A 55,791-nucleotide genomic window follows, 5' to 3' on the forward strand; every position below is an offset into this window, starting at 1 on the left:
GCCCGCAACGTCAACGTGGACGTGCGGTATGTCTTGTGGATGTTGGACCAGGTGGAGAACGCGGACACGCTCTTGAGGGAGCTGGGCGTGCGCAAGGGCCCGCCGGTGGCGGGGGAGACGCGCTGATGACAGACCCGGCGGACGCTGCTCCGCCCCTGCCCACCTTCCGGCCGGAAGAGCAGGTGTGCGGCAATTGCAAGCTGTGGAGCCCTCACTCGGTGGAAGAGCGCCGGGGCTGGGTGGGGCCGTGTCGGCTCCAGTCCTCGCGGGGCATGTTCCCGCCGTCCGCCCCCATCTGTGACAAGTACGCGCCCCGAGGCACGGCCGTGGCCCCGGCGGCGCACTCTCCCTCGCGAGAGCGCACCGCGCGCAGCGTGGCCCCGGTGGTGATTCGCCGCCGGGTGGACCCCAACGAAGTCGTGGACCTGGAAGGGCTGAGCATGACGCGTGAAGAGCTGATGGACATCTTCCGGGAGGCGTCTGGCCTGATGGACGCGCCCCCGCTCGCGGGCAAGTGGGAGGGCGGCACGGTGCGCCTGGTTCCGGCCAACCCGGAGCTGCAGGCCAAGGACCTGCCCATCGACAGCCTGTTCCACAAGGTCGTCATGGTGCGCGACAGGCTCCGGGTGCTCGAGCAGAAGCTCAACGCGCACCCGAAGCTGTCCGACGCGGAGAAGGTGGAGATGCAGAGCTACATCACCCGCGTGTACGGCTCGCTCACCAACTTCAACGTCCTCTTCAAGGACAAGGGTGACCAGTTCGTCGGCGCGAAGGGTGACGAGTAGTTGATAGTGTCCATTTGACACGAAGATGGCGCCGGGTGTTGACTGGCGCCATGTCCTCGACTGGAAGACCGGCGGACCACGCGGAGCGGATGTCGCGAGCCCTGTTGTCGTTGGAGGGGCTCTCCGTGGGGGATGGCTTTGGGGAGCGGTTCTTCGCGGCCCGGAGCCTGGTGGCGGAGTGGGTGGAGGCTCGCAGGCCTCCTTCCGCGCCGTGGCCGTACACGGACGACACGGAGATGGCGCTCTCCGTCGTCCAGGTGCTCGACGAGCACGGGCAGGTGGAGCAGGAGCGGCTCGCGCGGCTCTTCGGCACGCGCTACCGCGCCAATCGCTACCGGGGCTATGGCGGCACGGCGCTGGATATCCTGGAGCGCATCCACCTGGGGATGCACTGGCTGCCCGCGTCGTCCCAGGTGTTCGACGGCACGGGGTCCAAGGGCAACGGCGCGGCGATGCGCGTGGCGCCGCTGGGTGCGTACTTCGCGGGAGACCTGCGGCGCGCGGCGGATGAGGCGCGGCTGTCCGCGGAGGTGACGCATTACCATCCAGATGGGCAGGCGGGTGCCATGGCCGTCGCGGTGGCGGCGGCGTGGGCCTGTCAGGACGCGGCGACGCGTGGGCCCGCGCGGAACCTCTTCGACGTGGTGCTGGAGTACACGCCGAACGGGGCCACCCGGCGCGGGCTGGAGAAGGCTCGGGGCTGGTCGTTGGAGACGACACCGACGGCGGCGGCGAAGGAGCTGGGCAGTGGCTTCCGGGTGTTGTCGGAGGACACGGTGCCCTTCGTGGTGTGGTGTGCGGTGCGGCACCTGGAGCACTACGAGGACGCGCTGTGGTCCACGGTGTCCGGGCGGGGTGACATGGACACGACGTGCGCCATGGTGGGCGGCATCGTCGTGCTCGTCACGGGCAGGGCGGCGATTCCCGCGTCGTGGCTGGAGGCTCGCGAGAAGCTCCAACTGCGAGCGCTGGAGTAGCGCCGTGTGCCTCAGGGGTGTTGGCCGCGCTCTTCCATGAGGCCGAAGGTGCGTTGCCGGGCGCGGTGCAGGGTGCTCTTCACGGTGCCTTCGGGGATTCGCAGCAGGCGGGCGATTTCGGGGTAGCTCAGCCCACGCACTTCGCGCAGGTGGAGGACCTGTCGCTGCTGCTCGTTGATCTCCTGCATGGCGTCGGTGAAGTGGCGTTGCAGCTCCGCGCCCGCTGCCTGGACTTCGGGCGTGAGGGGCTCGGAAGGCTCCAGGCTCAAGCGCTCGCGGCGCTTGCGTGCGCGCAGCCAGTTGATGCTGCTGTTGACCATGACGCGGTGGAGCCACGTGGTCCAGGCAGCGCGTCCGCCGTAGCCTGGAGACTTCCAGGCGAGCCGGGCGAAGACGTCCTGCACCACGTCCTCCGCATCGTCCGCGTCGCCGACGATGCGGCGGGCGATGGCGAGAGCGCGGGCACGGTGCTCGTTGTAGAGCTGAGTGAGAGGCGGGAGGTCGATGGCGGCGGCGTGCATCACGGGTGGGCTCCTGAACACCCCAGCGGGGACCTCCTCTGGAACGAACCGGCCGCGAAAAGGGTCTATCCGCCCGCGACGGTGGGATTTTTTCACCGCGTGTCTTGAGGGTACGGACACCGGCCCGGAGCTGGGTTTCCGCTCGTACTTCAGGGCATGAAGGTGGGTAGGCTCACGGTGTCCCGTTGCGCGCTTTGGAACGGCCGCGGTGACGCCGCCTGACTCCGAGGAGGCCGACATGGCGTACTTCGATGACTTGGCGCCGTGTTCATATTTTCCAGCAGGGCAGGACGTCCTGCTGGCGGTGGGGTGGCTCGAGCAGGGGCACTTATTCACGCAGGGCCTGGTCAATGAGGACGTCTTCGAAGCGCTCGTCCGGCTGTGCGTGAATCCATGGCAGCCCGTGGCGTTCGCGGGTCGACACGCGTGCGCGCTGTGCCGGTTCTCGGGCGGACCGGGGGCGTTGGTGTACCGCGACATGACGGTGTCATTCGGGGGCGCGAACGTCTTCATCCCCGGAACAGAGCGCGTCTTCGTCGCACCGACGTTGGTCGTGCACTACATCGACGCGCACGGGTACGCACCGCCACGCGAGTTCCAGGATGCGGTGATGGGCTGTCCGGAGATGCGCTCCCTGGCGTACCTCAAGGCACTGAAGGCGCGAGGGTTCACCGCCCTCAGGTGATGTGCCCGTGCTTCCGCGATCCATCAGCTCCCTGTGCGACTCGCCGCTCTCCTCCCGGACCACAAGGCTCTGTCTACGGAAATCCTCGGAAAGTGGTCGGGTCCTCCCCTGAGCAGCTCATGATTGGTGGGTCGCCTCTGCCGAGCCCCGCTCTGAGCCCCGGCCCTTCAATCCCTTGCGTGCTTGAGGCGCCAGACGCAAAGTTGACTATCCCCTTCGTTGTCGTTGTTGTTTGCTTGACGTTGGTTTGGGCTACCAATGGTCATTGCATGGGGGTGTGATGAAGTCTTCCATCCTACTCGTTGCTGTTGCGGCCACAGGCCTCGCTGGTGGACTTCTGATTCCCCAGAAGGCCGAAGCCATTTGCTGCAATTACCAATGCCTTTGCTGGAGGACCGCCGAAGAGATGTATGTCGAATGTTGGACCGACTTACAGGGGTGCTGTCATACTTTTGGCCTGTGCTTCTCTGGTAACTGCGCGAAGTGCGTGTTTTCCGTTGAGTGATTAGGCGTCGAGCGGTCCTGTCAGTGCTGTCTGTTGCTGCGATTGCCAATGCAGTCGCGGGTTGATGAGCGCCGACAGGGTTGTCGAGTGTTGGACCGGCTGTCAGGGGGGCTGGCCTTCTTGGCTTCATCGGAAATAGGAGGAGACCTCGTGCATTCCTGGGGAAGGTACCTGCAGGTGGTGGGAGTCTTTCTCGTTTCCATCGCGGCTGGCGTGCTTCTGACTCGGCCGGGCGCGCCGGTCTCGACCGCTCACGAAGACGCTCGCCGTGGGACTCAGCGCTCCGAAGCGGTTGCCACGAGGGCCGTGGTGGCTTCCAGGCCCGCTGCGGAAGCGTCCACTGGGAGTCGACCAGAAGGGAACTGCGTCTCCGAACCTCCGGAGACGCCGGTGCGTGCAGGAGTCGTGGCCACTACGGCCTGGGACGAGGTCCCTCTCATTTCCGACCCTCGCGAGCTGGGCTCCTGGGCAATGCGCCGCCTCCAGGAAGGCATTGACGGTCAGGTGCGTGAGCGGGTGCGTGCATGCCTGGCGGGTATGCTCGAGGCGGGCATCCACCACTCCACGGAGCGTACCGTCCTGGTTCTTCACATGGAGTCAGAGGAAAACCTGCTCGTCGTCAGGGAGGCAAAGGTCCAGCGCCACGGTGCCGCAGACGAGGAGACAGCTCGGTGCGTGGCAGAAGCCTTCGAATCGCAGGAGTTCGAGGCGAGAGGCGCTGTGACTCCGGGGCAGCGCTTCCGCCTAGAGTACCCCATCACCTTCTGACCCAGCCCTCGACCATGCGACACCGTTGGTGGTTGCTGTACAGCCTCATCGTCGGGCTCAGCGTGGGGGTCTTGATTGGGAACCGGCTCTCGTCCGAGCCAGAGCCGCCGCCCGCTACTCGCGAGGAAGAGTCATCCCTGGTGGAGATTCCTCCGCCACGAGCTCTGCCCCCAGCGAGGCCTTCTCCTTCCTTGCGTCTCCATGTCCTCGGTCCCACTGGCTCTTGCGAGGTGAGCCTCTATTGCCGGCGTGGCCCGGCCTCTTCCTGGGGCTTGGTCGCGAGGCGGACCACCCTCTCCGACGGTCGCCTCGACATGCCCGAAGCGACCGGTCACTGCCTCGTATTCGTCACAGCAGCCGGCTTCGCTCCGGGCCACCTCGAATTCACCCGCCCGGCCACGGAAGTACTGGCCCTGTCACTTCCGTTGAGGCCCGCGCGGGTCATGAGAGGACGCGCGGTCCGTAAGGGTACGCAGGAGCCCGTCCCCATGGCCTCACTGGAACTGCGGCGGGTGCTCTCGGCCTTTCCGCGCGAGCTTGAGCGAGACCTCCGCCAAGCCGGCTCCAGCGATGCGCTGGGACGCTTCGAGTTTCGCGACCTCGCTGAGGGCAACTACGAACTCGTCGCGCAGGCCCCCTCTTTCCAGCCGGAGACTCGCGTGGTCCTGCTGTCGGGGGATCCACACCCGGAACTCGAGCTCGAGCTCGCTCCGCACGGGTTCCTCGAGGGGAGTGTTGTCGACGCGAAGGGCGTTCGTGTCGCGGGCGCGACGGTCCGGGTCTCAGAGGGGGCCGGGGGGGATGTTACTGACGCCAACGGGGCCTTCTCCCTGGAACTCCCAGCCGGGGCCTACCGGCTGACTGCGGCCCTGGGAAGCCAGATGGGCGTCGCCGATGAGCCGCAAGTCGTGGAGGTGGGGGCGACCACGCGTTGCCCTATCATCCAGCTTGGCCGGCCAGGGCGGATGGAGGCGCGGGTCGTGGAGGCTGAGAGCTGGACTCCCTTGGAAGGAGTGCGTGTCCGAATCCAGCCGGCGGCCAGCCTGTCCGTGACAGACGCGGAGGGCCGCTTCTCGGTCGAGGACCTGCTTCCCGGCGAGTACCGCCTCTCCGCCGCGGCGGATGGGCTCACGGACGAGGCCATTCGGGTTGCCGTCAACGCCGGTCAGACGGCGCGCCCCGTGTTGGCTCTGCGCCGGATGGGGGCGCTGGAGGGCCGGTTGCTCACCGGCGGAGGTGTTGGCGCCACGGGAGTCAGCATCGAGGTGGGATGGCATGGTGCCGATGAGCCAATCGTCATCCAGCCAGACTCTGCCGGGAGATTCTCCACCGGGAGCATTCCGGCAGGGACCATCAAGGTGTCCACCCGCTCAGCCACGGGTGTCATCCGCTCCAGCGACGTGTTCTCCATCGAGCCAGGCAAGGTGACACGTCGGGATATCTTCTTGCGCTCCACGGGAAGAATCTCCGGAACCGTCAAGGGGGCGGATGGAGCGTGGCCAGGGAGTGCCATGGTGGGACTTACGTCCTCTCACGGTGGAAATGGCGTGCTGGCTCAGGTTCCAGTGGATGACCAGGGCGCCTTCTCGCTGGAGGTGACAGAGGGTGCCTACCTCCTCCGCGCATACCCCTCTGGCCAGTACGGCGCGTTCGGCCCCTCCGTCGAGGCCGCAGTGCGGGCCGGGAGTGAGTCCACGGTGGCGCTCATACTCCCTCACCAGGTGAGGGCCCTCGCTGGCGTCGTGGTAGGGCCAGGGGGCGCTCCCGTCGCCGGTGCCGCCATCCTGGTTCGTGGAAGCGCCTTCGAGGCCCGAAGGGTCGCGGACCCGTTTGGCCGGTTCTCCCTTCATGTCCCGGGGGATGGCGAGTTCGAAGTGAGGGCGCTTCGTGGAGGGCGGAGTGCCGTGATTCTGAGCCGGCCCGACACCGGGCTGACTCTTCGTCTCACGGAAGGGGCGAGAGTGAGGGGGACGGTCAGGGGCGACTGGAGGACCGATGAGCCGCTCCAGGTCACCATCAGGTCCGAGCTCTTCGAGGAACTTCTCTCCGAAGGCATGGACGGGATGCAATTCAGGGGAGACCAATTCGACTTGGTCGATGTCCCCGCAGGGCGACTGCGGATTGTCGTGACTACGAGGAGCGGCGCTCAGGGGACGGCGAATGTCGTCGTGGCCCCTGGGCAGACCGCCTTCATCTCCATTGAACTGGCCCGACTCACGGGGCGCGATCCCTGACGCCGCTCCATCTGGAGCGGATCCGCCAACGATTCACCCCGGAACGACCCCGAAGCCGGGGCAGCTCGCCACTACTCCTGCTCGTCCTGCTTCGTCAGGCCCCAATCCTTCAGGCGCTTGAACAGGGTGGACCGGGCCACGCCCAGCTCGCGAGCCACGCGCTCGCGGTTGTTGTTGAACCGACGCAGCGCGGCCTCGACGATCTGCCGCTCCAGCTTCTCCAGCATCTGCTCCAGCGTCATCCCAGGCGGCAGCTCCGGCACCGCGATGCCGGTCTCCTTGTTCATCTCCTGGTCGAACGTCAGGTCCGCCGCGTCGATGACCGGTCCCTTGCGGAACAGCAGCGCGCGGTGCACCACGTTGCGCAGCTCGCGGATGTTGCCCGGCCACGTGTGTCCTCGCAGGCGCTCCACCGCCGCCATCGAGAAGCTCACCGTCTGCCCTCGCGGCGCGTACACCTTCACGAAGTGCTCGGCCAGCGCGGGCAAATCACTCTTGCGGCTGCGCAAGGGCGGCAGGTGCAACGGAATCACGCAGAGGCGGTAGTACAAATCCTCGCGGAACTTACCCTCGCGAGCCGCCGCCAGCAGGTCCAGGTTCGTCGCCGCCACCACCCGCACGTCCACGTGCATGGGCCGGCTCGCCCCCACGCGCTTGATTTCTCCACTCTCCAGCGCGCGCAGCAGCTTCGCCTGCAAATCCAGCGGCAGCTCGCCAATCTCGTCCAGGAAGAGGGTACCGCCGTCCGCCTCCTCGAAGGCGCCCTTGCGCGCGTTCGCCGCGCCCGTGAAGGAGCCCTTCTCATGGCCGAACAGCTCGCTCTCGATGAGCTCCTTCGAGATGGCCGCGCAGTTGACGGGGACCAGCGGCTTGTTCGCGCGCTGCGAGCACTGGTGGATGGCCTTCGCCACCAGCTCCTTGCCCGTGCCGGACTCGCCCAGAATCGTCACGGCCGCCGTGGAAGGCGCCACGCGCTCGATGAGGTCCGCCAGCCCCTTCACTGCCGCGTCGTTGCCGATGATGCCGTGGAACGAGGCCACCTCCTTCTTGGACCCCGTCGCCGCCACCTCCAGCACCAGCTCCGTCTCACCGACCCGCAGCGTGGTGGGCAGCGTGACTTCCGCCTCGAACAACCGCACCGGCCCCAGCCACGTGCCGTTGGTGGAGCGCAGGTCCACGACGTGGAACGTGCCCTCCCGCCGCGTCACCTTCAGGTGCTTGCTGGAGGCGAACCGGTCCTGGAGGACCAAGTCACAGCCCGCGTCCTTGCCCGCCGTGAAGCTGTCTCCGGTGAGCCGGTGCACCGACTCGTTCAGGCCCTGCTTCACGCGCACCTGCGCGGGCTGCCAGCGCGGCGCCTGCGCGTCCTTCTGAATCGAGGTGGTGTGGCCCACCTCGGTGGCGACATCCGCGCCTTCACCGCCGCCGCTCAACCGGAACACCGCGCGCCACTGGCCGAGCACCAGGTCCGCGCCGTCGGGCAGCTCCGCCTCGGTGACGGACGTGCCGCCCACCACGGTGCCCTTGCCGGAGAGGTCCTGCACCCGGCACCGCGTCCCGTCCCACAGCAGGGCCACCTGCTGGCGGCTCACCTCCGGGTCCGGAATGGCGACGTCACACTGCTCGCCGCGCCCGAGCACCAACCGTGCCCGGTCCACGCCCACCCTCAACACCTCCTCGCCACGACGGAAAAACACCAGCTCCGGCATCCCGCGACCCTCCTGTGCGCCCGCGCTTTACACGTCCCGACGCACTGACATCAACCCCACGCGTCGGGTCGGGCGCTTCACCGGGGCGGCAGCCTACCGACGGGGCAGGAAGGTGGGCCGGTTGAGGAAGCCGCCGAGCCTGGCCGCCCGGAAGCTCGGGTCCTTCTTGTCCGGGGGGAAGATGGTGATGCCCGCCGCCAGCAGGCCCAGCCGCTTCTGCGCCTCCGGGTCCAACCGGAGATTCACGTCCATGGCGGGCTCGCTGTACTCCAGCCGCTTGCCCAGCTTCAGCGTGCCGGTGGCCAGCGCCTCCACGTCCTCGCCCTTCAGCCGCAGCTCCTGCACCGTGCCCAGGCCCTTCTCGAAGTTGATGCGGCCCACCAGCGCGCCGAGCGCCACCTGCGGCAGGTCCATGGGCATCGAGTTGCCCCCGCCCATGGGAATGGACGCCTTGCCACCCTTGATGATGAGCCCCTGCGAGTCGAGCGTCAGCTCGCCGTTCGCCTGGGACAGGTCCGGCTCCGGGCTCTTGCCCTTGGGCAGCGTCAGCGACAGCACGCCGTTCAGCTCACCGTCCAGGTCCATCCCGAGGAAGGCGGGCAGGTTGCCACCGCTGGCCTTGAGCCCGTCCATCTCCGCGCGGACCTTCATGTCACCCAGCCAGCCCATGGAGCCCACCACCGTGCCACCCAGCGCGTTGGCTCGAATGGCCAGGCCCGGCGGGAAGAGGGTGGGGCGCACCGCCACGCTGTCGATGAGCACCGCCTCGCCCAGCTCTGCGGCGCCCGGCAGCGTGCCCTCGCCGCTCACGAGCATCGCCAGCGTCTCCGCGCTCAGCGGCTGGGGCGGCTTGCTCACCTGCACCTTGGTGGCAGTGACACCCGACAGCCCCGGCCGCAGCGAGCCGATGCGCACCGCGAGCCCCGCCTGCGCCGCTTCGGAGACGAGGCGCGTGCGCACCGTGTCGTACGGGAAGGTGAGGAGCAGGCAGAGGATGAAGGCCAGGAGCGCGAACGCGCCGTAGCCCAGGATGACCTTCCAGCGAGCGAGCTTGGTGTCAGAGGACATGGGTTATTGCTTCATCCGGTAGGTGGCCACGGTGGTCCACGCCGTCAGCGTGTCGTTCGGCCTCGGTTCGATGCGCAGGTACTTCACCTTCACCACGCCAGGCCCGCTCTCCACCGTGCGCATGAAGTCCGTCAGCTTGCGCAGGTCCACGTCGGAGAACGTCAGCTCCACCGAGCTCTCCATGATCTTCCCGTCGCCCACGCCCACGTCGCCCTTGGGCGTCATGTTGGGCACCTGGAGCCCGGCCGCCGTGGCCTTGTCCTCGATGTACGAGATGAGCTGCACGTTGCTGGACGTCAGCTGCGTCTCCACCGCCTGCCGCGACGCCTGCGCCTCGCGATAGCTGGCCGCCAGCGCCTGCACCTCCTGCAGCTTCGTCAGCTTGTCCTGCGTGCGCTTGCGATAACCGGACGCGCTGTTGGCGAACGTCATCAGCACCGCGAACACGAGGAACACCGCCACCGCCGCGCCGGCGATGGACACCATCCGCCGCTCACGGTCACTCAGCCGCTCGAACCACGTCTGCACCGGCGCGAGCGCTTCCTGAAGCTTGTTGGCCATGACTAGCTCTCCCCGCCTTCCACACCCGGGCACTGCACCTGGACGTCCAGGCGGAACGTCACCTTCTGTCCGTCGCGGGTGCGCTCCACCTTGCCCTGCTTCACTTCCTTGAAGCACGCGTGGTTCTTGAGCGCGTTGGACAGCGTGTCCACCTGCTTGGAGGAGTCCGTCTCCCCCTGGAGGATGACGCGGTCCGTGTCTATCTGGATGCGGTCGAACTTCACCGGCAGGTCCGCGGGCACCTTCTGCGTCACCTCCGCCAGCAGGTTCACCGCGGACATCCGGGGCAGCGCCGCCGCCGGGCTCTCCACGCCCTTGAGCAGGTTCAGCGCGCGGTTGTAATCCTTCTCGCACTTGCCGAGGATGCGCTGGGTCGTCTCGCACAGCGCCGCGTCCACCTGCGCCTCGCGCCGCGACAGCACCGAGTTGCGCACCACGCCGAAGGCGATGAGCAGCAGGAGCAGCGTGGCCGCGAAGGACGCCAGCAGGCCCAGCTTGTCCTTCACGTAGTCGAAGTCACCCTTGAAGGCGAGCTCGCCCCGTCGGTAGTTGAAGCGCGGCGCGCGAGCACCGGAGGCGTTGCCACGCAGTGCCAGCGCGTAGGCCTGAGCGGCGGACGGCTGCTCCGCGGGAGTGATGGCCTCCGACGTGTCGGCGGGAAGCGCGAGCACGCGCACCGGCAGGTTCAAGTCCCGGGAGAGCTGCTCCGCAAGGCCCGGCATCCGCGCCGAGCCGCCGCACAGCACGATGGCGCCCACCTGCTGACGGCTGCGCGCCGTGTATGACTTCAAGGTGGGGCGCAGCTCGCGCAGCACCGGCTGGAGCCCGCGCACGAAGGCCGCCGCCGCGCGCTCCGCGTCCGGACCCTGCGCCGCGCTGGCCATGGCGCCGTGCTGCTCCTTCCAGTGATGCGCCTCGGCGAGCGACGTCTGGAACTCCGTCGCCAGCGCCTTGCTCAAGTCCTTGCCGCCGCCCGCGAAGGTGCGCGCGAACTGCACGCCCGTGCCCGGCCGGCCGATGGCCACCGAGGTGCGCTCGTGGCCCAGGTCCACCACCGCCACCACGCCGCCCTCGCCGGTGCCCTCGAAGAGGCCGGCGGCCTGCTGGAGCATGTTCTGGTAGGCCAGCGCGGGGTGCGTGACGATGCGCGGGTCCACCTTCAGCTCGCCCAAGAGCTCCAGCAGGCTCTTCAACTCCTGCTGTCGCACCACGCCGACGATGAGGTCGCTGGCCTTCTCCTTCCCCTCCGTCTCCTTCTGTCCGACGATCTGGTAGTCGTAGACGACGTCGGAGATGTCGAACGGGAGCAGGCTGCCAATCTCGAAGGGGAGCGTCGCTTCAATGCGCTTCCCGTCGGAGAACGGCAGGCCCAGCGTGTGGGTGATGAGCGCGGGGCCGGGCAGGGCGACCACGACCTGGTCGGGGTGACCGGGTGGCAGCTTGCCAATCAGCTCCTGCACCGCGGCGCGCAGCGTGTCGGCGCGCTCGCCCTCCTGGGCGCGGCGCACCTCCACGTAGCTGCGGGTGGCGTGTCCTTTCGTCCGCGCCTCCAGCACCACGGCCTTCACGGAGTGGCTGCCCAGGTCGAGGCCAAGAATGCGGGCCATGCTATTCCTCTCTCCAATACAGGAGCCTGCCCAGCGTGTCGTCCAGCCGGACCACGGCGGTCAGCGTCTTCTGCACGCTGCCCGCCTCTCCCACGGATTTGATGGTGAACGTCTGACTCTTGTCGCCGATGAGGCGATTGCCCGCCACGTTGGACTTCACGGCGGGATTGACGACGATGCCCGCGCTCTCCACCACGGCGACGAAGTCCTGCACGCCCATGCCGAAGAAGCTGAACATGCGCGCGCTGCGGATGCGGGTGATGAGCTCGTTGAGGAACACCGGGTCCTTCAATCGCGGGTCCGGCCTCGCCGGGTCCGCCACGGACATGATGGCCAGCCCCATCATCACCGGGTCATCCGTGTTGATGTTGGGCCGGGAGTTGATGTCCGGGTACACCGTGAGCCTGTCACGGAAGGCCGACATGAACTGGTCATTCACTCCGTGCACCCGGTACAGCTCGTCGATGCTGTCGAAGCGAGCGTTCTTCGGCTCGTAGTTCGGCTCGTAGCGGCTGTAGGGCGAGCCCTCGTCGGAGAAGCCGGAGGGCATGGGGTTGACGGGGTCCGTCGGGTTGATGGCGGAGCCCGTCTCGTCGTCATCCGCCCAGTCCTTGATGGCCAGCATCACGTCCTGCGGATTGCTGCGCACCTTGTTCGCGTCGTCGCGCTCCCACAGGAACTCGAAGCGCTTGTCGCCGAGCATGTCCATCATCCGCAGCGCAGTGGGGAGCGCGTCACCCGCGCCCGCGACCAGCCGGTGCACGTTGAGCTTCTCCTCCTCGTCGGAGATGGTGGACAGGAAGCAGCCCTCGAAGCCACCGAACGAGCGGCGCGTCATCTGCTGTGACATCTCCCGCGACGCCGGGTCCTCGCCGTCCTTCATGTCGAAGTTCGGGTCGTCCTCGTCCACCGCCTCCATGGGCGGGGCGTCGTTCTCGGGCTCCAGGCCCTCGCTCTTCACCATGCCCTTGAGCATGTGGCAGTCCACGCGCGCCATCCTCCAGAGCTGGAGGTTGAGCGACGCCGGCTGCGGGGTGTTGCCTTGAGCGCCCTGGTTGCCCAGGAGGTTGCCCAGGAGGGCCGCGGGGTTGGGGATGGGCGTCTGGTCGACCTGCTTCTGGAAGCGGAGCAGGAGCCGCGACAGCGCCACACCCGAGCGCGCCATGTAGTACGCGCGCACCTCGTCCCGCTGGTTGGCCGCGAGCTGGAGGTCGACCCGGCTGTTGTAGGCGAACTCGGTGGCGATGACCGTCAGGAGCGCGATGGACACCACCGCGATGATGAGCGCCACGCCGCGCGAGCGAGGCCCCCCACCGGAGGCCTTGGAACCGGGACGGCGCCGACGGGGCGCCTGCTGGAAGAAGGGCAGGGGCATCAGTACCTCGGCAGCTCGGTGTTCAACATGATGCGCGTCTGGGTGGAGTAGCGCGCTTCCTTGCCTGTCTCGTCCACGGCGGTGATCGTCATCCGCACGCGCGTGGGCAGGATGGCCTTCTGCTCCGTGCGCCGGGTGTCCCACTCGTCATCCCACTCTTTCTTCTCGGAGTTCCAGTACTCGAACTCCAGCTTCTTGGCGCCCTCGAACAGCACGTCCGTCGTGCCGCCCCGGTCCATGCGGTCATCCACGTTGGGATTCGAGCGGCGCTTGATGTCCATGCGGCCCTTGGCGGCCCGGTCGTCGGAGGGCTCCATGAAGTACTCCACCACCGCCTGGTCGGACTCCTTCACGTCCGTGTACAGCCGCTGATGGGCGAACGTGGTGAACAGGAGCCGGTCGCTCTCGCCCACGAAGTTGGTGGGGCGGTCCTGCTGGTCCCGGAAGCGCTTCAGGTCGAACCTGTCGCTCACGTACGCGGAGCCGATCTCCCGCGCCATCCGGTTCATGGACACCCGGACCTGCCGGTAGCGGTCCGCGTCCGTCTCCACCGACTCCTTCGCCGTCAGGCCCGTCTGGAAGGCCATGGCCACCACCGTGCCCATCAGGGCGGTGATGGCCACCGCCACCATGACCTCCATCAGCGTGAAGCCGCGCGCGCGCCGGGCCGTCATCGGTTGTTCCTCATGCCGGGGAAGTTCGGCATCGACGGGGGCTTGCCTCCGAAAATCCCGCCGCCCTGGCCACCGCCCGGAACGATGCCGCCATTGCCGCCGCGCTGCTGCCCGCCACCGTTGAGGCGCTGCAGGACCTCCGAGCGGCGCTGCAGCGGCACGCGCGTCTCCGGGTGCAGCATGGTGCCGTTGGGGCCGGGGATGGGGTTCTGGACAATCATGCCCGGGTTGTTGGGGTCCACCCACTGGTTGTCGGCACCTTGAGTCTGTCCCTGGGTGGCCATGAAGCCGCCGTTGCGGTCCGAGCCCGGCCCGAGCGACACCACGTGCGTCACCAGGTCGATGTTCTCCAACTGGGTGCCCTCCTGCCAGTACACGGTGAGGTGCACCTCGCGCACCGTCTGGGTGAGCTGCTGCACCATCTGCGTGAACATGGGCTGCGCCATGCCCATGGCCGCGCCGCCCAGGCCACCGCCCGCGGGCTGCGGTCCACTGGAGGCGCCGTCCTTGCCGCCTCCGGCCCCGCCGCCACCGAACAGGCTGGCGATGCCGCTCATCGGGTCGTCCGAGTCCCCGCCACCGATGGGCAGGTTGAAGAGCGCGCCGATGAGCTGGTCCGGCGACACGCCGTCCAGCTTCGGAGCGATGATGCGCGCCTTCCACTTGAACTGGGACCAGCCCTCGTCGGAGAAGTCGCCGGACTCCTCGTCGTCGTCGGGCGAGAAGCCGTCGTCGTAGAGCTTCTGCTCCACGTCCGTCATCTTCGCGCGCGCCAGGAGCGAGGCCACCGTGAGGCGCTTGGTGTAGACGTGGTTGGACACCGCGCCCGCGTTCAAATCGAAGATGGCCATCAGCGCGAGCCCGAGGATGGCGAGCGCGACGACGACCTCCAGCAGCGTGAAGCCTTGAGCGCGTTTCATCGCGGCACCTCCAGGATATCGTTCGCGATGTTCACCTTCCCGGTGAGCGGGGACACGTCCAGCGTCCAGGCGTTGTCGCCCTGGCTCACGTAGACGTACGCCTTCTCCGTGTAGCCCTGCGGGAAGAAGTAGAGATATGCCACGCCGTTGTCGACCGCCTCCTTCTGCTGGCGCGTCCACACGGACACGCGCACGTCCGCCGGCAAATCACGGGCCGGCACTTCCTCGGAGGTGAAGGACGAGAACTTCGCCGCGTTCTGCACGCGCTCCTTCTCTCCGTCCATCAGCTCCTGCGCGCTGAGCGTCTCTCCACCCGAGGCCAGGTAGCTGCGGCGCTCCTCGTTGCCCTGACTGCCGCCACGGTTGGAGCGCCTGGCCTGCTCGCGCTCGCGGTTCTCGTCGCGCAGGGCGGTGTCGCGGTCTCTCGCCGTCGTCACCGCGCTCTCCGCGCACTCGGCATGGTAGCGCGTGGCCTTCTCCTCCTTGGGGTCCGGAATCTCGAACACCAGCCGGCACGTCTTGCCGCGCAGCGCCGCCGAGTCGTAGAGCGAGCGGATGGTGCCCGCCAGCTCCCCCGCCGCGCCCTTGGCCTTGGCGCCCGTGAGCGAGCCGATGCCCATCACCGCCGCGGAGAACAACATCGCGACGATGATGATGGCGATGGAGATCTCGATGAGCGTCAGGCCGCGCTGGGCTCGGTGGAACGCGCGCTGCCCTGCCACCGTCTTCACCTGCGTCATGGCTGCCCCCAGTCCGCCAGCACGCCCCCGCTGCTCAGGTCCGCGTCCGTCCCTTCGCCGCCCTTCTTGCCGTCCGCCCCGTAGGACAGGACAGCGCCGCTCTTGCCGTCCATCCAGTAGACGTACGGGTGACCCCAGGGGTCCAACGGCACGGCGTCGATGAGCTTCGCCTCGATGAGCGGCGTGAAGCCCTCTTCCTTGGACGGGAAGTAGCCCATCAGCCGGTGGTGCGCCTTGAACAGGCCCTCCAGCTTGCGAATCTCTCCGCGCGCCCTGCGCTGCTCCGGCACGAGCGAGCGGTCGTCCGTCACGTACACGAGGACGAACGCCAGCAGGGTGGCCACGACGAAGATGGCCGCCAGCAGCAGCCGCCCCTTCGTCTGGGAGCGCAGGGCCCCCGCGGGCGAGGGCATCTGGGATGGAAGTGAGGTTTGCACGTTCATGCCCGAAGCCCCTTTCAACACGCGGGGTGCGCTAATTCTTCACTTGTTGTTGGCGGTGGCGCCGTCCGCGGAGGAGATGTCCGCGTCGTTGCCCTCTCCGCCGGCGGTGCCGTCCGCGCCGTAGGAGATGATGACGGGCTTGCCGCCCTCGTTCAGGTACACGTAGTCGTTGTTCCACGGGTCCTTGGGCATCTGCTCCAGCGACTGGGTCTCCACCAGCGCGTTGAGGCCCGAGGACGTGTCCGGGTACTTGCCCTTCTTCGTGTAGTAGAGCTTCAGCGCGCCCTGGATGCTCTTGATGTCCAGCGAGGCCCTGTCCCTGCGGGCCGCCTCGAGCTGCGGAATCACCGCCACGCCGACGGCGGCGGCGATGAGGCCGAGGATGGTGATGACCACCATGATTTCGATGAGGGTCATGCCGCGGCGGTTGCGGTTGCGGCGGCGCTGCTGCGAGTGGGTGTTCTGGCTCATGTCTGCTCTCACCTCGGGGTGACTTTCTGGCAAGCCACCGCATCGTGTTCAGGACTTCCTGTCAGGGTGCCCGGGGGCCGTCCACCACCCCTGCGGGCGGCACGGAGGCCCGGGGCCCGTACAGTCGGGCCCCCACCGTCACCAGCGCCGCCGCGAGGGCAATCATCGCCGCGAGCGTCGCGCGCTGTATCCAACGGTCGAGCGTGTCATTCGTCATGGCCCTGGCACCTCACCGGATGGCCGAGTTCACCTGGAGAATCGGCAACAGGATGGACAGGGCTACGAATGCAATCACCGCGCCCATCACCACGATGAGCAGCGGCTCGAGGAGCGAGGTGAGCGCGCCGATGCGCACATTCACCTGCGTCTCGTAGTTGTCCGCGACGTTGGTGAGCATGTCCTCCAACTGCCCGGAGCGCTCTCCAATCGCGACCATGTGGTACACGAGCGGTGGAAACTCACCCGAGCGCTTGAGCGGGGTGGCGATGCTCTCGCCCTCGCGGATGGAGTCGCGGGCCTTCTCCACGACCTCGGCCAGCACGGTGTTCGTCATGATGGCCTTGACGATGTCCATGGCCGCCAGCAGCGGGACGCCGCTCTTGAGCAGCGTGGACAGCGTGCGGGCGAAGCGGGAGATGGACAACAGGCGCACCAGGCTGCCGACGATGGGCGCCTTCAGCACGAAGCGATCCCACTTCGGCTTGCCCTTGGGGCTCTTCGTCCAGCGCATGAAGAGCCACACGCCCAGCGCCATCATCGGCACGGCGACGAACCACCAGTTCTGGAAGAAGTTGCTCGTGGCGATGAGGATGCGCGTGCTCAGGGGCAGCGTGGCCTTCATCGTCTCGAAGATCTTGGTGACCTTCGGCACGACGAAGACCATCAGCGCCACGAGGATGCCGCCGCCCACCACCATCATGATGGCGGGGTAGAGCATGGTGCTGAGGATCTTCTGCTGCAGCCGGGCCTGGTTCTCCGTGAAGTCGGCCAGGCGCGTGAGCACCGCGTCCAGCGCGCCGGACGCCTCTCCCGCGCGCACCATGTTCACGTAGATGTTGGGAAAGATTTTCGGGTGCTGACCCAGCGCGTCCGCGAGCGTCGAACCCTCGTTGACGCGCTGTTTGATGTCGGAGAGGGCGCGCTTGAAGCGCTCCTTCTCCACCTGGTCGACCAGGGCGGTGAGCGACTCCACCAGCGTGACGCCGGCGCCCAGCAGCGTGGAGAGCTGCCGGGTGAAGATGGCGACGTCGTCGGTGTTGACGCGGCCCCGACCCAGCTTGCGCAGGTCGATGTCGCGCGCCACCTGCGACGCGTTGGCGCCCTTGGACACCGCGCCCCGGCTTCCTTCCGCCTGGGCCAGCACGTCCGTGAGGAACACGCCGTCCGCGCGCAGCTTGGAGCGCAGCGTCTTGGGCGAGTCGGCTTCCAGCAGACCCTTGATCTGCTTGCCCGCGGAGTTGAGACCTCTGTACTCGAAGACCGGCATGGCTCGATGACCCCGGCTCCCCCCAGGGAGGAGCTGTCGGTTACATGTCCTCCTGGGTGATGCTCAGCACTTCGGCGATGGTCGTCTCGCCCAGGGCAATCTTCCTCGCACCGTCCTCCAGCAGGGTGATCATCCCCTTGCTGGTGGCGGACTTCTTGATGGTGGAGGCGTCCACGTTCTTCAGCACCAGCTGGCGCACGTCGTCGTCCACGGGCAGGAACTCGTAGATGCCCGTGCGGCCTCGGTAGCCGTTGCGATTGCACGTGGGGCAACCCACCGCCTTGTAGATGCGGTCCGTCCCGTAGCGCGCCTTGAACGAAGCCAGCGAGTGCCCCAGCTCCTTCAGCTCCACGTCCGTGGGCGTGTAGGCCACGCGGCAGTCGGGGCACACCCGGCGCACCAGTCGCTGGGCGAGGATGCCGGTGAGCGACGAGGCCACCAGGAAGGGCTCCACGCCCATGTCCACCAGACGGGTGACGGCGCCCGCCGCGTCGTTGGTGTGGACCGTGGAGAGCACCAGGTGGCCCGTGAGGGACGCCTGGATGGCGATCTCCGCCGTGTCCTTGTCCCGAATCTCGCCGACCATGATGACGTCCGGGTCCTGGCGGAGGAACGAGCGCAGGCCCTGGGAGAAGGTGAGGCCGATCTTCGGGTTGATGGCCATCTGGCCAATACCCTTGAGCTGGTACTCGACCGGGTCCTCGACGGTGAGGATGTTCAGGTCGGAGGTATTGATCTTCGACAGGGCGCCGTAGAGCGTCGTCGTCTTGCCGGAGCCCGTGGGGCCGGTGACGAGGACGATGCCGTGCGAGCGCTTGATGACCGCCTCCATCGCGTGGAGCGTCACCTGGCTCATGCCAATCTCGGCCAGGTCCAGCAGCGTCGCCGTCTTGTCCAACAGACGCATGACGATGCGCTCCCCGTTGGTGGTGGGGATGGTGGACAGGCGGATGTCGATGTCGCGGCCGGCCAGCTTGATGCGGATGCGGCCGTCCTGCGGCAGGCGCTTCTCCGCGATGTTGAGCTGCCCCATCACCTTCACGCGGCTGACGATGGCGTTCTGGTAGCGCTTGGGCGGCTTGATGACTTCCTGGAGCACACCATCCACGCGGAAGCGCACCAGCAGCTCGCGCTCCATGGGCTCGATGTGGATATCGCTCGCGCGCTCCTTGGCGGCGCGGAAGAGCACGGAGTTCACCAGCCGGATGACCGGCGCCTCGTCGTCCGTGTCCAACAGGTCCTGCGGCTCGTCCAGCTCGTGCGCGAGCGCGTCCAGGTCCTGCGTCTCCATCTCGTCGACCAGCTGCTCGGCCTCGTTGATGGAGCGGTCATAGACGCTGTTGATGGCGTCGGTGATGGTGGAGGCCAGCGCGAGCCGGGGGCTGATGCTCTGCCCCAACAGCAGCCGCGCGTGGTCCATGGTGGACGTGTCCAGCGGGTCCGCCACCGCCAGCACCACCGTGTCACCCTCCACGGACAGCGGGAGGATGTGCGACTGCTTGGCGAAGTTGATGGGGATGCGCTTGACGAGCTCCGCGTCCACCTCCTCCGTGAAGATGCGCGCCAGGTAGGGCAGGTCCAACTGGTGCCCCAGGGCCTTGACGACATCCTCCTCGGAGACCGCCTTGAGGCCCACCAGCACCTCACCGATGCGCCCGCCCTTCTCCTCCTGGGTGGCGAGCGCCTCGCGGAGCTTCTCCTCGGTGAGCGAGGGGACGAGCGCGCGGAGGATCTCCCCCAGGGGCCTTCCACAGAGGAAGGCCTGCCCGTGGGAGACGACCTGGGTGGAGTCGTTCCGAGCGGCGGTCGCGCCAGATGCGATGGTGGCGAGAGTGGGGTCGGCGGTCACGTTCATGGGCTCTTAGTTCCCCGATTCAGGCTGGATGCGCAGACGCTCTGGCGACGCGTCTCCGGAGGACTCCGGAGCCGGCGCTTCGGGCGTCGGGGCCGCGGGGGGTGACTCTTCGGAACCCCTGGGGGGCGGTGCTGCTTCCCGCACCTCGGGTTCACGCGACTGGGTAGGCGTGGGCCGCGCGGGCTGCGTGGTGTTCTGGCGAGCAGGCGCCGGATTCTGGCCCGCGCCGGGCCCGATGATGCGCTCCCCATTCAGGCCGGGGCCGCCGTTCTCCGCGCGGTTGCGCTCCCGGATGACGGCCTGGTTCATGCGCGACAGCGGACCGGGCTTGCGGCTGAAGTCCACCGCCACGTCGTAGCCCGGCACCTGGCCGTAGAACTGCTCCACGAACTGCTGACGCTCCTTCATCTTGCGCTCGAAGATGATGCGGAAGTCCTCCGGGCCCCGGATGATGTAGGGCGTCAGGAACAGGAGCAGGTTCGTCTTCGTCTTCTTGCGCGAAGTCTCGCGGAAGAAGTTGCCGATGATGGGGATGTCTCCCAGCACCGGGACCTTGGTGACGGACTCAATCGTGCGGTCCTGCATGATGCCGCCCAGCACCACCGTCTCCTGGTCCTTGGCGATGACCGTCGTCTTCGCGCTGCGCTTGCTCGTCGTCGGACCGAGCACCGGGTCATTGGAGGCGATCTCCTCCGTCTGCTCGGTGATGACCATGCGGATGTAGTCGCTGTCGTTGATCTGCGGCTTGACGGTCAGCTTCAGCTCGACGTTCTGGCGCTGGATGGGCGCGTAGAGCGAGCCCAGTCCGCCCAGGCCGGCGAGCAGCGACGGGTTGAGGCCACCCGCCGCACCGCCAGCGGCCCCGCCCACCTGGGAGCCCAGCGAGGAGGGCGAGAAGCCGGACTGGAAGGGCACGTTCTGGCCCACCGTGATTTCCGCCTCCTCGTTGTCGCTGGTGAGGATGTGCGGGGTGGAGAGCACGTTGACGTCGGAGCTCTGCTGCATCGCGTGCAGCACCACGCCGAAGGCGGGGATGTCCAGGCCGAGCTTCTCCAGCGCCGGAATCACCGGGCCCTGCAGACCCGCGAGGAAGCCGCCGAAGGACGCCAGGTTCGCCAGGCTCAGCGAGGGCGGAAGTCCCTGGCCGCCGTTGTTGGTGCCAATCAGGCCGGGCGCCGCGCCCCTGTCGGTCTGGAGCGCGAAGCCGCTGTGCAGGTTGACGCCGAACTCGGCGTTGCGGTCCAGGTTCACCTCCATGATGACGGCCTCGACGAACACCTGGCGGCGCGGCGTGTCGAGCTGCTGGATGACCTGGACGATGTTCTTGTAGTCCGTCTGGCTGGCGACGATGACCAGCGAGTTGGTGCCCTTGTCCGCCGAAATCTTCACCTCGCCGCTGAACAGCTCCGCCGCCTGGGTGGTGCCGGTGGGACGGGGGACGCCCTGGGGCATGTTCGGCATCGGCGAGCGCGGCCGGTTCGCGGTGCCCTGGGCCAGCGACTGGAGCGTGCTGGCCAGCTCCTCCGCGTTGGCGTTCTCCAGGTAGTAGACGTTGATGCGGCCGCCCGTGCCGGAGGGGATGTCGATCTGCGTGACGATGTCCTGGATGCGCTCGAACGCGGCGGGGCTGGCCACGATGATGAGCTTGTTGGTGCGCTCGTCCGGGATGATCTGCGACAGCGTCACCGGGCCCGCGGAGGCCTCCTGGCCGCCCGAGGCGGGCTGCGCGATGACCTCACCGCCCGGCTGGCCCGGCGTGCTGCCCGGGGTGAACGTCCCGGGGCGCTGGCCGGGGCGGGCGCCCTTGGCCTCGAAGAGGCGCTGCACCGTGGTGGCCACGTCCTGCGCGGACGCGTACTGCACCTGGATGACCCGCAGCTCGTCGCTGGCCGCGCGCGTGTCCAACTGGTTGATGAGGCGCTCCAGTCGGTGGATGTTGGAGCCCACGTCGTTGACGATGATGGTGTCCGGCGGATACGGGATGGTGTCGCCGTCCTTGGACACCAGTTGCTGCAGCACCCCGCGCAGCGGCTCCACCTCCACGTTGCGGATGCGGAACAGCTTGGTGATCATCTGCTCGTTGGTGGTGTACGGCTGCTCGTCGTCGACGATGGTGGGGATGGGGTTCTGCTTCGCCGAGCGCTTGTCGACGATCTTCATGAAGCGGCCGTACTGGTACGCGGCGAGCCCGTTGGCGTCGAGCGATGCCAGGAAGGCGGAGTAGAACGCGTCCGCGTCCACTTCGACGCGGCCGTTCTCCGGGCCGATGATGGAGATCTTTCCGCGCACGTTCTCCGGAAGGATGAAGGTGCGGCAGGTGGCGTCGGCGACCGTCTGGACGAGCTTTTCGATCTCCACCTTGTCGAAGTAGATGCCGTAGCGCGCGTTGCGCCGGGCCTCCTCGCACGTGGGCGTGCGCCGTGAACCCGGGTTGGACTCGTCGGCGCCCGTGGGCGACGACTGGGGAGTGATGGTCCGCTCACCCGGCGCCGCGGGTGCGGCGGGCGCGGAGGAGCCGGGCGGGGGGGGGCGGCGCTGGGCCTGCGCGGGGACGGCGAGCGCGAGGCAAAGGCAGAGCATCCAGGACGGGAGCGTCTTCATGGAGGAGCGGGCGCGGCGTGGGGTTTAACGGACGTTGTAGGACTTGCGGATCGGCGCGCCGTTGCGCTCGATCTCGATTTCGATGCGGGATGAGTCCTTCATCTTCGAATAGACCTCGAGCGCCTTCTCGGGGCTGTTGAGGTCGAATCCGTTGATGCGGCGGATGACGTCGCCGTTCTGGACTCCAATCTTGGAGTAGATGGAGTCCGGGCGGATGGAGAAGAGCTTGAACCCCACGGCCTGCCCGTCCTTGAAGGCGGGAACGATGCGCGCCTGCATGGCGACGTCGTTGAGGTTGTTGAGCGTCTTGTCGATTTCCGCGCGCGGCACTTCGTACTCGTTGTCGCTGACCGCGCGGATGCCACTGGTGGACGCGGTGTTCGCCTGCGCCACCGGAGGCGTGGGCGGCGTGAAGGCCTGAGCGCCGTCGCCCGGGTTGCCGTCGATGAACTCCTTGCGGCCCCCGTTGACGATGATGACGCGCTCACGCTCGATTTCGAGCACGGTGGCGCCCTGCAGGGCATTGCCCACCATGTACGTCTGCGAGCGCTGGGTGACCATGTCCTGGATGGAAGCGAAGGACCAGTCAGGGTTGCCGGCGACGAGCGTGCCGAGCAGCTTCACGCGAAGGCCACTCTTCACCGGGGCCGCGTTGGGGTCGACCTGAGGAGCGGTGGGTTCAGCCACCGCGACCTCCGGCTCCGGAATCTTGATGCCAGTCACCCGGGACAGCTGCTCCATGTCCGGCAGCGCCAGTGCGGACTGGGCTGGCCGGGCGTTGGCGGGCGCGCGCGAGGCGGCCCCCGACGTGGGCACCGGGGAGATGGCGGACTCGACGAACAGGTTCACCGTCTTCGCCGCCAACAGCGCGACGAGGAGGACGAACAGCAGGTTCACCGTCCAAAAGTATTTTCGAAAGAAGAGTTCCATCACGCTTCCGAGAGAAAGCCGAACTGGTGGAGAGCAAGCCAGGTGCCACCGCGGGCCAGTGGGGCCAATCAACGGGGACGGCCAAGCGCTCGAAATTATTCCGGAATGAAGGGCCGCTCCGGGCGACTGAGCGAGCTGCCCCGAGCCTTGGGACAAATTGTCAAAGCCAGGTGGGGGCCTCTGTGACGGCCTGTCAGTCCTCGCTTCCGCCGGTGGAGGGCTCGCCGCCGTTGGACTGCTCGCGCTCCAGCTTGCGGTAGATGGTGCGGGCCGCGATGCCCAGCAGCCGGGCGGCCAGCGTCTTGTCGCCCTTGGTGTGGCGCAGCGTTTCGTGGATCACCCGCCGCTCCACCTCTTCCATGGGTGTCCCAATGGGAATCACCAGCTGGGAGGCGGCGCCGAGCGGGCCCTTGCGCACCGATTCGGGCAGGTCGCTGACCTCCAGCACCTCGCCCCGCGCCAGCACCACCGCGCGCTCGACGGCGTGCTCCAGCTCCCGCACGTTGCCGGGCCAGGCGTAGTTCTCCAGCGTCTGGAGCGCCTCCGGGGAGAAGCCGCGCAGCACCTTGCCGTTCTTCGCGGCGAAGCGGCGCAGGAACGCGTCCGCCAGCAGGGGGATGTCCTCCCGGCGCGAGGCCAGCGCGGGGACGCGGATCTCCACCACGTTGAGGCGGTAGTAGAGGTCCTCGCGGAAGCGGCCATCCGCCACCTCCTTCTGGAGGTCCTTGTTGGTGGCGGCCACCAGGCGCACGTCCACCTTCACGATTTGCGTGCCGCCCAGCCGCTCGATTTCGCCCTCGGCCAGCGCGCGCAGGAGCTTCACCTGGGCGGGCAGCGGCATCTCTCCGATTTCATCCAGGAAGAGGGTGCCGCCGTGGGCGCGCTCGAAGCGGCCCTCGCGACGGGCCACCGCGCCGGTGAAGGCGCCGCGCTCCACGCCGAACAGCTCCGCCTCCAGGATGTTCTCCGGCAGCGCGCCGCAGTTGACGGCGACGAAGGCGCCCTTGGCCCGGCTGGAGAACTCGTGCACCGAGCGCGCGGCCAGCTCCTTGCCGGTGCCGGACTCGCCCAGGAGCAGCACCGTGGCGGTGGAGGGCGCCGCCTGGCGGATGGTGTCCAGCATGGCGCGGAAGGCGGGGGACTGGCCCACCATGGTGCGCCCGCCCGCGGCGCTCATCTCCGCCAGCTTCGCCTTGAGCGTCTGGTTCTCCGAGACGAGGGCCCGCTTCTCCAGCGCCTTCTGCACCGCCTTCACCAGCGAGTGGCGCTTGAGGGGCTTGGTGATGAAGTCGTAGGCGCCGTCCTTCATCGCCGCCACGGCCGTCTCCACCGTGCCGTAGGCCGTCATCAGCACCACCTCCACGTCGGGGCGGATGGTGCGCGCCGCGCGGAGCAGCTCCTGCCCGTCCATGCCGGGCATCATCAAGTCGGTCACCATCACCGTGACTTCGGGCCGGCGCAGGAGCTCCAGCGCCTCCGTCCCGTTGGCGGCCGACAGCGTGGCCATGTTCTCCCGCTGGAAGATGCGCGTCACGGAGTCAAGGTTGGCGCGGTCGTCGTCGACGACAAGAACGGTGGAGGTGGTCATGTCGGGCGCCGCTTCTTGCAATCCCCGTTCCCTAGCCGTGGTCCTCGTCCGACTCAACAGGGCCACCGCCCATCCGGCCGATGTCCTCGCGTTTGACGGACTCCAGGTTGAACTTGAGCGCGCTGGCCAGCATCCGGTCCAGCGTCTCGTCGAAGTCGGGCTTGCCGCCATTCTTGCGGAAGCGCAGGAAGTTGATGCGGGCGACGACGAAGTTCTTCAGGTAGGGGCTCTGCATGCCCCGCTCCTTGAGGCCGTTGACGACGGCCACCACTGCGTCGTCCAGCTCCAGGAGCCGGTCCGCCCGGGCCTCGCGAAGGGCGAGCGCGTCGACGAGCGGCTTGTCGAGGAAGTCCTCCACCACCTTGACGAAGGGGTGGTAGGCGCCCGCGGAGAAGCGGGGGCGCTTCTCGTACGCGGCGCCCAGCGTGACGAAGGCGGGCTCCTCGAACAGGTGCGCGAAGGCGGTCTCCTTGCCCGCGCGGCCCGCGCCGACGAGGCCCCGGTACATGCGGACCACCTCCAGCGAGCGCTCCTTGAGGTTGTGGGCCTTCTCCGTGTTGAGGGCGAGGATTTGATAGGCCACGTCCTCGTCGGGGAGCAGCAGCGCGATGATGGACTTGGCGCCCAACAACTTGCTCGCGTGCAGGCGGTGGTTGCCGTTGGGCGTCCAGTACTTGCCGTCCTTGCGCACGGCGATGACGGGGTCCAGGAACCGGTCCAATCGCTCCATGGCGCTGGCGAGCCGCTTCACGTGGGGCTCGGACAAGTCCCGCTGATACGGCGTGGGCTCCACCAGGTCGATGGGCAGCACCGCGAGCACCACCGGGTGGCCTCCCAACGGCTCGCGGTAGACGCCGAGCACCTCGCCGCCATCGGTGCGCACGGCCTCGAGGATTTCGATGGGGTACTCCACCGAGTCGCTGGCCACGTCCGCGGGCGTCAGGCCCCGGGACCTGGGGTCCGCCTTCTTGCGGCGGGGCTTGCGAGGGGTGCTGCTCTTTGCCGGCTTCGCCTTCGGGGCGGCGGCCGTCTTTTTCCGTGCGGACTTCGCTGCCATGGGTGCGCCCTCCTGCGCTGCGGACGAAAGGTGTAGCCGGAGGCCCTGACATGCGCCTCCCCCAACGAGTGGGGGAGGGTGGCCTCTCGCGTCGCCCACGCTAAAGGGACGCGGGAGGTAGGGCTACTCTCCCGAGAGGGTGAGCTGCCGGAAGCGGACAGTGGGCGCGCCCACCGTGCCACCCCGGAACTGCAGGTCGTTTCCGATGCCGTCCATGTCCTGGAGCATCTTCAAGACGTTGCCGGCCACCGTGACTTCCTGCACCGCGTGCGTCAGCTCGCCGTTCTCGATCCACAGGCCGTTGGCGCCCGCGGACAGCTCTCCCGTGACGGGGTTGGCCCCGTGGCCGAGCAGCGACGTGACGTAGAAGCCCCGGTCCACCTCGCGGATGAGCTGCTCGGGCGGAGTGGTGCCCGCTTCCAGATACAGGTTGCTGGTGCCGATGGAGGGCTGCGCGTTGTAGCCGCGCTTGGCGTTGCCCGTGGGTCGCGCCTTCGCCTTGCGCGCGGTGAAGGCGTCGTAGAGGAAGTTCGACATCACGCCCCGGTCGATGATGGGGGTGCGCCGGGTGGGCACTCCCTCTCCGTCGAAGGGCGCCGTGGAGAGGCCCCGGGGCAGCAGGCCGTTGTCCACCAGCGTGACGTGCTCGCTCGCGAGCCGCTTGCCCTGGAGCGAGGCCAACATGCTGGCCTGCTGGTGCACGGCGTTGCCGCTGGCAGCCCTGGCCACGCCCGACACGAAGGACGCGGTGACGAGCGGGTCGAAGAGCACCGGCACCTGCTGCGTCTTCACGCGCTTCGCGCCCAGCATCCGCACCGCGCGCCGAGTCGCCTCGCGGCCGATGGACTCCGGCGGCTCCAGGTCCGCGAGGAAGCGCTTGTAGTCCAGCCAGTAGCCCTTCTGGAGCTGGCCGTCCGCTGCGGCCACCGGCATCGCGAACAGGTACACGTACGTGCCCGAGTAGCCCCCGGCCATGCCCTCCGACGACGCGACGTACACCTCGGACACGAAGTCCCCGGCGCCCACCGCGTTGAATGTCGTCACGCGCGAGTCCTCCGCGCGCCCCGCCTTCTCCATCTCCAGCGCGGCCTTCACCTTCCAGTCGCCGGGCAGGTTGGCCACGGCCGCGTCGTACAGCTCGCCCGTGTCGCCGAAGCGGCCCAGCTCCTTCACGCCGGGCAAGCCGTTGAGCTTGTTGGGCGCGGCGGCCTGGGCCAGCTTCAGCGCCTGGTCCACGAGGAGGTCCAGGCCCGAGGGCTCGAAGTCCGACGTGAAGGCGAAGCCGAGCCGGCCCTTCACCACGACGCGCAAGCCCACGCCCTTGGACGTGGACTGGGTGAGGTCTTCAATCTGTCCCTCGCGCACGCGCACGCTGCTCTGGCGGCCCACCTCCAGGAACGCCTCCGCCTGGCTGGCGCCCTTCTTCGTGGCGCGCTGGACAATCTTCTTCGCGAGCTTCTGGTAGTCCATGGTGTCTGGCGCTCTCTCTCAACCGACCTGGGTTCCGCCGACGGTGACGTTGTCGATGCGCACCGTGGGCAGTCCCACGCCCACCGGTATCGACTGCCCGTTCTTCCCGCACACGCCCATGCCCGGGTCTGGCTGCGGGTCATTCCCCACGCGGGACACGTTCTTCAGCGCCTCCGGCCCCACGCCGATGAGGATGGCGTTCTTCACCGGACGGCCCAGCTTGCCGTCTTCAATCTGGTACGCCTCGCTCACCTCGAAGACGAAGTTGCCGTTGCTGATGTCCACCTGTCCTCCGCCGAAGGTCGCGCAGTACAGCCCGCGCTTCACCTCCTTGAGGATGTCGCCGGGGTGGTGGTTGCCCGGCGCGAGGAACGTGTTCGTCATGCGCGGAATGGGCAGGTGCCGGAAGGACTCGCGCCGCCCGCTGCCCGTGGAGCGCTGCCCCATCAGCTTCGCGTTGAGGGTGTCGTAGAGGTAGCCCTTGAGCACCCCGTTCTCGATGAGGACCTTGCGCTCGCCCGGAGTGCCCTCATCGTCGATGTTGATGGAGCCGCGCCCGCTGGACACCGTGCCGTCGTCGATGACGGTGACGAGCTCGGAGGCGACCTTCTCTCCCAGTTTGCCGGCGAACAGCGACGTGCCCTTGCGGATGAAGTCCGCCTCCAGGCCGTGGCCCACCGCCTCGTGCAGGAGGATGCCGCTCCAGCCGGGCGCCAGCACCACCGTCTGCGGGCCCGCCGCGCAGTCCACCGCGCCGATGGTCGCCACCGCCTGCCGCGCCGCCTCACGCCCCACGTCCTCCGGCGGGAAGGTGGCCCAGTGGGTGAACGGCACCCGGCCGCCGCCGCCGTACGAGCCCGTGCTCCGCTCGTTCTTCTTGCCCTGCGCCACCACCTGGATGGACATGCGGCACAGGTCCTGGGTGTCCTCGGAGTAGCGGCCCTCCGTGTTGGCCACCGCGATTCGCCGCGTCTGGTCCACGTAGACGCCGTTGACCTGCGTCACCCGCGAGTCGAAGGCCCGCGCCGCCTGGTCCGCGCGCGTCAGCAGGGACGCCTTGAGTGACACCTCCACATCCGACAGCGGGGTGGGAACGCGGTAGTGGCTGGGCACCGCGACGCGGGAGACCGGGAAGGACCGCTCCGAGCCCTGGCCCTGGGCAATCATCGCCGCCGTGGAGGCGGCCCGCAGCAGCGCCGGCTCGTCCCAGTCGTCGGAGAAGGCGTAGCCCACCTTGCCGCCGGAGATGACCCGCACGCCCACGCCCTGGACCAGGCCCGTCTGCGCGCTTTTGATTCGCGACTCCTCCAGCGCCACGCTGGTGCTGTGGGTGCGCTCCACGTAGACCTCCGCGAAGTCACCCCCGCGCTCCATGGCCACCGCCAGCAGGCGCTCGAGCAGCGCCTGGGGCAGCAGGGGGGCGGGCGAGGGCTGCCGGACCGCCGGGGGGGCGAGCTGGGAAGAAGGGGCGCGTCGGGTCGGCGCGGACGCTCGGGGCATTCGGAAACTCCCTCGGTGAAGCGTTGGGGGTGTGGAAACCTACATAGGAGGGGAAATCTCCCGGAGCAACGGACAATGGCCCCCGTTCTTTCCCCAGAGGCGGGCCTGTCGCATTCCCACCGTGGGTGCGCCGCTTTAAGATGCCGAGCGTTTCGAACCTGGACCCCACCCCATGCCTGCTCGTCCTCCATCCACTCCTCGCGCTGGCGCCGGCCGTTCCGGCGGTGACGCGGGGGCGGACTCTCCATCGGCGAAGCCGTCAGCCCGGGCTCGCCCTCCGCGCGAGGCGTCGCCCGCCGACGAGGATTTCGCCGCACCTCCCTCCGGGGATGATGGCCCCGATGGCCCCGATGGCCCCGCGAACCCGGAGCTGTACGGTGACGCGCAGCCTCCGCGCTCCCGCACGGACGAGACGCGCGTGGGCGCCGTACCCGAGTCGCGCGAGGAAGAGGCGCGCCGCGACGACGATGACGACAACTCCGAGTCCACGCGCGCGGGCCCGCCGGTGCAGATGCTGGTGCTGGCGGGGCCGGACCGGGGGCGCAAGAAGCGCTTCCAGGGCGTGCGGATGGTGGTGGGGCGCGGCAAGGACTGCGACTTCGTGCTCGACGACCAGTCGGTGTCGCGTCGGCACCTGGAGCTCGTCTACGGCCAGGCCGGCGTGGCGATGCGGGATCTGGGCAGCATCTCCGGCACCCAGGTGAATGATCAGCGCGTGGACGAGTGCCTCCTCAAGCACGGCGACGAAATCGCCATGGGGAAGACGCGCCTGCGCTTCGTGGACGAGGCGGAGCAGATCAAGGAGATGCGCGCCCAGGCGGAGGCGCGAGAGGCGGAGGAGAAGCGCGAGCGCGAGGAGGCCGCCAAGGAGAAGGATGAAGCCCGGAAGGCGGCGGGCGCGGCGCGGGGTACAGACGTGGATCCGAATGATCCCCGGCTGAACGAGATGACCAACGCCAACTACCGCGTGCCGGAGTCCCTCCAGGACAAGGGGACGAACAACAAGGGCAAGGGCGCCATCGCCATCCCCCGTCCCCGGCCGCCTCCCAGGAGCGCCGTCACGGGCGGTGGGGCGAACTCGAAGACGAAGCTGCTCATCGGCGTGGGCGGCGGCGTGGTGGTGTTGCTGATGATGGGCCTCTTGTTCAGCCCCTCGGCGCCTCCGCCGCCTCCTCCGGTGGACCCGAACATCGATCGCGCGAAGCTCCTGATGCAGAAGGCGCGCGAGGCGGTGCGGGCGGATGACTACGCCAACGCGGTGCGGCTCGTCGAAGAGGCGGAGAAGCTGCGGCCGGGCGCGGACGAGGAAGGCCTGGGCCGGGCGGCGAGCAAGCAACTGGAGGTCATCCAGGCCTTCGACAACGTGCGCGCGCTGATGACGGCCAATCAGTTCGACGAGGCTCGCGCGAAGCTGGAGGCCGCGCCGCAGGGCACGGCCAAGATGGACGACATCCGCCGCAAGCTGGAGACGGAGCTGGAGGAGAAGGACGCCGCGTATCGCATCCAGCAGATGGAGGAGGCGCTCGCGGCTCGGGACCCGGAGGCGGCCCGGCCGCTGCTGCCGCGGGTGCCGGACCTGAACCGGCCGGCCTACTCGCAGAAGCTCCTGGACCTGGAGGCGGAGCTGGCGAAGGAGTCCGCGGACGGCGCGCGCAGGGACCGGGCCAACCGCGAGCGCGCCGCGATGAACGCCAAGGAGCAGCGCAAGCTCTTCCTCGAGGAGGCCTTCACCGACGTGGAGCGCCGCTTCAATGGCGGGGACTACACGCGCGCGGTGCTCGAGTGCGACCGTGTCACGGAGAAGTACAAGACGGAGAAGGACGTGAAGGATAGGGCGCGCCAGTTGAAGACGCTCATCCCCCAGTTCCAGCGCTCGCTGGACGACGCGCAGAAGAAGCTGGCGTCCAACGCGCTGGAGTCCGCGTCCAAGCCCCTGCGTCGGGCGGCGGAGCTGTACCGTCAGATTGGCTTCCAGGGCTCGCTGGGCAACACGCTGGATGAACAGCTCGCGTCGGCGGCGCTGGCGGCGGGACAGGCCGCGCTGAAGAAGGGCGACCTGGCGGGCGCGGGGATGAACTTCCGCGAGGCCCTGCGGCTCAACCCCGGGGACCGGCGGGCCCGCGACGGCCTGGACGAGCTGCAGAAGAAGGTGGAGGAGCTCTACATGCGCGCATATATCGAGCGCGACAGGGACCCCGCGTCCGCGGCGGTGAAGTTCAAGATTGTCATCGAGACAGCGCCCGACGGCTCGGATACGAAGCGCAAGGCCGAGATGTACTTGAGCGAGATGCAGCCGTGAGCGGCCCTGCCTCAACAACGAAGGTTCGTGGAGGGATGGGATGAGCGAGTCGTCGCTGCGTGAACTCGGAATGGACCTCATCGAGGAGCGCCAGTTCGAGCGCGCCCTCGCCGTGTTCGCGGAGGCCGTACGTCGCGTCCCCGCGGACCACCGCTCGCGGATGATGGCGGCCCGGTGTCTGGCGGAGCTGGGCGAGCGTGAGCGCGCCGTCACGTCGTACCACGCGTGCGCGGAGGGCCTGTTGCGCCGCGACTACCTGCTGTCCGCCATGGCCGCGTGCAAGCAGGCCCTGGACCTGGCGCCCAACGAGCGGCGCCTGAAGGACACGTTGATTCGCGTCCACTCGCGCGCGGTGCGCAGCGCCCCGGGTCGCGCCGCCGTGCCCCCGCCGCTGCCGCCGGAGACGCTGTACGACGGCAAGGTGGAGACGGACCTGATGGGCCTCGTCGGCGAGGAGCTGTCCAACCGCGCCATCGAGGTGCTGGCCGCGCCGGACCCGGGCGGCTCGGCGGACCCCAACAGCCGGCCCCCGCTGCCGTTGTTCGCCGACCTGGACCGCGAGGCCTTCATCGACCTGGTGGTCCTCATGGCCTGGCGCCGGGTGCGGCCCGAGGAGGTGGTGAGCCGCGAGGGCGAGCCGACCGACCACCTCTACGTGCTCGTCGCGGGCAAGGCCGAGGTGACGCGGCAGATGGACGGCGAGGCGAGGACGCTGGGCTTCCTCGGCGGCGGCTCCATCTTCGGCGAGATTGCCCTGCTGACGGGCGCGACTCCCACCGCGACGGTGTCCGCCGTGTCCGACACGGAGGTCTTCGAGATTCGCCGTGAGCACCTCAACGCGGTGGCCAAGAGTCACCCGGCCGTCCCGCAGATTCTCGCGGACTTCGCGCAGCAGCGCATGGCGCGAAACCTCATGGCGACCTCGCCCATGTTCCAGACGCTGCCGGAGTCCGAGCGCGGGGCGATGCTCCAGCGCTTCTCCTTCCGCGCGCTCCAGGCGAACGAGAAGGTGCTGGTGGAGGGCGAGCACTCGCCGGGCCTGTTCCTCGTCCTGGCCGGAGAGCTGGTGGTGCAGAAGGAGGACCCGGCGGGCGGCACGGTGACGCTGGGCGTGCTGCGCGAGGGCGACGTGGCAGGGGAAATCTCCCTGCTGTCGGGCCTGCGCGCGTCCGCCACCGTGGCGGCCACGCGCAAGACGGCGGCGGCCTACCTGGAGCGCAACGCGTTCCACGAGCTGGTCCGGACCTTCCCTCACATCCGCACGTACCTGGAGCAGCTTTCGGAACGCCGCCTGAAGCAGATTGGCGAGGCGCTCCGGCCGCTGGAGATCATCGACGCGGACGAGCTGGTGCTCGAGACCGAGGCGGCGTGAGGAGCTCATCGTGATGTTGTCGCGTTCGAAGGTGGCGGGGGTGGCGCTGGCGCTCGTCACGGCCGGTGCGGTGCTCTTCTTCTGGCCGCGCCGGGAGCCGGGCGTCCCGGAGGCCATCACCCGGCAGGTCATCACCATGACGCGCGCCGCGGAGCAGAAGGATATCTCCGGGGTCATGGAGGGCGTGTCCGAGCGCTTCAAGACGGACGGCGGCTGGGACAACCGGCAGGTCCGGGGCGTGCTCACGGGCCAGGTGCTGCGCGGCCAGTGGGTCCGCATCTTCACGACGAACCTGGAGGTGCACGAAGTCTCGCCCTCGCAGGGCGACTTCCAGGCCCGCTTCATCTTCGGGCGCTCCCAGGCGGACAACCTGAAGGACCTGGCGGCGGACAGCGTGCTCAACGCGTACCTCATCGAAGGCACGTTCGAGAAGGAGACCGACGGTGAGTGGCGCATGGTCCGCGCCAAGTATCGTCCGCTGGAGGCGTCGGAGTTGCTCTAGTCGAGAGCGGCGCTACTGGAGCAGGACGCCCGTCTCGTTCATCCACGCCTTGGCCATGGCGCCCTGGCCCGAGGACTCCAGGCCCTTCTTCACGGTGTCGATGCGCGTGGCCAGCTCCTCGCGCGTCGCGCCTTGTGAGCGGGCGCGCACGAGGCCGAAGTAGTAGTGCTGGCAGCCCGCCGCGTACGCGTTCTGCGCGAAGAGCAGGTCGCCCATGGCGGTGTACGCCTCCGGCAGCGTGCCCGCGCCCGTGTCCGGCGCCACCGTGGCCAGCAGCGCCTTCGCACCCTCGTAGTCCTTGCGCTGCACCAGCAGCGCGCCCTTGGCGTACTGCGCTCGCGCCAGGCCCACGCCCTTCGCGGCGATGGCCTTGTCATAGGCGCCGAGCGCGTCGTCCTGCCGACCCGCGGCCTCGAGCAGCCCGCCCCGCGCCAGCCAGTAGCGGCCGTCCTGCTCCAAGAGGCCCACCTTCTTGCCGTCCGCGGAGGCCACCTGGATGGCGCCGAACGTGCTCTCGTACGCGTCGAGCAGGGCCAGCGCGCCGGTGGCATCTCCGGAAGCCTGGAGGCTGCGCGCGCCATCCAGGTAGAGCAGGGGCGCGGTGCGCCGCTTCGCCACCGCGGCCTCGAAGGCGGCTCTCGCCTCGGGGACCTTCCGAGCCGACAGGGCCCGCGCCCGCGCGAAGAGGGCGTAGACGTCATCCGGCACCGCCTTCAGCGCGGTGTCCGCCTCCTGGAGCGCCTCGTCCGCCGCGCCTCGAGTCAACGCCAGCTCCGCCTTCAGCGCGCCCAGTCGCGAGCGCAGCGAGGGCGTCAGCTCGGCTTCCTTCTCCGACGCGGCGGTGAGCGCGCGCTGCGCCTCCTCCAGCTTCTTGCCCTGGTACACGTACGCGAGGCCGGTGCCGAGCCGCGCCATCAGGTGGTCCGGGTTGACGCTGGTGGTCTTCTCGAACACCTCCACCGCCTGGGCGTGCTGGCCCTCGGCGAGCAGGGCCTCCGCGTACGCGGTGGTGAAGCGCGTGTCCCGGTAGGCGCCCTCCGCGGCGCGAGCGAAGGCCTGCCGCGCGCCGGGCAGGTCGCCCTTCGCCTGGAGCGTGAGGGCCAGGGCCAGCGTCAGCCGGGGGCTGTTGGCTCCCTGCGTTTGAAGGTCCGCGAGGTACTTCTCCGCCTCGGCCGTCTTTCCCTCCGCGAGCAGGTGGAGGGCGCGCGCGCTGTAGCGTTCGCCGGAGCGGGAGTCGAGCTCCTCCGCGCGGGCGAGGTACTCACGCGCCTTGGCGTCGGCGCCGGGCTGGTGGTGCTCCAGCCACAGCACCGTCTGGATGTCGGCGGCCAGGGCCTGCCCGTCGCGGGCCTGGGCGTCCACCTGGAAGAGCGTCTCCAGCTCCGCCATGGCGCGAGCGAGGTCGGCGGGGTTGCCTCGGAGGGCGGCGGAGCGGGCCGCGCGCATGCGCTCCTCCGTCTCCTTTCGGACGGCGCCCCGGTGGACGAAGTAGGTGACGGCGCCCGCGAGCACCAGGGCCACCACGGCCACCTGCGTCAGCGCGCTCTTCCAGCTCTCGCGCCGCTTCCAGTCGCCCTGAACGTCGGTGCCCATGGACCCATCTCCCCGCGCTGGAGTTGGATGCTATTAGGTACGCCCCTCCCAGGTGTCAATGGAGCGGGCCCCGAGCATGGGAGGAGTGAGCAATGGCGGTCCACACGGTGCTGTCCCCCGACGTCTTCACGCGTGTCGCCGACACCTTCGGGCTGGGGAGTGTGCGGAGCGTGACGCCCATCCCCCAGGGCTCCATCAACACCAACCACCGGTTGGAGACGGACTCCGGCCGCTACTTCGTTCGCCACACGACGGTGCGCTCCCCGGACGACCTGCGCTTCGAGTCCGCGCTGCTCGCCCACCTGGCCGCGCACCACTTCCCCTCGCCCGTGCAGCTCACCACCCGCGATGGTGAAACTTTCGTCGAGATGGAGGGCGGGCGGGTCAGCGTCTTCCGCTGGCTGGCAGGTGAGGAGCTGCGCCACCCGGGCCTCACCGCCGAGCACCTGGAGCGGCTGGGCACGGAGCTGGGCAAGCTGCACCGTGACACGCAGTCCTTTGGCGGCTCGCGCGCCAACCCGTACTCACCGGACGTGGTGCGCGGGTGGCTGGTGGAGCTGTCGCGCAACCCGGACGCGACGCTCGTCGCGATTGCAGGGGAGCTGGAGCACCTGCTCGCCACCGCCGAGTCCCAGCGCCAGGGCCTGGAGCCGCTCGGCGTCATCCACGCGGACCTCTTCACCGACAACGTGAAGTGGCTGGGCGGCAGCGTGGGCGCCTTCTTCGACTTCGAGATGGCCTGTCGCGAGGCCTACGGGTTGGACCTGGTCATCACCCTGAACGCGTGGTGCTTCGACGGCGGCGCGTACCTTGCCGACCTGTGCCAGGCGCTGGTGCGCGGCTACCAGGACATCCGGCCGCTGGCGCCCGTGGAGCGGGCCAACCTCTTCGGCCACGCGCTCTTCGGGGCGGTGCGCTTCACGGCCAGCCGCATCCGCGACTACCACCTGTCCCCGCTGCCGGCGGACAAGCTGGTGCGCAAGGACTACCGGACCTACCTGGCGCGAGCGCGCGCGCTGTCGACGATGGGGCCTTCGGGCTACGCGAAGCTGCTGGGGCTGTGAGCCCTCGGGGCGCAAGGCGCGCGCCCCGAAGCGCCCGGACGACTCAGATGCCGGAGAGGATCCGCCAGTGGCCCTCTTCCAGCCGGAACACCATCTGCTCCAGCTCCGCCTCCTTCTGGGGGCGGGGGGTGAGGCTGGGCATGCGCCAGCTCACCTTCCAGTAGTAGATGGCGGTGGCCACTTCCTTGCCCACCTGCACGCGGCGCACATCAATCTCCACCTTGGGCGACTGGAGCTGCGGGAAGAGCGCCTCCAGGTAGGGCACGAGGTTGGTCGCGTTCAGGTCATCCTCGGGGTCGCCGGGCGTGCCGCCGTCCTCGCGGAAGTCCTTGGACACCAGGGCCTGGATGGCGTTCGCGTCGCGTGCCTCGATGGCAGACCGGTACTGCTCCATCACTGACAAAATGGCCCGCGTGTCGGAGGTGTCGTCGATTTCAGTGCCGGGGATGCGCTTCGGAGCGCAGGCGGCCAGGAGGGACAGGGCGCAGACAGCGAGGAAGCGGATGAGCATGGCGGGGCCTTACGAAGACAATGGATGAGAAGTCAACCCATTCCCCGGGCCCCACCTGCACTCCGCGTGCCTCAGCCCTTTCGGATGACTTCGGAGATGAACCGGTTGAGCACCGGAATCTCGTTGTCGAGAATCTTGAGGCCCTCGCCCTGGATGATCTTCTCGCCGATGAGCGCCAGCGGCTTCATCAGGAAGGGCAGCTTGAGGGAGATTTCGCCGTCCATCGACCGCTCGGTCTGCCCGGCGCCCAAGTCACGGAAGCGCATGGTGCCGGTGTTCACCAGCATCTTGGAGATGGTGCCCGACGTGGGCGTGTTGGTGAACGTGAGCTCCTTGCGGCGCTTGTCGTAGGTGGACGTCTCGATGAAGGCGAACCACTCGGGAGGCACGCGCTTGGGGCCGATGCTCTCGATGACCGGCTTGGGGCGGTAGCGCACCTTGCGCTTCACCAGGTCGCCCTCCGTCTTCACCTCAATCGGCGCCAGCTCCAACAACACGCCGTGGTACTTGAGGAGGAACTCGAAGTACCGCTCGTCGAGGAGCGCGCGCTCCACCTCGTCCACCGTCCCCTGGATTCGCTGCCTCGTCTCGAACCGCATCGCTTCCCTCCTGATGGCCTGGCTCGTCGCCCTTGTGTGGGCTGCCTGCCTAGCGGAAAGCGCGGCTAGCGGAAAGCCTGTCGTGGCACCAGCGGCCCCCGGAAGGTCTTCTCCTCGAAATCACACCGCTCCTGCCACTCCTGGGCGGTGGCCTTGAAGGCGGTGCCGAAGTCCGGAAGGACACCGACCTCGTGGCGCACCGCGCCGCAGTCTCCGGCGAGGTAGGAGGCCTCCACTTTCACGCGCAGGGCCTCCCGACGGAGGGCCTCTGGCAGCGAATCGTCCGCCAGCGCACGTTGCAGATACTCGCCGGCGAGCACGGGCGAGCCCACCTGCTGGAGCCGGCGGCCCAGAAGGTAGTTGAGGTACGCGTCATGGGGCACGGCCTGGAGTGCGCGCGTCAGCATCAGCAGGCGCAGCTCCTCGCGCGTCGACTGGAAGTACGCGTCGATGGCCTCGCGTCGCGCGGTGGAGTCCAGCGCGGCGAGCTTCACCTGGGCGGTGCGCGTCAGCTCGGGCGTGGCGTCCAGGGAGAGGACCTCGTCCAGGTACTTGCGCGCCTGCTCGGGCTGCTGGCGTCGGGTCTCCACGTCCGCGCGGGCCATGGCGACCTCGGCCGCCGTGACGGACTGGGCCTTCACCTGGCTCGCGAGCGTGGAGAGCACGTCGGTGGCCTCGTCGTAGCGCTCCAGGGAGGAGAGCGCGGCGGCTTCGCCCAGGCGGAAGGAAGGCTCCTCGGGTTGGAGCGCGGCGGCGCGGTTGTAGCGCTCCAGCGCGTCCTCGGGGTCACCCACGAGGGAAGCGCGCGCGGACTCGGTGAGGCGGGCGACTTCGCGGGCGCAGGCGCGGCTGAAGAGGCTGCCGGCGCGGAAGCGCGCGAAGGCCCGGGCGATGGCCGTGTCGTCGAGGGGCAGGGCGTCCACGTAGCGCTCCCACTCCGAGACGAGCTCGTCGAGCGGGCGTCCATAGGCGTCCTCGAAGTCCGCGTGGGCGTAGAGCGCGCGCAGCTTGTCCGCGCCGTACGTGTCCGCGAGGTACAGCAGGAAGGAGCCGGCCACGGTGTACGCGCGCGCGGGGGCGGACTGGTAGAAGCCGCGTGGTCCCATCAGCGTGCGCATGTCCGGGGCGAGCTTCTGGCGGCGCATGCCAGAGGCCCACTGGTGCAGCGTGAGGTCCCCCTGGGCGGGGCCGTCCGCGGCCACGGCGAAACCCTCGATGACGCCCATCAGGGGCCAGAGTCCCAGGCGCGTCGTGACGCGGAACGGGCCGCTGCCGGCGGGGGCGGCCATGACGTGCGCCAGCTCGTGGTGCAGGGTGGAGTGCGGGAAGGGCTTGTCCTGGATGTGCAGCTCGTACCGCCAGGGCTTGGCGTACTGGGTGCGGCCGGCGCCCACGAGGCGCTGCTTCTCCTCCTCGTTGCGGTAGAGCCACACGCGGATGCGCTCGGTGGGGGCCACTCCGAGGAAGCGGTGGACCTGCATCCAGCGGAACTCCATGTCGCGGGCCAGCCGGTCCACGTCCTCGCGCGCCTTGCCCCGGGGGTAGTGGAGGCGGAAGTGCTCCGTGTCGCGCACGCCGCCCAGGGTCTCCGCCAGGTAGGCGTCCGTCATGCGCGTGCGCAGTTGGGGGCCCTTCACCTCCAGGAAGAGGATGGCGGCCAGGGGGAGCACGAGCGGCACCAGCGCCCAGGGACGCAGGCCGGCGCGACGCAGGGTGCCGGTTCCGAGGTCCAGCAGCGCGGCGGCGAGCCCCACCAGCACCCACGCCCACAGGAGCGTCTCCAGGCGGAACCAGCCCAGCGCGGGCGTCATCACCAGGGCCTCGTCATAGAGGGGGCCGGGCAGGTGTCCCAGGAAGTGGTTGAAGGCGAAGACCTGGGGGCCCGCGATGATGGGCCACACGGTGGGGATGAGCGACAGCAGGACGAGGAGCACGTGCAGGCCCACCCCTCGGGAGGGCCGCCGGGCCTTGAAGCCGCAGAGGACTCCCGACGCCGAGGCCAGCACGGCCGAGGGGAGGGTGAGCATGGGATAGAAACCCACCAGCTCGAAGGGGTCGCACGAGGTGCGCAGCCAGGCGAAGACGGTGGAGGCGAGGAAGGGGGGGACGAGCGCGCCGATATTGAGGAGGACAGCGGTGCCCAGGGCGCGGCCCACGGCGGCGCCTTGGCTCTGGGGGATGGCCGCGGTGGGGGGCCGGGGCTCCTGGCCGAGAATGATGCGGCGTTCCTGGAATGCGGCGGCGACGCCTGGGCCCCCGCCGAGCAGGCCCACGGCGATGGCCAGGGCGAGGCTCAACTCGAAGCCTGGCACTCCGAAGAGGGGGAGGAGGATGAGGGCCGAGCCGCCGCCCGCCAGCAGGAGCAGGGGGGCCAGGACGGCCGGGCGGCGCAACAGAGCGCGGGCACGGGTGAGGACTTGCTCCATGGCCTCCCCTATACTCCCCAGCCGCATGTCCGAACAGAAGACAGGTCCCGAGCACCGCCAGCACGGGCGCGCGCCCATCGAGCTGAAGGTCGACTACAAGAAGCTCAACTCGTTCTTCGCGGACTACACGAAGAACATCAGCAAGGGTGGCACGTTCATCAAGACGAAGAAGCCGCTGCCCATCGGCACGCGGTTTCTCTTCAAGCTGACGGTGCCGCACCGGGAGGCGCCCTTCGAGCTGTTGGGCGAGGTGGTGTGGTCCAAGGCGGACGGCGACGAGCCGGGTATGGGCATCCGCTTCATCTACAGCAGTGATTCGCAGCGGGTGGAGTTCGAGACGGTGGTGGAGCGGCTCATGTCCGACAGCCTGGGGCCCGAGCTGACCGAGAAGCTGCTCAACAAGCCGCTGCATCCCCAGCATTCATGAAGACGACGCGTCGGCTCACGGTCCTGCTGCTCGCGTTGCTGCTGGGTGCCTGCCAGCAGGAAGCGCAGGGCCGACAGCCTTCCACGCCTCCGGCCCCCGTGCGACCGCCCGTCACCGACGTCACCTCGAAGGACTATGTGAGCCCGACGTTGCCGCGTGCGCACGTGCGGCTCAAGGATGCCTTCGGTGGGGTGCATCGGGTGGAGGTGGAGGTGGCGGCCACGCCGGACTCGCGTCAGCGCGGGTTGATGTGGCGCACGGAGCTGGCGGAGGGGAAGGGCATGTTGTTCCTCTTCCCGACGCAGGAGATGCAGGGCTTCTGGATGCGCAACACGCTCATCTCGCTGGACATCATCTTCATCACCTCGGACCTGCACATCGCGGGAGTGGTGTCGCGCGCGGTGCCGAAGACGCTGGATTCGCGCTCGGTGGGCGCGCCCAGTCAGTACGTGCTGGAGGTGCCAGCGGGCTGGGCGGAGAAGATGGGCGTACGCAAGGGCGCGCAGGTGGAGTTCGAGGGCGTGTCGAACATCAGCATCGTGCCCTGAGCGCCACGTCCGTTGCTCGCGCGTGACGTTGCGCGCGCGTGACGTGATGAAGAAGTGACGCACTGAACAAGCTGCCGCCACACTGGCTCCTCAGGATGCGCTCGCGCCCGCGCCCACACGTGGCGGACGCGAAACCCCTGGAGGTAGTGCTTCATGTCTTCTCGACTGCTGCGGCTCGCGACCGGCGCGATGCTTCTCGGTAGCACCTTGGCCATCACCGCCTGCGAGGGCGACACCGGTCCCGCGGGCCCCGCCGGCTCCAATGGACAGGATGGCTCGGACGGTCAGCCCGGCACCCCTGGTAATGATGGTACCCCCGGCGAGGAAGGTGAACCCGGCCCCGCGGGCCCCGGTACCCAAGGACAGCCCGGCCCCGGCGCCGTGACGCGCGCGCCCGGCGTCGAGGCCGGCACGCCGCTGTCCTCCGTCATCGCGCTCACCTTCCGTGGAGACCTGGGCACCGGCGCCACGAACCTCGCGGAGTACGTGAAGGTTCGCGTGAATCAGGTGGTCGCCGGCTCACTGCCGACGCCGATGGTCTTCCCCCTGTCTCCGGCCTCCACCGACTCCATTCGCACGGTGCCCGGCCTGTTCTCCTCCACGGTCATCAAGTGGATGGACCCCATCACCTTCAGCAAGACGGGCGCGCGCTTCGGCGCCAACGTGGACTACATCGCGTTCTTCGGTGACGGCTGGTCCGCCCAGGACAACGCGCCCCAGTTCCAGGGGAGCAGCGCCGCCGGCTGGATGTGGATCAACCACGAGTACATCTCCGGCACCAAGCCCCGCGTTGGCACCGCGCCCATCGGCCAGCACCTGGACTTCGCGCGCTTCCTGCGCAACAGCGGCGCCCTGTCCAACACCGTCACGGATGGCACCTCGTGGCAGGACGACGCCATCACCACCTACAACAAGGAATGGAAGAAGCAGGTCGGCGGCACCTGGATGCGCGTGGTGCAGGACCCCGCCACCGGCGAGTGGGCCGTGGACCGCACCGCGAGCAACCTGCGCTACGACGCCTCCAGCGCGACGCTCGCGAAGGTGGTCGGCGTGACGCTGTCCGGCGTGGACCGCGATGACTCCGGCGCCGACCTGCCCGCGGGCGTCGTCGCCGGCACCCACTCCAACTGCTCCGGCGGACAGACGCCGTGGGGCACCATCTTCACCGGTGAGGAGAACGTGCAGGGCGTCTACGGCGACCCGGAAGGCAGCCTGTGGACCGGGAAGAACGACTGGATTCCCAACGCGCCCGGCATGGCCGCCGGTGCTCCCCTCGCGCCGGACCTCACGGCTCCCGCGTCGGGCGACATGGTCAGCTCCGACGCGCGCTCGTCGCACCGGAAGGACGGCTACGGCTTCCTCACCGAAATCGACCCGGGCCAGCCGGCCGACCTCTGGTACGGCAAGGACGCGTCCAAGCCCGGCGCGGGCCACCGAAAGCTGGGCATCATGGGCCGCGCCCACTGGGAGAACGCGGCCTTCGTCGTCGACGCGAACTGGAAGCTGCTCGCGGGCCAGCCCATCGTCATCTACGGCGGCGATGACCGTCGCGGCGGTCGCATCTTCAAGTTCGTCTCCAGCCGTCCGTACACCGCGGGCATGACGAAGGCGGAGACTCGCGCGCTGCTGGACCAGGGCACGCTCTACGCCGCGCACTTCGCGGGCCTGGACAACAGCACCGGCGACACCCTGGTGGGCGGAGCGATTCCCACCGAGCAGGCGCCCGGACAGGGCCGCTGGGTGGCGCTGAGCCTGGACAGCGCGGACCTCGCGCCGAACGGCGAGGCCTTCGGACAGCCGACGATGACGGTGGGCACCGCGCTGCGCGATGCCAGCTACAACGCCATCGGCGGCTTCACCGACGACGACCAGATGCGCAAGCTGCTGTTCACCGCGGCGAACAAGGTCGGCGTCATGGAGCTCAACCGCCCCGAGGACCTCGAGTGGAACCCGAAGGACCCCAGCGGCACGCCGCTCCTGTACGTGGCCTTCACCGAGCACGGTGACCCCACGTCGCTGGACCAGCAGGGCCGCGTCGCCACCGCCACGCGGAACTCGGAGGGCATCTGGGTGACGAAGGCTCGCGCCGCCACCGACAACCGCGCGACGGACCGCGTCGGCTCCATCTTCGGCATTCGCGAGGCCAACACGGCGGCACCGGGCACCTCGCGCACGTTCACCTTCTTCCGCGTGTGGAAGGGCGAGACGGCGGCGACGAGCGTCACGCCCGAGTTCTCCGCGGCCAAGCCGGACAACATCGCCATCGACCGTGACGGCGGCGTCTGGTTCGGCACCGACGGCAACTTCAGCGTCAACAAGGTGGCCGACGGCATCTACTACCTGAACCAGAACCCGGCGCATCGGGAGAGCGCGTACTTCCGCAAGGCCTTCCGCGTGTTGTCCATGCCGAGCGACGCGGAGGCCACCGGCCCCGCGTTCAGCCCGGACATGAAGACCCTGTTCGTCAGCGTCCAGCACCCGGGCGAGGACAGCTACAGCGTCTGGCCGTAGTCGCGCGCCCCTCCAGGAGAACGCCACCTCATGTCCATCATGTCGAAGGGAGGCGCCAGGGCCGTCCTCGCCCTGTGCCTCGCGCTGGGAAGTCTCTTTGCCTCCGCGGGAGTCGTGTGGCGACAGCGCGCCGCGCCGCGCGTCCCCGAGTCTCCCTTCGACCCGCTCGCGCAAGCCCTGGCGAGCGGGAGCACCGTGGCCAACCGCGAGGCTCCCATTCCGTCCATGTGCTACACGAAGACGGAGGGCATCTCGAACCCCTGCTGGACGTGCCACACCGGCGGCGTCGGCTTCAACGTCATGGACGACGAGTCGCTGCAGGCCGACTACGCCTTCAGCGACGTGGGTCTGCTGAACCAGTGGAGCAACCTCTTCGCGGACCGCACCGCCGCGCTGGCGGACATCTCCGATGACGAGGTGCTCGAGTACATCCGCGAGGACAACTACGCCCCCCTGCGCGAGTCGTTGCTCCAGCGTCCCGGAGGTTTCAAGGGATGGGTGCCGGACCTGGACCTCGCGCGAGGCTTCGACGCGGAGGGCTTCGCGCTCGACGGAAGCGGCTGGCGCGCGGTCCGCTACAAGCCGTTCCTCGGCACCTTCTGGCCGACGAATGGAAACACGGACGACATCTTCATCCGGCTCCCCGAGGCGTTCCGACGCGACGCCGACGGAAGGCTCTCGCGGGATGTGTATCGGCTCAACCTCGCCATCCTCGAGGCGGCGATGACGGTGGACCCCGCGCTGCTGGAGGTGACGGGAGCGCGGCGACGGGTGGAGCCGGTGGACGAGCGCTCGGGCGGCGTGGACGTGAACGAGGACGGCGTGCTCACGGCGGGAGTCGAGGAGGTGCGCGGCCTGCCGAAGACGTACGCGGGAGGCGCCGCGAAGGTCGCCGTGCGCAGGGACTTCTACCCGCGCGGCGTCGAGTTCCTCCACACCGTGAGGTACGTGGACCCGGACGCGCCCACGTTGTTGTCGGCGCGCATGAAGGAGGTCCGCTACTCGCGCAAGGACGAGGAGTACACGGGCGAACAGGTGATGGCCTTCTACGCGGCGGAGCAGGAGAAGAAGATGCGCAACCGGCTGCCCGCGTTTCCGGGCACGCCCGAGCTGGGGCTCATCAACGAGTTCGGCTGGCGCCTCCAGGGCTTCATCGAGGACGGGAAGGGCCGCCTGCGCGTGCAGACGCTGGAGGAACACGCGTTCTGCATGGGCTGTCACACCAACCTGGGCGTGACGGTGGACCAGACCTTCGGCTTCCCGCGCAAGGTGCCGGGCGGGGAAGGGTGGCGCCATCAAGACCTGCGCGGCATCCGCGATGTGCCGCAGGCGGGCCACGCGAAGCCGGAGGTGCTGACGTATTTCGAGCGAGTGAAGGGGGGCGACGAGTTCCGCGCGAACGAGGAGCTGCTCACGCGCTTCTTCCCGAGCGGCACGGTGGATGAGAAGTCCGTGCGTCGTGCCGCGATTGGAGGCGACAAGGACCTCGCGTGGCTGTTGACGCCGTCGCGTGAGCGCGCCGTGGCGCTGGGCCGCGCGTACATGGTGCTGGTCCGCGAGCAGGGGTTCACGAAGGGCCGCGACACGCTGCTCGCGCCTCCGAGGAACGTGCTGCCGCGGGTGGAGAATGGCTCCACGGGACTGGAGGACGCGGGCCTCATCTTCGAGGACGGTCGACTCCACCTCGCGTGGGAATGAGGCGGGCCTACTTCGCCGAGTGGCGCTCCACGAACTCGCTGGCGCGCAGCATCAACTGCTTCATCGTCACGGTGCCCAGGAATTCGCCCTGGGCGTCCGTCACCACCACCGGGTCGTAGACGGCCTCCGGCGTACGCGCCATCGCCAGCCCGACGAGCGCCGTCACCGCCATCTGGTCCTCGACCACCAGCGGGACCTCCCGCGTCCCTGCCCCCGACGCGAGGCTTCGGCGCGTCACCAGCGCCTTGGGCCGCGAACCGTCCAGCACCACCACGTGGTCCACCTGTGGCGCATCGCGGAAGAGGGTGTTCACCACCTCGGACGGCGCCGCCGCATCCACCGTGGCGCGGCGAATCACCAGTCCGCCCACCGTGCTGTCATCCGCGCGCTCACTCAAGAGCAGCGCACGCATCGCCTCGCGACGTCGCGTCTCGAACGCCTCCGTGGGACGGCCGGGCACCGGCGCGGGACGGGCCAGCAGATAGCCCTGCGCGTGACGGATGCCCAGCCGCAGCAGCACCGTCATCTCCTCCCACGTCTCCACGCCCTCGGCGATGAGGATGGCATCCACGCTGGAGGAGAACGCCACCAACGACTTCACCAGGTGCTGCCGGTAGTCGTGCAGGTGGATGTCCCGCACCAACGCCTGGTCCAACTTGATGAAGCGCGGCACGCAGTGCACCAACGTCACCAGCCCGGAGTGACCCGCGCCGAAGTCATCCAGCGCGAGCCCGAAGCCCAGCTCCGCGCACTCCCGCGTGAGTCGCTGGAGCAGCGCCCCGTCCTCGATGACCGCCTTCTCCGTCAGCTCCAGCACCAGATGACGAGGCCCCAGCCCGTGTCGCTCCAACAGCGCCAGCGTGGAGCCATCCCCGAAGCGCGGGTCGCTCAACACGTCCGGGCTCACGTTGAAGAAGAAGGGCGCGCGCCGCTGGTCCTCCGGCAACGTGGCGATGCGGCGCAGCGCTGACGTCCAGCACGCACGCTCCAACTCCCACGTGTAGCCGGACACCCGCGCGTGCAGGAACAGCTCGTTCGGAGACTCGAGTGTTCCCTGTCCGCGCGAGAGCACCTCGTGCCCGATGACCTCGCCATCCCTCAAGTCAACGATCGGTTGGAAAGCGGAAGTCACCCCGGGCTCGGAGCCGTTCCACAACCAGAGGGGAATCAGACCGGGCTGTCGGACGAGGGGGTGGGTCATGACGGGGCAAATGTTACCTGACGCTACCCACGTCTACAGTTCATGCCTGCGCACTACCGCAACAACTCCTACTGAGCGTACGAGTGGACAGTCTCTCCACGGCTTGGTCGCCCCTGACATCCGGGGAATCCCGCTCATGGGACACGAATTCGAGAAATCTCGCCCTCCGTGGAAGGCGACTCCTCAGGGGGTTGGACGGGCGCGATGGGCTCGGGGACCTGGGCCAGGGTCGCCTGGGTGGCCACCGCGTCCAGGCTCCGACCTTCTTCCCACTGCACCGATGACAGCGCGCGGAAGCGACGTGCGAGCGATGACAGCTCCGCGGCCTTGAGCTGAGCCTGCCCGCTGCGCAGCGACAGCAGCGCCACGCGCGCGCGCTCCAGCAGGGCGACTTCCGCGCGCAGCCTCGCGAGGATTCGCTCACGACGCAGCTTCAACTCGCCCAGCCGCTCGACCTCCTCCGCGAGAGAGGCCGCCGCCGCTTCCAGCTGCCGCCGTGCCACCGCATCCGTGGTGGCCTTCGCGCCACGCTCCAGCTCCTCGCGCTCGGCTTGAAGCTCGGCCTGTGCGCGCTCCTCGAGCTGCGCCTCCACACCGGCCCACTCGGAGGCCAGCTCCACCGCGTCACGGGTGATGCGCGCCAACGTGCGGGCCAGCTCCTCGCGCGCGGGCTCTCGCGGCAACAGCGCGAGCGACTGTCCACACTGGCGATACAGCGCGAGCGCGCGCTCGCACTGCGTCCGGAAGTCCCCGGCCAGTCGGGGAATCAGCTCCTCGGCGCGCGCCTCCACGGGGTCCGCCGTGAGGGCCAGGTGCGCGGCCACCGAGCTCAGTCCCACGAAGAGCCCAAGAATCGCGCCCGTCGCGCCCGCCGCGAGCAGCGCGGGCGTGGCCAGGTCCGCCAGCCGCGCGGAGAACACGCGGGCAATCTCCACGCCGCCCAGGGTGAGCCCCGCGCCCAGGAGCGCGCCGAGCCCCAGGTGCACGAGGGTGGGGCGAGCCTCCGCCACCTGTCCCTCCACGCCCTTCTCGCTCAGCCGCGCGCGCACCAGCAACGAGCCCGCCGCCGCCGCGCTGCACGCCACCGTCCACGCGGGCGCCATCCCCAGCGCATACGGCACCGCCGTCAGCACCACTCCCAGCCCCCCCAGGAGGATGCGGTCCCACCGGTCCCCCTGCGCACAGGCCAGCACCACCGCCGCGGGCACCAGCCAGGCCAGGGGAAGTGGCAGGCCGATTCTCGCGGTGATGAGCTGGAGCAGGCCCGCGCCGGCCCCCGCGGCGAGGGCACGCGTGACGGTGCGCTCAAAGGCTTCTCGGTGGTGCAACTGCAAAATGGTGGCGTTCATCGACGCTCCGAACCCGGAGGGAGGCCAAGGGGCTCCCCCTTTCACGCGCGGCCGAATTAAAAGGTCTGCCGGATGAAAGCCCCCCCTGTCCCCGTGGTGATGCGAGCGCTGGTCCTCAAGGCCTATGACGGGCGGCCGGAGTCCCTCCAGGTGGAGCGCCGCGCCGTGCCCCGGCCCACCACGAAGCAGGTGCTGGTGCGGATGGCGGCGTCGCCCATCAACCCGGCGGACCTCCAGTTCGTACGGGGCCAGTACGGGCTGCGCAACGAGCTGCCGACGGTGCCGGGCTTCGAGGGCAGCGGCACGGTGGTGGCCGCGGGCGGTCTGGCCGGGCAGCTCCTGGTGGGGCGCCGCGTGGCGTGTGTCGCGCCCGTGGGTGGAGACGGCCTGTGGGCCGAGTACGCGGTGGTGCCGCTCCAGCAGTGCATCCCCCTGCGCGCCCACATCACCTTCGAACAGGGCGCCAGCCTCTTCGTCAATCCCTTCACCGCGTGGGTGCTGATGGAGCGCGCCAAGGAAGGCGAGCACGCGGCGCTGGCGCAGACGGGCGCGGCGAGCAGCGTGGGGCGGATGCTGGGTGCGCTCGCGCGACGGCGGGGCGTGCCCATGGTGCACGTGGTGCGGCGCGCGGAGCAGGTGGAGCTGTTGCGCGGGCTGGGCGCGGAGCACGTGTTGAGCAGCGACGAGCCGGAGTTCCAGGAGCGGCTGCGCCTCATGTGTCACCAGCTCAAGGTGTCGCTCGCCTTCGACGCGGTGGCGGGGCGGCTGACGGGCCAGTTGTTGAGCGCGCTGCCCGAGGGCGGACGCGTGACGGTGTATGGCGCGCTGTCGGAGCAGGAGTGCCGCTTCGACCCGGGCGACGTCATCTTCGGGCGCAAGACGGTGGACGGCTTCGCGCTCTCGGAGTGGGCGCGCCGGGGCTTTGGCCGCGAGCAGCTCAAGGCGCTGATGGGCGTGCCGTCGCTGGTGGGACGCGAGCTGGAGACGCCCGTGCGCGCGCGACTGCCGCTGGAGTCGGCGGGGGAGGCGGTGCGCATCGCCTCGGCGGACATGACGTCCGGCAAGGTGCTCTTCATGCCCGAGCAGGGGTCGACGGTGTGAAGGCCGCTCAGGCCTTGTCGCGCGAGATGGGGCCGACCTTCGCCTTCGTCACCCGCAGGTAGTCGGACGGCGCCAGCACCAGCTGCGTGCCGCGCACGCCCGCTGAAACGGCCACCTCGTCGAACAGCTCCAGCGTCTCGTCGACGTAGACGGGATAGTCCTTCTTGCCGCCGATGGCCGTGCAGCCGCCGCGCACGTAGCCGGTGAGGGGCTGGAGCTCCTTGAGCGGCACGGTGTCCACCTTGCGGTCTCCGCTCAATCGCGCCAGCGCCTTGAGGTCCAGCTCCGCGTTGCCGGGCACCACCGCCATCAGCACGCCGGTGCGGTCGCCGCGCGCGACGAGCGTCTTGAAGACCTGCTCCGGAGGCATGCCCACCTTGGCGGCCACCGACTCCGCGGAGAGGTCCTCCGGGTCCACCTCGTAGTCGCGCAGCGAGTACTTCACGCCCAACGAGTCGAGCAGCCGCGCGGCGTTCGTCTTCATGGCCTCAGACTCCGAGCACCGCGGCCGCCGCCTTCACTCGCGCGAGCGCGTCCTCGGGCGTGGTGCCCACCGCGGACAGGTGCCCCATCTTCCGGCCCTTGCGCGCGTCGCGCTTGCCGTACAGGTGCAGCCGCACGCCGGGCAGCGCCAACGCGTCCTCGAATCGGGGACCGCCTTCGCGCAGCCACAAGTCTCCCAGCAGGTTGACGATGGCCGCCGGACGCACCACCTCCACCGAGCCCAGGGGCAGGTTGCACGCCGCGCGCACCGCCTGCTCGAACTGCGAGGTGAGGCAGGCGACTTCAGTCGAGTGGAAGCTGTTGTGCGGACGCGGCGCCAGCTCGTTCACCAGCACGGTGCCGTCGCGTAGCAGGAACAGCTCCAGCACCAGCAGGCCCTCCACTTGAAGCGCCTGGGTGATGTCGCGTGCCAGCTCCGTGGCGCGCTCGGCGACTCGGGCCGGCAGCGGGCCCGGCAGCAGCGACCACGCGAGGATGCGCTCCTCGTGGTGGTTGAAGGCGGGCGGATACACCGCCAGCTCTCCCTTCGGGCTGCGAGCGACGAGCACGGACAGCTCCGACTGGAGGTCCAGCGCGGCTTCCACCACGACGGAGCGCTCACCCAGCTCGCGCCACGCGGCGGGGGCCTCGGCGGGCGTCTTCACCTCCACCTGACCGCGACCGTCGTAGCCGCCCTCGCTGGACTTCACGAAGCACCGGCCTCCCAGCGCCTGGATGGCCTGGGCCAGCTCGTCCGCCGAGTGTGCCTCGCGCCACGGCCCCACGGGGAAGCCGCCCTTGGCGAGCCAGCCCTTCTGTCGACCGCGATGCTGGATGACATGCAGCACGGACGCGCCCGGACGCATGGGCGTGTGGCGGGCCACCGCCTCCAGCGTGGCCAGCGGCACCTTCTCGATTTCGAGCGTCACGGTGTCGCAGCCCTTCGCCAGCTCCTCGGCGGCGGCGATGTCCGCGAAGGACGCGGTGAGGCAGCGGTCAACGACGTTGCGCGCGGGGCACGTCGCGTCCGGATCCAACGCCTGCACCTGGAAGCCGAGCGTGCGCGCGGACAGCGCCATCATCCGCCCGAGCTGCCCCCCGCCGAGGATGCCAATCGTTCCCCCGGGGAGCACCACGCGAGGGCTCATGACAGCTCCCGGTGCGCCATGACCTCGTCGGTGCGCGCCTTGCGCCATGCGGCCAGCCGCTCACGCACCTCCGGGTACTTTAGCGCCAGGATGGCCGCGGCGTGCAGGGCGGCGTTGGCCGCGCCCGGTTTGCCGATGGCCTGCGTCCCCACGGGCACGCCCTTGGGCATCTGGACGATGGAGAGCAGCGCGTCGATGCCGTTGAGCAGCGTGGTGGGCATGGGCACACCAATGACGGGCAGCAGCGTCTTCGCGGACACCATGCCCGGCAGGTGCGCCGCGCCACCCGCGGCGGCGATGATGAGTGACAGGCCCCGCGACTCGGCGGTGGACGCGTACTCCATCATCCAGTCCGGCGTGCGATGCGCGGAGACCACCCGCACCTCGTGGGGGATGCCCAGCTCCTTCAGCACGTCGATGCCCGGCTGCAGGTACTCGAGGTCGCTCTTGCCGCCCATGATGACCCCGACCCAAGGGGTGTTGCCGCTCGCCATTCGGTCCACGCTTTCGTGCCTCCAGCCGAAGGCGGGAGGAACGCGGAGATAGGGCCGGGCGATTCCGACGGTCAACCTGGAAGTCACCCCGCGCGCCCGCGTGCCCGGCTGGCTACTTGCAATTCAGTTATGTCAGATTATTCCGATGCAAATCCCCATCCATCGTGTCGTTGTTCATCGAGCGTTCGTTCTCGGACTTCTCTGTGTCCTGGGAGGCATGGGTTGTCAGGCCTTGGGCGACGACACCGAACCGCCCGCGCACGCGGAGGGCGCGGTGCTGTCGGTGGGCTCGCCCCTCGACACATCCTCTGTGTTCACGAGCTTCCATGGGGTGGTCTTCAGCGCGAGCGGCCCCATCCCGGGGATGCACTGCGTCGCCATCTCCGTGCCCGAGGACCCGTATGGCTGGAGCAACAATTACCTGTGCTCGCCGACGGACCTTGGCTTCGTCTGGCACGATGGCTCGACGGGCGTCCCCAGGCCCGAGATGCGTTGCACCATCGTCAACGAGCGCCGGGAGCGCTTCGCGAGCCGGTGGGACGAGAAATTCCTGTGCATCCCCCACGACTCGCCGCTCACCATCACCTGGTCCAGTGAGGGACCTCTGCTGGGCAAGGAGTGCGTCAACTTCAAGGAGCCCGAGGACCCTCATGGGTGGGAGTACAACTATCTCTGCCTGGAAGCGCCCCTGGTGATGTCCTTCAGCGCGTCGGGCCCCATCGCCGGGATGAGCTGCACGCTGATGAACGAGCTGGCCGACCTCGCGGGCGGGTGGGGGGACAACTACCTCTGCACCAACAAGGACATCGGCCTGCGCTGGAGCATGAGCGGGCCGATATCAGGCCTGCGCTGCACCCAGATTCACGAGACCACGGAGCCGGCGGCGAACGCGTGGCACGACAACTACCTGTGCGTGCCCCCGGAGGCGGAGGCGATGTTCATCTATTCAGAAGCGGGTCCGCTCCCGGGCCGGCTCTGCACCCAGTTGCTGGAGGCGGAAGACCCCTACACCTGGGACGACAACTACCTCTGCTACCACGAGGTGCCGGTGGGGCTTCAGTTCTCCTCCGCCGGGGCCATCCCAGGGAAGGCGTGTACGGCCCTCCTGGAGCCGTCGGATACGGCGGGCACGTGGAACGACAACTTCCTGTGCGCCAACCGCGACGTCGGCCTGCGCTGGAGCCTGAGCGGGCCGATCTCCGGCATGCGCTGCACCCGCATCTACATGCCCTCGGAGCCCGCGTCGACAGGGTGGGATGACAACTACCTCTGCGTGCCGCCGACCTCCGCCCTGAGGTTCATCTGGTCGCCGATGGGCCGCTACGCCAACATGATCTCCGTGCCCTTCGCGGAGCCGTCGGATCAACACGCGTACTGGATGGATTCGTACCTCTGCTACTAGCCGTCCCCTGAAGCGAAGCCCCCCGCTTCCGCCCGGCGCTGTCGAGCACCGGGCGGGAGCAGGAGTGGGTGGAGCTAGTCGGCCTCGTCCTCGTGCCCGTTGTCCTTCCCGTCGTGGTGCGCCGAGCCCTCGTCGGCCTCCTCCGCGTGGCTCTCGAGCAGCTTGCCCTGGCCATCGAACACGAGCTCCGACGTGGTGCCGTTCTGCTCGACGATGACCTCGTAGCGGACGGTGCCGTTCTTCGTCTCCTTCTCCGCCGTCTTGATGTTCGCGGAGCCGAAGGAGGACGCCGCGAGTCCGGCCTTCACGTTCGCCGGAAGAGCGTTGGCGTCAAGCGTCTGCTCCTCGGTGAGGAGGGTGCCGTCCTCCGCCAGGTTCACCTCGAGCTTGCCGGTGCTGGAGGTGAGGTCCACCTCGTAGACGGTCTTCCCCTTCTTCGTCTCCTTCGTGAAGCGCTGGGCCTTCGCTTGCGGATACTTGGAGGCGAGCGCGTCCCGCACCGCCGGGGGCACCTGGGACTGCTGGAGTTCGACGTCCTTCGCCAAGGCGGGTCCGACGAGGCCCATCGTCATGAGGGCGCCCATCACCGCTGCTTTCCAGGTCTTCATGGATGTGTGCTCCTATCGTGGGGTGGACCATCCACCTCCGTGTCGCGGTGAAGGAGATAGTGAGCGTTCATGAGATGACCGTGAGAACGCGGGACGAGGGGAACGAACGGGCAGGGCGGCGGTCGGCCATCCGCTCCATTTCCAGGGACTGAAAGGCGCGCCCTCGTGGCGTGTTCATTCCAGACGATGCGTGTCCTGGTGATTGAAGACTTCGCGCCGCTCGCGCGCGCCACCGTTCAGGGACTGAAGGAGTCGGGCTACGCCGTGGACCTCGCGCAAGACGGCGAGGAGGGCTTGGCGTCCGCGCAGGCGTGCTCCTACGACGTCATCCTCCTGGACATCATGCTGCCCAAGCTGGACGGGCTGTCGCTGCTCCAGCAGTTGCGCAAGCAGAAGCATCCGGCCGCCGTGCTCCTGCTGACCGCTCGCGACACGGTGACGGACCGCGTGAAGGGGTTGGACCACGGCGCGGACGACTATCTCGTCAAACCCTTCGCCTTCGAGGAGCTGCTCGCGAGGGTCCGCGCGCTGGTGCGGCGGCGCTACGGCCAGCGGGACGGCGTGCTCCAGATAGAAGACCTGGAGGTCGACCCCGTGTCGCGGACGGTGAAGCGCGCGGGGCACCTCATCCCGTTGTCCGCGCGTGAGTACGCTGTGCTCGAGTACCTCTGCGCGCGCAAGGGCCACGTGGTGACGCGGATGGAGATCTGGGACCACGTCTACGACTTCGCGACCGAGCCCTCCAGCAACGTCATCGATGTCTACATCGGGTACCTGCGCAAGAAGATCGACGCCGAGCATGAGACCAAGCTCATCCAGACGCGCCGAGGGCAGGGCTATGTGCTGGGAGCGCCCGAATGACGCGGGGGTCCTCCCTCCAGCGGCGGCTCACCGTGGCGACGGCTGGAGTCCTCGGCGTCGCCCTGTGCGGCTTCTCGCTGCTGCTGCACACCGCCTTCACGCGCGCGTTGTCCCGACAGTTCGACGACACGCTGGTGGCGGAGGCGCGTGGAATCGCGAGCCTCATCGAGCTGTCGGACGAGGGGACCTGGGAGGTCGAGACGTCGGCGCTGACGCAGTTGACGCGAGGCCGAGGGTCCACCTGGTTCGAGGTCCGCGCGCCCGATGGCTCCCTCATCACGCGCTCACCCGGGCTCGATGACGGCGTGTTCCCTCGCGGGGCTCGGGATGCGAGCCCGGGCAGGCGTTCGCTCATCCTTCCCGATGGGGAGCGTGGACGGCTGCTCGAGTTGTTTGTTCCCGTGAGAGGCGAGGACGGGCACGAGGTGGGTGTGTCCGTCGCGGTGGCGAAGGAGACCGAGGACCTCGACGAGGTCTCCTCGTTGCTCTGGGGCGTGCTCGCGCTCTCGGGCGTGACGACGCTCGTGCTGGCCACGCTGGTGGGAGTCGTGGCCACCCGGCGGGGGCTGCGTCCGCTCGGAGCCCTCGCGTCCCGGGTGGAGGAGATTGACGGTGCCCGGCTGGATTTGCGGTTGCCGGAGGAGGGCGTTCCCGAAGAGGTGCGCCCGGTGGTGTCCCGGCTGAACGGACTGCTTGCGCGACTGGAGTCCGCCTTCGAGCGGGAGCGTCAGTTCAGCGCGGATGTGAGCCACGAGCTGCGGACTCCCCTCGCGGGCTTGAGAGCCATCCTGGAGGTCTCCGCGATGCGCGAGCGTCCCGCCGCGGAACATCGCGTGGCGCTCGCCGAAGCGCTCGGCGTCGTCGCGCAGATGCACGGGTTGGTGGAGCGGTTGCTGCTGCTCGCGCGACTGGAGGCGCGGCAAGTCCCGGTGGAGACCGAGGTCATCGCGCTGAAGGACCTCGTCGACACATGCTTCGCCCCGGTGTCCGCGCGCGCGAGTGAGCGAGGCCTCCACTTCGAGAACCGCGTGGCGGAGACGGCCGTCGTGAAGTCGGACCGCGAGAAGCTCCGCCTCATTCTGGGAAACCTGCTCGGCAACGCGGTGGAGTACACGGAGCAGGGAGGCTCCATCCAGGTGTCGAGCGACCTCTCACGAGGTCTGTTGCTCGACGTCGAGGACAGCGGTCCCCTCATTCCAGAGGCCGCGCTGGAGCGCGTCTTCGAGCGGTTCTACCGCGCGGATGTCTCGCGCACCGGAACCGCCGAGCACAGTGGAGTCGGCCTCGCCCTCACGCGCTCGCTCTGCGGCGTGCTCGGGGCCCGGGTCCATGCGGAGAATCGCGCTGGAGGCCGGGTGGCGTTCGTCGTCAGCGTAGCGAGCACCTCCGTACTGCTCCGCACCTCGGAGCCCGTGGATGGACCGCGCGCCCCGATGAAATGACCCCCCGCCTCCGTCCGGCTCCGCGCTGTTCCATCCCACGAAGCCGGGGGCGGCGCCGACGGACCCGAGCCTCCCGGCGAAATGCCCCCGCCTCCGTCTGGCACCGCGCTGCTCCATCCCACGAAGCCAGGGGGGCGGCGCCGACAGGCAGAGCCTCCCGGCGAAATGAAACGCCCCGCCTCCGTCCGGCGCCTTGGAGCACCGTGCGGAAGCGGGGTGGTGTGTCGAGCCCGCGTGGGCCTCGAGGTCAGTAGGTCGAGCCCACCTTGCCGAAGCCGCGCAGGGCCTTCACCTTGGACTTCTTCGCGGCCGAGCGGACCTCTTCGTCACTGCCAGCGCTCTCGTACTCGTCCAGCGTGGCCTGCTGCTCGGCCAGGTCGGAGGCCACCGCCGCCGGGCTCGCCACCGCGCTCGCCTCGTTGAACATCACCTGGTTCTGCTGGATGTAGCCCTTGGCCTCCTCGCGACGACCCTCGCTCAGGGCCTCGGCGGCCTTCTTGAGATTCACCGCGCTGCGCGCCCGCACCGCGTACACCGTGGCTTCCTTGTCCTGCTTCGCGACAATCTCCTCCTGCCGGTCCGTCACCACCGCGGACAGCGCGGCGCCGTTCTCCACGCCCACGTTGCGGATGAGGTCGGTGTAGTTGAGCGTCAGGTCCGTCACCCGCACCGTCTGGCCCACCGTTTCGCCCGTCGTCGACAGGCGCACCACGACGCGCTCCAACTGGCCGGCGGAGAAGTTCGGCAGCGACACCATCACCTGGTTGCCGGACTGCCGCGCGTTGTAACCCAGCACCTCGCCCAGCACCGTGCCCGTGGGCAGCGTGAAGGTCAGCGTCACGTCCCGCGCCACCGTGGTGGAGGCCTGCTGGAGGTCCTTCTGGAAGAGCGCGGCCAGCTGGCCCGCGTCCTCGAGGTAGCCGTAGGCACCCGCGCCGTACTCGGCGAAGCCCTGCATCAGGTCCTCGTTGAAGTCGGTGCCCACGCCGATGGCGCTCACCGTGATTCCCGTGGCGCGCAGCTCGCGCACCTGCCGCGTCAGGCCCTCGTCGTCGGTGGTGCCCTCGGTGGGCTGCCCGTCGCTCAAGAGGATGAGCCGGTTGACGCCGAAGCCCTCCTGCGCGGTGGACAGCTGGTAGCGGCCCGCGGACAGTCCCGCGGAGATGTTGGTGCCGCCGTCATCCCAGATGCCGTCCACGTACTGGAGCATCCGCTCGCGCTGCGCGGCCGTGGCCTGCGCCGACGGCAGGCTCTTCACGTCCGAGCCGTAGTGGACGATGGCCAGCCGGTCCTCGTCCCGCAGCAGCCCCACCAGGTGCCGCGCGGCCTGCTTCGCCTGCGCCAGCTTGTAGCCGCTCATCGAACCCGAGCGGTCGATGACCAGCGCCAGGTTCACCGGGCGGCGCTTGGACCCGGGGACTTCAGCGCCCATCAGGTCCACCGTCGCGAAGACCTCCGAGCTGCCCGCGGGCACATACGGATGCGACAGGCGGCTCGTCATCGTCAGCGAGCCAGGCGTGCCTTGCACGGGGAGGCGAGGCGTCGGAGGCGGCGTCTTCACCTCGACGACGGGATCCGTCCTCGGGCGGGTCACCTGGGGCAGGCCCAACACCAGGGCGGTG

The 55,791-nt window shown here is 68.9% G+C and carries 49 protein-coding genes (2 of these 49 only partly in view); 18 read left to right on the forward strand and 31 right to left on the reverse strand.

Features of this window, described 5'->3' with window-relative positions; all coding sequences use genetic code 11:
* The 3 genes in view from G4D83_RS28505 to G4D83_RS28515 are tightly spaced (at most 50 nt apart) and all read left to right on the forward strand, a layout consistent with a single transcriptional unit that may run on beyond the window.
* On the forward strand, positions 1 to 126 hold the end of the coding sequence (locus G4D83_RS28505; RefSeq protein WP_163868000.1) for a S46 family peptidase. It extends 2,052 nt beyond the left edge of the window; 126 of the gene's 2,178 nt are visible here — the last part of the coding sequence; the start codon falls outside the window, past its left edge; its stop codon occupies positions 124 to 126.
* The gene (locus G4D83_RS28510; protein ID WP_163868001.1) at positions 126 to 785 is read left to right on the forward strand and encodes a hypothetical protein; all 660 of its coding nucleotides are present in this window, start codon (positions 126 to 128) and stop codon (positions 783 to 785) included. The genes G4D83_RS28505 and G4D83_RS28510 overlap by 1 nt, the downstream gene beginning before the upstream one ends.
* 50 nt (positions 786 to 835) lie before the next feature.
* Entirely contained in the window at positions 836 to 1,762 is a 927-nt protein-coding gene (locus G4D83_RS28515; protein WP_163868002.1) for an ADP-ribosylglycohydrolase family protein, read from the forward strand.
* Between the two features lie 11 nt (positions 1,763 to 1,773).
* On the opposite strand, the gene G4D83_RS28520 is transcribed toward G4D83_RS28515, so the two are convergent.
* Positions 1,774 to 2,283, reverse strand: coding sequence for an RNA polymerase sigma factor (locus G4D83_RS28520; protein WP_163868068.1), 510 nt, complete (start codon positions 2,281 to 2,283; stop codon positions 1,774 to 1,776).
* Between the two features lie 238 nt (positions 2,284 to 2,521).
* On the opposite strand from G4D83_RS28520, the gene G4D83_RS28525 reads away from it, so the two are divergent.
* The 3 genes from G4D83_RS28525 to G4D83_RS28535 all read left to right on the forward strand — a co-directional run bounded on the left by G4D83_RS28525 (position 2,522) and on the right by G4D83_RS28535 (position 6,475).
* On the forward strand, positions 2,522 to 2,968 hold the full coding sequence (locus tag G4D83_RS28525) for a DUF7919 family protein (RefSeq protein ID WP_163868003.1): 447 nt from the start codon (positions 2,522 to 2,524) through the stop codon (positions 2,966 to 2,968).
* Positions 2,969 to 3,878: 910 nt separating this feature from the next.
* Positions 3,879 to 4,241, forward strand: coding sequence for a hypothetical protein (locus tag G4D83_RS28530; RefSeq protein WP_163868004.1), 363 nt, complete (start codon positions 3,879 to 3,881; stop codon positions 4,239 to 4,241).
* Between the two features lie 488 nt (positions 4,242 to 4,729).
* Positions 4,730 to 6,475: a carboxypeptidase regulatory-like domain-containing protein gene (locus G4D83_RS28535; protein ID WP_163868005.1), complete on the forward strand. Its 1,746-nt coding sequence runs from the start codon at positions 4,730 to 4,732 to the stop codon at positions 6,473 to 6,475.
* 71 nt (positions 6,476 to 6,546) lie between these two features.
* Here the strand turns inward: G4D83_RS28535 and G4D83_RS28540 are convergent, their stop codons facing one another.
* The 19 genes from G4D83_RS28540 to G4D83_RS28625 all read right to left on the reverse strand — a co-directional run bounded on the left by G4D83_RS28540 (position 6,547) and on the right by G4D83_RS28625 (position 28,530).
* The gene (locus G4D83_RS28540) at positions 6,547 to 8,184 is read right to left on the reverse strand and encodes a sigma 54-interacting transcriptional regulator (RefSeq protein WP_163868006.1); all 1,638 of its coding nucleotides are present in this window, start codon (positions 8,182 to 8,184) and stop codon (positions 6,547 to 6,549) included.
* A 93-nt stretch (positions 8,185 to 8,277) separates the two neighbouring features.
* The gene (gene gspN / locus G4D83_RS28545; protein ID WP_163868007.1) at positions 8,278 to 9,252 is read right to left on the reverse strand and encodes a type II secretion system protein GspN; all 975 of its coding nucleotides are present in this window, start codon (positions 9,250 to 9,252) and stop codon (positions 8,278 to 8,280) included.
* 3 nt (positions 9,253 to 9,255) lie between these two features.
* Entirely contained in the window at positions 9,256 to 9,813 is a 558-nt protein-coding gene (gspM, locus tag G4D83_RS28550) for a type II secretion system protein GspM (RefSeq protein ID WP_163868008.1), read from the reverse strand.
* Between the two features lie 2 nt (positions 9,814 to 9,815).
* Positions 9,816 to 11,420: a pilus assembly protein PilM gene (gene pilM / locus G4D83_RS28555; RefSeq protein ID WP_163868009.1), complete on the reverse strand. Its 1,605-nt coding sequence runs from the start codon at positions 11,418 to 11,420 to the stop codon at positions 9,816 to 9,818.
* 1 nt (position 11,421) lies between these two features.
* Complete coding sequence (locus G4D83_RS28560; RefSeq protein WP_163868010.1) at positions 11,422 to 12,795, reverse strand: type II secretion system minor pseudopilin; 1,374 nt, start codon at positions 12,793 to 12,795, stop codon at positions 11,422 to 11,424.
* On the reverse strand, positions 12,795 to 13,469 hold the full coding sequence (locus tag G4D83_RS28565) for a type II secretion system protein GspJ (RefSeq protein ID WP_163868011.1): 675 nt from the start codon (positions 13,467 to 13,469) through the stop codon (positions 12,795 to 12,797). The genes G4D83_RS28560 and G4D83_RS28565 overlap by 1 nt, the downstream gene beginning before the upstream one ends.
* Positions 13,466 to 14,389: a type IV pilus modification PilV family protein gene (locus tag G4D83_RS28570; RefSeq protein WP_163868012.1), complete on the reverse strand. Its 924-nt coding sequence runs from the start codon at positions 14,387 to 14,389 to the stop codon at positions 13,466 to 13,468. Before G4D83_RS28570 ends, G4D83_RS28565 begins: the two co-directional genes overlap by 4 nt.
* Positions 14,386 to 15,129 (reverse strand): prepilin-type N-terminal cleavage/methylation domain-containing protein, encoded by a 744-nt coding sequence (locus G4D83_RS28575; protein ID WP_163868013.1) that lies wholly within the window; start codon positions 15,127 to 15,129, stop codon positions 14,386 to 14,388. Before G4D83_RS28575 ends, G4D83_RS28570 begins: the two co-directional genes overlap by 4 nt.
* Positions 15,126 to 15,572 (reverse strand): type II secretion system protein GspG, encoded by a 447-nt coding sequence (locus tag G4D83_RS28580; RefSeq protein WP_163868014.1) that lies wholly within the window; start codon positions 15,570 to 15,572, stop codon positions 15,126 to 15,128. The genes G4D83_RS28575 and G4D83_RS28580 overlap by 4 nt, the downstream gene beginning before the upstream one ends.
* A 39-nt stretch (positions 15,573 to 15,611) precedes the next feature.
* The gene (gene gspG, locus G4D83_RS28585) at positions 15,612 to 16,043 is read right to left on the reverse strand and encodes a type II secretion system major pseudopilin GspG (protein ID WP_163868015.1); all 432 of its coding nucleotides are present in this window, start codon (positions 16,041 to 16,043) and stop codon (positions 15,612 to 15,614) included.
* 61 nt (positions 16,044 to 16,104) lie between these two features.
* Complete coding sequence (locus G4D83_RS45650; RefSeq protein ID WP_176435920.1) at positions 16,105 to 16,260, reverse strand: hypothetical protein; 156 nt, start codon at positions 16,258 to 16,260, stop codon at positions 16,105 to 16,107.
* 12 nt (positions 16,261 to 16,272) lie between these two features.
* On the reverse strand, positions 16,273 to 17,529 hold the full coding sequence (gene gspF, locus G4D83_RS28590; RefSeq protein WP_163868016.1) for a type II secretion system inner membrane protein GspF: 1,257 nt from the start codon (positions 17,527 to 17,529) through the stop codon (positions 16,273 to 16,275).
* 40 nt (positions 17,530 to 17,569) lie between these two features.
* Positions 17,570 to 19,384 (reverse strand): type II secretion system ATPase GspE, encoded by a 1,815-nt coding sequence (gene gspE, locus G4D83_RS28595; protein ID WP_163868017.1) that lies wholly within the window; start codon positions 19,382 to 19,384, stop codon positions 17,570 to 17,572.
* 6 nt (positions 19,385 to 19,390) lie between these two features.
* A complete protein-coding gene (gspD, locus tag G4D83_RS28600; RefSeq protein WP_163868018.1) occupies positions 19,391 to 21,985 on the reverse strand; it encodes a type II secretion system secretin GspD in 2,595 nt (864 codons plus the stop codon).
* Positions 21,986 to 22,009: 24 nt separating this feature from the next.
* Positions 22,010 to 22,915, reverse strand: coding sequence for a type II secretion system protein GspC (gene gspC, locus G4D83_RS28605; RefSeq protein ID WP_163868019.1), 906 nt, complete (start codon positions 22,913 to 22,915; stop codon positions 22,010 to 22,012).
* A gap of 193 nt (positions 22,916 to 23,108) precedes the next feature.
* The gene (locus tag G4D83_RS28610; protein ID WP_163868020.1) at positions 23,109 to 24,503 is read right to left on the reverse strand and encodes a sigma-54-dependent transcriptional regulator; all 1,395 of its coding nucleotides are present in this window, start codon (positions 24,501 to 24,503) and stop codon (positions 23,109 to 23,111) included.
* A gap of 31 nt (positions 24,504 to 24,534) precedes the next feature.
* Complete coding sequence (locus G4D83_RS28615; protein WP_163868021.1) at positions 24,535 to 25,560, reverse strand: ParB N-terminal domain-containing protein; 1,026 nt, start codon at positions 25,558 to 25,560, stop codon at positions 24,535 to 24,537.
* Positions 25,561 to 25,683: 123 nt separating this feature from the next.
* Positions 25,684 to 27,030 carry a TldD/PmbA family protein gene (locus G4D83_RS28620; RefSeq protein WP_163868022.1) on the reverse strand — a complete coding sequence of 449 codons (1,347 nt, stop codon included), beginning with the start codon at positions 27,028 to 27,030 and terminating at the stop codon, positions 25,684 to 25,686.
* Between the two features lie 18 nt (positions 27,031 to 27,048).
* A complete protein-coding gene (locus G4D83_RS28625; protein ID WP_163868023.1) occupies positions 27,049 to 28,530 on the reverse strand; it encodes a TldD/PmbA family protein in 1,482 nt (493 codons plus the stop codon).
* Positions 28,531 to 28,702: 172 nt separating this feature from the next.
* Between G4D83_RS28625 and G4D83_RS28630 the strand changes: the two genes are divergently transcribed.
* The 3 genes from G4D83_RS28630 to G4D83_RS28640 are packed head-to-tail and all read left to right on the forward strand — an operon-like array spanning position 28,703 to position 32,703.
* A complete protein-coding gene (locus G4D83_RS28630; protein ID WP_163868024.1) occupies positions 28,703 to 30,829 on the forward strand; it encodes an FHA domain-containing protein in 2,127 nt (708 codons plus the stop codon).
* A 40-nt stretch (positions 30,830 to 30,869) separates the two neighbouring features.
* Entirely contained in the window at positions 30,870 to 32,201 is a 1,332-nt protein-coding gene (locus G4D83_RS28635) for a cyclic nucleotide-binding domain-containing protein (protein WP_163868025.1), read from the forward strand.
* 7 nt (positions 32,202 to 32,208) lie between these two features.
* Positions 32,209 to 32,703 (forward strand): hypothetical protein, encoded by a 495-nt coding sequence (locus G4D83_RS28640; protein WP_176436407.1) that lies wholly within the window; start codon positions 32,209 to 32,211, stop codon positions 32,701 to 32,703.
* Between the two features lie 12 nt (positions 32,704 to 32,715).
* Here the strand turns inward: G4D83_RS28640 and G4D83_RS28645 are convergent, their stop codons facing one another.
* The gene (locus G4D83_RS28645; RefSeq protein ID WP_163868027.1) at positions 32,716 to 34,296 is read right to left on the reverse strand and encodes a tetratricopeptide repeat protein; all 1,581 of its coding nucleotides are present in this window, start codon (positions 34,294 to 34,296) and stop codon (positions 32,716 to 32,718) included.
* 92 nt (positions 34,297 to 34,388) lie between these two features.
* On the opposite strand from G4D83_RS28645, the gene G4D83_RS28650 reads away from it, so the two are divergent.
* Complete coding sequence (locus tag G4D83_RS28650) at positions 34,389 to 35,360, forward strand: homoserine kinase (RefSeq protein WP_163868028.1); 972 nt, start codon at positions 34,389 to 34,391, stop codon at positions 35,358 to 35,360.
* Positions 35,361 to 35,403: 43 nt separating this feature from the next.
* Here G4D83_RS28650 and G4D83_RS28655 read toward each other — a convergent pair whose 3' ends face one another.
* The 3 genes from G4D83_RS28655 to G4D83_RS28665 form a co-directional block, all read right to left on the reverse strand.
* Complete coding sequence (locus G4D83_RS28655) at positions 35,404 to 35,871, reverse strand: nuclear transport factor 2 family protein (protein WP_163868029.1); 468 nt, start codon at positions 35,869 to 35,871, stop codon at positions 35,404 to 35,406.
* A 71-nt stretch (positions 35,872 to 35,942) separates the two neighbouring features.
* Entirely contained in the window at positions 35,943 to 36,470 is a 528-nt protein-coding gene (locus G4D83_RS28660; protein WP_141647394.1) for an SRPBCC family protein, read from the reverse strand.
* A gap of 65 nt (positions 36,471 to 36,535) precedes the next feature.
* Positions 36,536 to 38,896: a hypothetical protein gene (locus tag G4D83_RS28665; RefSeq protein WP_205522731.1), complete on the reverse strand. Its 2,361-nt coding sequence runs from the start codon at positions 38,894 to 38,896 to the stop codon at positions 36,536 to 36,538.
* Positions 38,897 to 38,921: 25 nt separating this feature from the next.
* Between G4D83_RS28665 and plpQ the strand changes: the two genes are divergently transcribed.
* The 4 genes from plpQ to G4D83_RS28685 all read left to right on the forward strand — a co-directional run bounded on the left by plpQ (position 38,922) and on the right by G4D83_RS28685 (position 44,080).
* Positions 38,922 to 39,323 carry a motility regulator PlpA gene (gene plpQ / locus G4D83_RS28670; protein ID WP_163868031.1) on the forward strand — a complete coding sequence of 134 codons (402 nt, stop codon included), beginning with the start codon at positions 38,922 to 38,924 and terminating at the stop codon, positions 39,321 to 39,323.
* Complete coding sequence (locus tag G4D83_RS28675) at positions 39,320 to 39,871, forward strand: DUF192 domain-containing protein (protein ID WP_163868032.1); 552 nt, start codon at positions 39,320 to 39,322, stop codon at positions 39,869 to 39,871. Before plpQ ends, G4D83_RS28675 begins: the two co-directional genes overlap by 4 nt.
* 153 nt (positions 39,872 to 40,024) lie before the next feature.
* Complete coding sequence (locus G4D83_RS28680) at positions 40,025 to 42,382, forward strand: alkaline phosphatase PhoX (RefSeq protein ID WP_163868033.1); 2,358 nt, start codon at positions 40,025 to 40,027, stop codon at positions 42,380 to 42,382.
* Positions 42,383 to 42,412: 30 nt separating this feature from the next.
* Positions 42,413 to 44,080 carry a hypothetical protein gene (locus G4D83_RS28685; protein ID WP_163868034.1) on the forward strand — a complete coding sequence of 556 codons (1,668 nt, stop codon included), beginning with the start codon at positions 42,413 to 42,415 and terminating at the stop codon, positions 44,078 to 44,080.
* Positions 44,081 to 44,087: 7 nt separating this feature from the next.
* Here the strand turns inward: G4D83_RS28685 and G4D83_RS28690 are convergent, their stop codons facing one another.
* Positions 44,088 to 45,212, reverse strand: coding sequence for an EAL domain-containing protein (locus tag G4D83_RS28690; protein ID WP_240356703.1), 1,125 nt, complete (start codon positions 45,210 to 45,212; stop codon positions 44,088 to 44,090).
* Between the two features lie 203 nt (positions 45,213 to 45,415).
* Complete coding sequence (locus G4D83_RS28695; RefSeq protein WP_163868036.1) at positions 45,416 to 46,630, reverse strand: hypothetical protein; 1,215 nt, start codon at positions 46,628 to 46,630, stop codon at positions 45,416 to 45,418.
* A gap of 72 nt (positions 46,631 to 46,702) precedes the next feature.
* Here G4D83_RS28695 and G4D83_RS28700 point away from each other — a divergent pair, with 72 nt between their 5' ends.
* On the forward strand, positions 46,703 to 47,731 hold the full coding sequence (locus tag G4D83_RS28700) for a zinc-binding dehydrogenase (RefSeq protein ID WP_176436404.1): 1,029 nt from the start codon (positions 46,703 to 46,705) through the stop codon (positions 47,729 to 47,731).
* Positions 47,732 to 47,738: 7 nt separating this feature from the next.
* On the opposite strand, the gene ybaK is transcribed toward G4D83_RS28700, so the two are convergent.
* Genes ybaK through purE form a run of 3 tightly spaced genes read right to left on the reverse strand, consistent with a single transcriptional unit; the run spans position 47,739 to position 49,856 of the window.
* Positions 47,739 to 48,215, reverse strand: a complete 477-nt coding sequence (gene ybaK, locus G4D83_RS28705; RefSeq protein WP_163868037.1) for a Cys-tRNA(Pro) deacylase — start codon at positions 48,213 to 48,215, stop codon at positions 47,739 to 47,741.
* A gap of 4 nt (positions 48,216 to 48,219) precedes the next feature.
* On the reverse strand, positions 48,220 to 49,362 hold the full coding sequence (purK, locus tag G4D83_RS28710; protein ID WP_163868038.1) for a 5-(carboxyamino)imidazole ribonucleotide synthase: 1,143 nt from the start codon (positions 49,360 to 49,362) through the stop codon (positions 48,220 to 48,222).
* The gene (purE, locus tag G4D83_RS28715; protein ID WP_141647982.1) at positions 49,359 to 49,856 is read right to left on the reverse strand and encodes a 5-(carboxyamino)imidazole ribonucleotide mutase; all 498 of its coding nucleotides are present in this window, start codon (positions 49,854 to 49,856) and stop codon (positions 49,359 to 49,361) included. The genes purK and purE overlap by 4 nt, the downstream gene beginning before the upstream one ends.
* 217 nt (positions 49,857 to 50,073) lie before the next feature.
* Between purE and G4D83_RS28720 the strand changes: the two genes are divergently transcribed.
* Complete coding sequence (locus G4D83_RS28720; protein WP_163868039.1) at positions 50,074 to 51,258, forward strand: hypothetical protein; 1,185 nt, start codon at positions 50,074 to 50,076, stop codon at positions 51,256 to 51,258.
* A gap of 74 nt (positions 51,259 to 51,332) precedes the next feature.
* On the opposite strand, the gene G4D83_RS28725 is transcribed toward G4D83_RS28720, so the two are convergent.
* Positions 51,333 to 51,866 carry a PepSY-like domain-containing protein gene (locus G4D83_RS28725; RefSeq protein ID WP_163868040.1) on the reverse strand — a complete coding sequence of 178 codons (534 nt, stop codon included), beginning with the start codon at positions 51,864 to 51,866 and terminating at the stop codon, positions 51,333 to 51,335.
* 165 nt (positions 51,867 to 52,031) lie between these two features.
* Between G4D83_RS28725 and G4D83_RS28730 the strand changes: the two genes are divergently transcribed.
* Positions 52,032 to 52,727 carry a response regulator transcription factor gene (locus G4D83_RS28730; RefSeq protein WP_240356705.1) on the forward strand — a complete coding sequence of 232 codons (696 nt, stop codon included), beginning with the start codon at positions 52,032 to 52,034 and terminating at the stop codon, positions 52,725 to 52,727.
* Positions 52,724 to 54,169: an ATP-binding protein gene (locus G4D83_RS28735; protein WP_163868041.1), complete on the forward strand. Its 1,446-nt coding sequence runs from the start codon at positions 52,724 to 52,726 to the stop codon at positions 54,167 to 54,169. Before G4D83_RS28730 ends, G4D83_RS28735 begins: the two co-directional genes overlap by 4 nt.
* Before the next feature lie 247 nt (positions 54,170 to 54,416).
* On the opposite strand, the gene G4D83_RS28740 is transcribed toward G4D83_RS28735, so the two are convergent.
* Positions 54,417 to 55,791, reverse strand: the 3' portion of a protein-coding gene (locus G4D83_RS28740; protein WP_163868042.1) for a vWA domain-containing protein. It continues 47 nt past the right edge of the window; only the last 1,375 of its 1,422 coding nucleotides appear in the window; its start codon lies beyond the right edge, outside the window — the gene reads right to left on this strand; the stop codon is at positions 54,417 to 54,419.

Origin of the sequence: Myxococcus eversor (assembly GCF_010894455.1) — a bacterium.
Lineage (GTDB): Bacteria > Myxococcota > Myxococcia > Myxococcales > Myxococcaceae > Myxococcus > Myxococcus eversor.

What these genes read in the sequence shown, in the direction of transcription:
- G4D83_RS45650 (WP_176435920.1), bottom strand. Translation starts at nt 16,260, where the DNA reads ATGACGAATGACACGCTCGACCGTTGGATACAGCGCGCGACGCTCGCG.
- G4D83_RS28615 (WP_163868021.1), bottom strand. Translation starts at nt 25,560, where the DNA reads ATGGCAGCGAAGTCCGCACGGAAAAAGACGGCCGCCGCCCCGAAGGCG.
- G4D83_RS28620 (WP_163868022.1), bottom strand. Translation starts at nt 27,030, where the DNA reads ATGGACTACCAGAAGCTCGCGAAGAAGATTGTCCAGCGCGCCACGAAG.
- G4D83_RS28685 (WP_163868034.1), top strand. Translation starts at nt 42,413, where the DNA reads ATGTCCATCATGTCGAAGGGAGGCGCCAGGGCCGTCCTCGCCCTGTGC.
- G4D83_RS28735 (WP_163868041.1), top strand. Translation starts at nt 52,724, where the DNA reads ATGACGCGGGGGTCCTCCCTCCAGCGGCGGCTCACCGTGGCGACGGCT.
- G4D83_RS28700 (WP_176436404.1), top strand. Translation starts at nt 46,703, where the DNA reads ATGAAAGCCCCCCCTGTCCCCGTGGTGATGCGAGCGCTGGTCCTCAAG.
- ybaK (WP_163868037.1), bottom strand. Translation starts at nt 48,215, where the DNA reads ATGAAGACGAACGCCGCGCGGCTGCTCGACTCGTTGGGCGTGAAGTAC.
- G4D83_RS28610 (WP_163868020.1), bottom strand. Translation starts at nt 24,503, where the DNA reads ATGACCACCTCCACCGTTCTTGTCGTCGACGACGACCGCGCCAACCTT.
- G4D83_RS28515 (WP_163868002.1), top strand. Translation starts at nt 836, where the DNA reads ATGTCCTCGACTGGAAGACCGGCGGACCACGCGGAGCGGATGTCGCGA.
- G4D83_RS28650 (WP_163868028.1), top strand. Translation starts at nt 34,389, where the DNA reads ATGGCGGTCCACACGGTGCTGTCCCCCGACGTCTTCACGCGTGTCGCC.
- G4D83_RS28540 (WP_163868006.1), bottom strand. Translation starts at nt 8,184, where the DNA reads ATGCCGGAGCTGGTGTTTTTCCGTCGTGGCGAGGAGGTGTTGAGGGTG.
- gspE (WP_163868017.1), bottom strand. Translation starts at nt 19,384, where the DNA reads ATGAACGTGACCGCCGACCCCACTCTCGCCACCATCGCATCTGGCGCG.
- plpQ (WP_163868031.1), top strand. Translation starts at nt 38,922, where the DNA reads ATGTCCGAACAGAAGACAGGTCCCGAGCACCGCCAGCACGGGCGCGCG.
- G4D83_RS28565 (WP_163868011.1), bottom strand. Translation starts at nt 13,469, where the DNA reads ATGACGGCCCGGCGCGCGCGCGGCTTCACGCTGATGGAGGTCATGGTG.
- G4D83_RS28680 (WP_163868033.1), top strand. Translation starts at nt 40,025, where the DNA reads ATGTCTTCTCGACTGCTGCGGCTCGCGACCGGCGCGATGCTTCTCGGT.
- G4D83_RS28725 (WP_163868040.1), bottom strand. Translation starts at nt 51,866, where the DNA reads ATGAAGACCTGGAAAGCAGCGGTGATGGGCGCCCTCATGACGATGGGC.
- pilM (WP_163868009.1), bottom strand. Translation starts at nt 11,420, where the DNA reads ATGGCCCGCATTCTTGGCCTCGACCTGGGCAGCCACTCCGTGAAGGCC.
- G4D83_RS28635 (WP_163868025.1), top strand. Translation starts at nt 30,870, where the DNA reads ATGAGCGAGTCGTCGCTGCGTGAACTCGGAATGGACCTCATCGAGGAG.
- G4D83_RS28655 (WP_163868029.1), bottom strand. Translation starts at nt 35,871, where the DNA reads ATGCTCATCCGCTTCCTCGCTGTCTGCGCCCTGTCCCTCCTGGCCGCC.
- G4D83_RS28660 (WP_141647394.1), bottom strand. Translation starts at nt 36,470, where the DNA reads ATGCGGTTCGAGACGAGGCAGCGAATCCAGGGGACGGTGGACGAGGTG.
- G4D83_RS28510 (WP_163868001.1), top strand. Translation starts at nt 126, where the DNA reads ATGACAGACCCGGCGGACGCTGCTCCGCCCCTGCCCACCTTCCGGCCG.
- gspG (WP_163868015.1), bottom strand. Translation starts at nt 16,043, where the DNA reads ATGAGCCAGAACACCCACTCGCAGCAGCGCCGCCGCAACCGCAACCGC.
- G4D83_RS28520 (WP_163868068.1), bottom strand. Translation starts at nt 2,283, where the DNA reads ATGCACGCCGCCGCCATCGACCTCCCGCCTCTCACTCAGCTCTACAAC.
- G4D83_RS28560 (WP_163868010.1), bottom strand. Translation starts at nt 12,795, where the DNA reads ATGCCCCTGCCCTTCTTCCAGCAGGCGCCCCGTCGGCGCCGTCCCGGT.
- purK (WP_163868038.1), bottom strand. Translation starts at nt 49,362, where the DNA reads ATGAGCCCTCGCGTGGTGCTCCCCGGGGGAACGATTGGCATCCTCGGC.
- gspD (WP_163868018.1), bottom strand. Translation starts at nt 21,985, where the DNA reads ATGAAGACGCTCCCGTCCTGGATGCTCTGCCTTTGCCTCGCGCTCGCC.
- G4D83_RS28720 (WP_163868039.1), top strand. Translation starts at nt 50,074, where the DNA reads ATGGGTTGTCAGGCCTTGGGCGACGACACCGAACCGCCCGCGCACGCG.
- G4D83_RS28625 (WP_163868023.1), bottom strand. Translation starts at nt 28,530, where the DNA reads ATGCCCCGAGCGTCCGCGCCGACCCGACGCGCCCCTTCTTCCCAGCTC.
- gspC (WP_163868019.1), bottom strand. Translation starts at nt 22,915, where the DNA reads ATGGAACTCTTCTTTCGAAAATACTTTTGGACGGTGAACCTGCTGTTC.
- gspN (WP_163868007.1), bottom strand. Translation starts at nt 9,252, where the DNA reads ATGTCCTCTGACACCAAGCTCGCTCGCTGGAAGGTCATCCTGGGCTAC.
- G4D83_RS28695 (WP_163868036.1), bottom strand. Translation starts at nt 46,630, where the DNA reads ATGAACGCCACCATTTTGCAGTTGCACCACCGAGAAGCCTTTGAGCGC.
- gspM (WP_163868008.1), bottom strand. Translation starts at nt 9,813, where the DNA reads ATGGCCAACAAGCTTCAGGAAGCGCTCGCGCCGGTGCAGACGTGGTTC.
- G4D83_RS28675 (WP_163868032.1), top strand. Translation starts at nt 39,320, where the DNA reads ATGAAGACGACGCGTCGGCTCACGGTCCTGCTGCTCGCGTTGCTGCTG.
- G4D83_RS28575 (WP_163868013.1), bottom strand. Translation starts at nt 15,129, where the DNA reads ATGACGCAGGTGAAGACGGTGGCAGGGCAGCGCGCGTTCCACCGAGCC.
- G4D83_RS28580 (WP_163868014.1), bottom strand. Translation starts at nt 15,572, where the DNA reads ATGAACGTGCAAACCTCACTTCCATCCCAGATGCCCTCGCCCGCGGGG.
- gspF (WP_163868016.1), bottom strand. Translation starts at nt 17,529, where the DNA reads ATGCCGGTCTTCGAGTACAGAGGTCTCAACTCCGCGGGCAAGCAGATC.
- G4D83_RS28570 (WP_163868012.1), bottom strand. Translation starts at nt 14,389, where the DNA reads ATGAAACGCGCTCAAGGCTTCACGCTGCTGGAGGTCGTCGTCGCGCTC.
- purE (WP_141647982.1), bottom strand. Translation starts at nt 49,856, where the DNA reads ATGGCGAGCGGCAACACCCCTTGGGTCGGGGTCATCATGGGCGGCAAG.
- G4D83_RS28525 (WP_163868003.1), top strand. Translation starts at nt 2,522, where the DNA reads ATGGCGTACTTCGATGACTTGGCGCCGTGTTCATATTTTCCAGCAGGG.
- G4D83_RS28665 (WP_205522731.1), bottom strand. Translation starts at nt 38,896, where the DNA reads ATGGAGCAAGTCCTCACCCGTGCCCGCGCTCTGTTGCGCCGCCCGGCC.
- G4D83_RS28535 (WP_163868005.1), top strand. Translation starts at nt 4,730, where the DNA reads ATGGCCTCACTGGAACTGCGGCGGGTGCTCTCGGCCTTTCCGCGCGAG.
- G4D83_RS28645 (WP_163868027.1), bottom strand. Translation starts at nt 34,296, where the DNA reads ATGGGCACCGACGTTCAGGGCGACTGGAAGCGGCGCGAGAGCTGGAAG.
- G4D83_RS28630 (WP_163868024.1), top strand. Translation starts at nt 28,703, where the DNA reads ATGCCTGCTCGTCCTCCATCCACTCCTCGCGCTGGCGCCGGCCGTTCC.